General features: G+C 71.7%; 50 protein-coding genes (2 of these 50 running past the window's edge). 15 read left to right on the forward strand and 35 right to left on the reverse strand.

Annotation, left to right across the window (positions count from 1 at the left end):
- Together ACIOD2_RS02970 and ACIOD2_RS02975 are read right to left on the reverse strand one after the other, a co-directional pair.
- A protein-coding gene (locus ACIOD2_RS02970; RefSeq protein ID WP_400535387.1) for a beta-glucosidase crosses the window boundary here: on the reverse strand, nt 1-1,794 show its 5' portion. The gene continues 426 nt to the left of window position 1, outside the view; the window shows 1,794 of its 2,220 coding nt (coding positions 1-1,794); it begins with the start codon at nt 1,792-1,794; its stop codon lies off the left edge, out of view.
- A gap of 161 nt (nt 1,795-1,955) precedes the next feature.
- On the reverse strand, nt 1,956-2,966 hold the full coding sequence (locus ACIOD2_RS02975) for a LacI family DNA-binding transcriptional regulator (RefSeq protein ID WP_400533542.1): 1,011 nt from the start codon (nt 2,964-2,966) through the stop codon (nt 1,956-1,958).
- 133 nt (nt 2,967-3,099) lie between these two features.
- On the opposite strand from ACIOD2_RS02975, the gene ACIOD2_RS02980 reads away from it, so the two are divergent.
- From ACIOD2_RS02980 to ACIOD2_RS02995, 4 genes are read left to right on the forward strand one after another with little or no spacing between them, the layout of a single operon-like run.
- Nucleotides 3,100-4,398, forward strand: coding sequence for an extracellular solute-binding protein (locus ACIOD2_RS02980; protein ID WP_400533545.1), 1,299 nt, complete (start codon nt 3,100-3,102; stop codon nt 4,396-4,398).
- Nucleotides 4,395-5,363, forward strand: a complete 969-nt coding sequence (locus ACIOD2_RS02985; RefSeq protein WP_400533548.1) for a carbohydrate ABC transporter permease — start codon at nt 4,395-4,397, stop codon at nt 5,361-5,363. The genes ACIOD2_RS02980 and ACIOD2_RS02985 overlap by 4 nt, the downstream gene beginning before the upstream one ends.
- Nucleotides 5,363-6,187, forward strand: coding sequence for a carbohydrate ABC transporter permease (locus ACIOD2_RS02990; protein ID WP_400533551.1), 825 nt, complete (start codon nt 5,363-5,365; stop codon nt 6,185-6,187). The genes ACIOD2_RS02985 and ACIOD2_RS02990 overlap by 1 nt, the downstream gene beginning before the upstream one ends.
- Before the next feature lie 15 nt (nt 6,188-6,202).
- Entirely contained in the window at nt 6,203-9,217 is a 3,015-nt protein-coding gene (locus ACIOD2_RS02995) for a glycosyl hydrolase 115 family protein (protein WP_400533554.1), read from the forward strand.
- 59 nt (nt 9,218-9,276) lie between these two features.
- Here ACIOD2_RS02995 and ACIOD2_RS03000 read toward each other — a convergent pair whose 3' ends face one another.
- Nucleotides 9,277-10,335, reverse strand: coding sequence for a LacI family DNA-binding transcriptional regulator (locus ACIOD2_RS03000; protein ID WP_392775762.1), 1,059 nt, complete (start codon nt 10,333-10,335; stop codon nt 9,277-9,279).
- A 137-nt stretch (nt 10,336-10,472) separates the two neighbouring features.
- Between ACIOD2_RS03000 and ACIOD2_RS03005 the strand changes: the two genes are divergently transcribed.
- Nucleotides 10,473-11,489 carry an endo-1,4-beta-xylanase gene (locus tag ACIOD2_RS03005; protein ID WP_400533557.1) on the forward strand — a complete coding sequence of 339 codons (1,017 nt, stop codon included), beginning with the start codon at nt 10,473-10,475 and terminating at the stop codon, nt 11,487-11,489.
- On the opposite strand, the gene ACIOD2_RS03010 is transcribed toward ACIOD2_RS03005, so the two are convergent.
- Together ACIOD2_RS03010 and ACIOD2_RS03015 are read right to left on the reverse strand one after the other, a co-directional pair.
- Nucleotides 11,479-12,024: a polysaccharide deacetylase family protein gene (locus ACIOD2_RS03010; RefSeq protein ID WP_400533560.1), complete on the reverse strand. Its 546-nt coding sequence runs from the start codon at nt 12,022-12,024 to the stop codon at nt 11,479-11,481. The two genes, ACIOD2_RS03005 and ACIOD2_RS03010, sit on opposite strands and share 11 nt — an antisense overlap.
- Nucleotides 12,025-12,076: 52 nt before the next feature.
- Nucleotides 12,077-13,012 (reverse strand): acyl-CoA desaturase, encoded by a 936-nt coding sequence (locus ACIOD2_RS03015; RefSeq protein ID WP_400533563.1) that lies wholly within the window; start codon nt 13,010-13,012, stop codon nt 12,077-12,079.
- 285 nt (nt 13,013-13,297) lie between these two features.
- Here ACIOD2_RS03015 and ACIOD2_RS03020 point away from each other — a divergent pair, with 285 nt between their 5' ends.
- Nucleotides 13,298-13,525: a hypothetical protein gene (locus ACIOD2_RS03020; protein WP_400533566.1), complete on the forward strand. Its 228-nt coding sequence runs from the start codon at nt 13,298-13,300 to the stop codon at nt 13,523-13,525.
- A gap of 79 nt (nt 13,526-13,604) precedes the next feature.
- On the opposite strand, the gene ACIOD2_RS03025 is transcribed toward ACIOD2_RS03020, so the two are convergent.
- From ACIOD2_RS03025 to ACIOD2_RS03035, 3 genes are all read right to left on the reverse strand, one after another.
- Entirely contained in the window at nt 13,605-13,808 is a 204-nt protein-coding gene (locus ACIOD2_RS03025) for a cold-shock protein (protein WP_086680104.1), read from the reverse strand.
- Between the two features lie 98 nt (nt 13,809-13,906).
- The gene (locus ACIOD2_RS03030) at nt 13,907-15,172 is read right to left on the reverse strand and encodes a class I SAM-dependent methyltransferase (RefSeq protein WP_400533569.1); all 1,266 of its coding nucleotides are present in this window, start codon (nt 15,170-15,172) and stop codon (nt 13,907-13,909) included.
- 20 nt (nt 15,173-15,192) lie between these two features.
- Nucleotides 15,193-16,599, reverse strand: coding sequence for an FAD-binding oxidoreductase (locus tag ACIOD2_RS03035; protein WP_400533572.1), 1,407 nt, complete (start codon nt 16,597-16,599; stop codon nt 15,193-15,195).
- A 164-nt stretch (nt 16,600-16,763) separates the two neighbouring features.
- On the opposite strand from ACIOD2_RS03035, the gene ACIOD2_RS03040 reads away from it, so the two are divergent.
- On the forward strand, nt 16,764-17,183 hold the full coding sequence (locus tag ACIOD2_RS03040; RefSeq protein ID WP_400533575.1) for a DUF6292 family protein: 420 nt from the start codon (nt 16,764-16,766) through the stop codon (nt 17,181-17,183).
- Between the two features lie 321 nt (nt 17,184-17,504).
- Here the strand turns inward: ACIOD2_RS03040 and ACIOD2_RS03045 are convergent, their stop codons facing one another.
- Nucleotides 17,505-17,945, reverse strand: a complete 441-nt coding sequence (locus ACIOD2_RS03045) for an ATP-binding protein (protein ID WP_400533578.1) — start codon at nt 17,943-17,945, stop codon at nt 17,505-17,507.
- 78 nt (nt 17,946-18,023) lie between these two features.
- On the opposite strand from ACIOD2_RS03045, the gene ACIOD2_RS03050 reads away from it, so the two are divergent.
- Nucleotides 18,024-19,823, forward strand: a complete 1,800-nt coding sequence (locus ACIOD2_RS03050; RefSeq protein ID WP_400533580.1) for a S9 family peptidase — start codon at nt 18,024-18,026, stop codon at nt 19,821-19,823.
- On the opposite strand, the gene hpaD is transcribed toward ACIOD2_RS03050, so the two are convergent.
- The 6 genes from hpaD to ACIOD2_RS03080 all read right to left on the reverse strand — a co-directional run bounded on the left by hpaD (nt 19,801) and on the right by ACIOD2_RS03080 (nt 26,886).
- Nucleotides 19,801-20,844: a 3,4-dihydroxyphenylacetate 2,3-dioxygenase gene (gene hpaD / locus ACIOD2_RS03055; protein WP_400533583.1), complete on the reverse strand. Its 1,044-nt coding sequence runs from the start codon at nt 20,842-20,844 to the stop codon at nt 19,801-19,803. The genes ACIOD2_RS03050 and hpaD overlap by 23 nt on opposite strands.
- Nucleotides 20,841-22,349 carry a 5-carboxymethyl-2-hydroxymuconate semialdehyde dehydrogenase gene (gene hpaE, locus ACIOD2_RS03060; protein ID WP_400533586.1) on the reverse strand — a complete coding sequence of 503 codons (1,509 nt, stop codon included), beginning with the start codon at nt 22,347-22,349 and terminating at the stop codon, nt 20,841-20,843. Before hpaE ends, hpaD begins: the two co-directional genes overlap by 4 nt.
- On the reverse strand, nt 22,346-23,293 hold the full coding sequence (dapA, locus tag ACIOD2_RS03065; RefSeq protein WP_400533589.1) for a 4-hydroxy-tetrahydrodipicolinate synthase: 948 nt from the start codon (nt 23,291-23,293) through the stop codon (nt 22,346-22,348). The genes hpaE and dapA overlap by 4 nt, the downstream gene beginning before the upstream one ends.
- A 16-nt stretch (nt 23,294-23,309) precedes the next feature.
- Nucleotides 23,310-23,987, reverse strand: a complete 678-nt coding sequence (locus tag ACIOD2_RS03070; protein WP_400533592.1) for a GntR family transcriptional regulator — start codon at nt 23,985-23,987, stop codon at nt 23,310-23,312.
- Entirely contained in the window at nt 23,969-25,387 is a 1,419-nt protein-coding gene (locus ACIOD2_RS03075; RefSeq protein ID WP_400533594.1) for a fumarylacetoacetate hydrolase family protein, read from the reverse strand. Before ACIOD2_RS03075 ends, ACIOD2_RS03070 begins: the two co-directional genes overlap by 19 nt.
- Before the next feature lie 62 nt (nt 25,388-25,449).
- Nucleotides 25,450-26,886 (reverse strand): aldehyde dehydrogenase family protein, encoded by a 1,437-nt coding sequence (locus tag ACIOD2_RS03080; RefSeq protein WP_400533597.1) that lies wholly within the window; start codon nt 26,884-26,886, stop codon nt 25,450-25,452.
- Nucleotides 26,887-27,021: 135 nt separating this feature from the next.
- Between ACIOD2_RS03080 and ACIOD2_RS03085 the strand changes: the two genes are divergently transcribed.
- Nucleotides 27,022-28,446 (forward strand): GMC family oxidoreductase, encoded by a 1,425-nt coding sequence (locus tag ACIOD2_RS03085; protein ID WP_400533599.1) that lies wholly within the window; start codon nt 27,022-27,024, stop codon nt 28,444-28,446.
- A gap of 515 nt (nt 28,447-28,961) precedes the next feature.
- On the opposite strand, the gene ACIOD2_RS03090 is transcribed toward ACIOD2_RS03085, so the two are convergent.
- Genes ACIOD2_RS03090 through ACIOD2_RS03100 form a run of 3 tightly spaced genes read right to left on the reverse strand, consistent with a single transcriptional unit; the run spans nt 28,962 to nt 31,879 of the window.
- Nucleotides 28,962-29,822 carry an alpha/beta hydrolase gene (locus ACIOD2_RS03090; RefSeq protein WP_400533602.1) on the reverse strand — a complete coding sequence of 287 codons (861 nt, stop codon included), beginning with the start codon at nt 29,820-29,822 and terminating at the stop codon, nt 28,962-28,964.
- Nucleotides 29,819-30,769, reverse strand: a complete 951-nt coding sequence (locus tag ACIOD2_RS03095; protein ID WP_400533605.1) for an aldo/keto reductase — start codon at nt 30,767-30,769, stop codon at nt 29,819-29,821. Before ACIOD2_RS03095 ends, ACIOD2_RS03090 begins: the two co-directional genes overlap by 4 nt.
- Nucleotides 30,770-30,778: 9 nt before the next feature.
- Nucleotides 30,779-31,879, reverse strand: a complete 1,101-nt coding sequence (locus ACIOD2_RS03100) for a zinc-binding dehydrogenase (protein WP_400535389.1) — start codon at nt 31,877-31,879, stop codon at nt 30,779-30,781.
- A gap of 23 nt (nt 31,880-31,902) precedes the next feature.
- Here ACIOD2_RS03100 and ACIOD2_RS03105 point away from each other — a divergent pair, with 23 nt between their 5' ends.
- Entirely contained in the window at nt 31,903-33,228 is a 1,326-nt protein-coding gene (locus ACIOD2_RS03105) for an amidohydrolase (RefSeq protein WP_400533607.1), read from the forward strand.
- Here the strand turns inward: ACIOD2_RS03105 and ACIOD2_RS03110 are convergent, their stop codons facing one another.
- Nucleotides 33,229-33,951 (reverse strand): SDR family NAD(P)-dependent oxidoreductase, encoded by a 723-nt coding sequence (locus ACIOD2_RS03110; RefSeq protein ID WP_400533609.1) that lies wholly within the window; start codon nt 33,949-33,951, stop codon nt 33,229-33,231.
- 46 nt (nt 33,952-33,997) lie between these two features.
- On the opposite strand from ACIOD2_RS03110, the gene ACIOD2_RS03115 reads away from it, so the two are divergent.
- On the forward strand, nt 33,998-34,918 hold the full coding sequence (locus tag ACIOD2_RS03115) for an aldo/keto reductase (RefSeq protein ID WP_400533612.1): 921 nt from the start codon (nt 33,998-34,000) through the stop codon (nt 34,916-34,918).
- A gap of 44 nt (nt 34,919-34,962) precedes the next feature.
- Here ACIOD2_RS03115 and ACIOD2_RS03120 read toward each other — a convergent pair whose 3' ends face one another.
- The 5 genes from ACIOD2_RS03120 to ACIOD2_RS03140 are packed head-to-tail and all read right to left on the reverse strand — an operon-like array spanning nt 34,963 to nt 40,884.
- Nucleotides 34,963-35,676: an alpha/beta fold hydrolase gene (locus tag ACIOD2_RS03120; RefSeq protein ID WP_400533614.1), complete on the reverse strand. Its 714-nt coding sequence runs from the start codon at nt 35,674-35,676 to the stop codon at nt 34,963-34,965.
- A gap of 12 nt (nt 35,677-35,688) precedes the next feature.
- On the reverse strand, nt 35,689-36,618 hold the full coding sequence (locus ACIOD2_RS03125; RefSeq protein WP_400533616.1) for an ABC transporter permease: 930 nt from the start codon (nt 36,616-36,618) through the stop codon (nt 35,689-35,691).
- Complete coding sequence (locus ACIOD2_RS03130; protein ID WP_400533619.1) at nt 36,615-37,559, reverse strand: ABC transporter permease; 945 nt, start codon at nt 37,557-37,559, stop codon at nt 36,615-36,617. The genes ACIOD2_RS03125 and ACIOD2_RS03130 overlap by 4 nt, the downstream gene beginning before the upstream one ends.
- Nucleotides 37,556-39,136, reverse strand: a complete 1,581-nt coding sequence (locus tag ACIOD2_RS03135; RefSeq protein WP_400533622.1) for an ABC transporter substrate-binding protein — start codon at nt 39,134-39,136, stop codon at nt 37,556-37,558. The genes ACIOD2_RS03130 and ACIOD2_RS03135 overlap by 4 nt, the downstream gene beginning before the upstream one ends.
- Nucleotides 39,133-40,884: a dipeptide ABC transporter ATP-binding protein gene (locus ACIOD2_RS03140; RefSeq protein WP_400533625.1), complete on the reverse strand. Its 1,752-nt coding sequence runs from the start codon at nt 40,882-40,884 to the stop codon at nt 39,133-39,135. The genes ACIOD2_RS03135 and ACIOD2_RS03140 overlap by 4 nt, the downstream gene beginning before the upstream one ends.
- Before the next feature lie 227 nt (nt 40,885-41,111).
- Here ACIOD2_RS03140 and ACIOD2_RS03145 point away from each other — a divergent pair, with 227 nt between their 5' ends.
- Both ACIOD2_RS03145 and ACIOD2_RS03150 read left to right on the forward strand, forming a co-directional pair.
- On the forward strand, nt 41,112-42,104 hold the full coding sequence (locus ACIOD2_RS03145; RefSeq protein WP_400533628.1) for a methyltransferase domain-containing protein: 993 nt from the start codon (nt 41,112-41,114) through the stop codon (nt 42,102-42,104).
- Nucleotides 42,101-43,018, forward strand: a complete 918-nt coding sequence (locus tag ACIOD2_RS03150) for an alpha/beta hydrolase (RefSeq protein WP_400533631.1) — start codon at nt 42,101-42,103, stop codon at nt 43,016-43,018. The genes ACIOD2_RS03145 and ACIOD2_RS03150 overlap by 4 nt, the downstream gene beginning before the upstream one ends.
- Nucleotides 43,019-43,066: 48 nt before the next feature.
- Here the strand turns inward: ACIOD2_RS03150 and ACIOD2_RS03155 are convergent, their stop codons facing one another.
- The 4 genes from ACIOD2_RS03155 to ACIOD2_RS03170 all read right to left on the reverse strand — a co-directional run bounded on the left by ACIOD2_RS03155 (nt 43,067) and on the right by ACIOD2_RS03170 (nt 47,951).
- The gene (locus ACIOD2_RS03155) at nt 43,067-43,654 is read right to left on the reverse strand and encodes a TetR family transcriptional regulator (protein WP_400533634.1); all 588 of its coding nucleotides are present in this window, start codon (nt 43,652-43,654) and stop codon (nt 43,067-43,069) included.
- A 66-nt stretch (nt 43,655-43,720) separates the two neighbouring features.
- Nucleotides 43,721-45,331 (reverse strand): amidohydrolase, encoded by a 1,611-nt coding sequence (locus ACIOD2_RS03160; RefSeq protein WP_400533637.1) that lies wholly within the window; start codon nt 45,329-45,331, stop codon nt 43,721-43,723.
- A 3-nt stretch (nt 45,332-45,334) separates the two neighbouring features.
- A complete protein-coding gene (locus ACIOD2_RS03165; RefSeq protein ID WP_400533640.1) occupies nt 45,335-46,078 on the reverse strand; it encodes a MoaF C-terminal domain-containing protein in 744 nt (247 codons plus the stop codon).
- A 7-nt stretch (nt 46,079-46,085) separates the two neighbouring features.
- Entirely contained in the window at nt 46,086-47,951 is a 1,866-nt protein-coding gene (locus ACIOD2_RS03170) for a primary-amine oxidase (RefSeq protein WP_400533642.1), read from the reverse strand.
- A 113-nt stretch (nt 47,952-48,064) separates the two neighbouring features.
- Between ACIOD2_RS03170 and ACIOD2_RS03175 the strand changes: the two genes are divergently transcribed.
- Nucleotides 48,065-48,760, forward strand: a complete 696-nt coding sequence (locus ACIOD2_RS03175; RefSeq protein WP_400533645.1) for an SDR family NAD(P)-dependent oxidoreductase — start codon at nt 48,065-48,067, stop codon at nt 48,758-48,760.
- A gap of 13 nt (nt 48,761-48,773) precedes the next feature.
- Entirely contained in the window at nt 48,774-49,565 is a 792-nt protein-coding gene (locus ACIOD2_RS03180) for an SDR family NAD(P)-dependent oxidoreductase (RefSeq protein WP_400533648.1), read from the forward strand.
- 56 nt (nt 49,566-49,621) lie between these two features.
- Here ACIOD2_RS03180 and ACIOD2_RS03185 read toward each other — a convergent pair whose 3' ends face one another.
- The 7 genes from ACIOD2_RS03185 to ACIOD2_RS03215 form a co-directional block, all read right to left on the reverse strand.
- Nucleotides 49,622-50,314, reverse strand: a complete 693-nt coding sequence (locus ACIOD2_RS03185; RefSeq protein ID WP_400533651.1) for an ABC transporter ATP-binding protein — start codon at nt 50,312-50,314, stop codon at nt 49,622-49,624.
- On the reverse strand, nt 50,311-52,011 hold the full coding sequence (locus ACIOD2_RS03190; protein ID WP_400533654.1) for an ATP-binding cassette domain-containing protein: 1,701 nt from the start codon (nt 52,009-52,011) through the stop codon (nt 50,311-50,313). Before ACIOD2_RS03190 ends, ACIOD2_RS03185 begins: the two co-directional genes overlap by 4 nt.
- A gap of 562 nt (nt 52,012-52,573) precedes the next feature.
- The gene (locus ACIOD2_RS03195) at nt 52,574-53,434 is read right to left on the reverse strand and encodes a branched-chain amino acid ABC transporter permease (protein ID WP_400533656.1); all 861 of its coding nucleotides are present in this window, start codon (nt 53,432-53,434) and stop codon (nt 52,574-52,576) included.
- A 10-nt stretch (nt 53,435-53,444) separates the two neighbouring features.
- Complete coding sequence (locus ACIOD2_RS03200) at nt 53,445-54,614, reverse strand: ABC transporter substrate-binding protein (RefSeq protein WP_400533659.1); 1,170 nt, start codon at nt 54,612-54,614, stop codon at nt 53,445-53,447.
- A complete protein-coding gene (locus ACIOD2_RS03205; protein WP_400533661.1) occupies nt 54,611-55,006 on the reverse strand; it encodes a nuclear transport factor 2 family protein in 396 nt (131 codons plus the stop codon). Before ACIOD2_RS03205 ends, ACIOD2_RS03200 begins: the two co-directional genes overlap by 4 nt.
- Nucleotides 55,007-55,017: 11 nt before the next feature.
- Complete coding sequence (locus ACIOD2_RS03210) at nt 55,018-55,779, reverse strand: MoaF C-terminal domain-containing protein (RefSeq protein WP_400533664.1); 762 nt, start codon at nt 55,777-55,779, stop codon at nt 55,018-55,020.
- 57 nt (nt 55,780-55,836) lie between these two features.
- Nucleotides 55,837-56,434, reverse strand: the 3' portion of a protein-coding gene (locus tag ACIOD2_RS03215; protein ID WP_400533667.1) for a helix-turn-helix domain-containing protein. 350 nt of this gene lie beyond the right edge of the window; only the last 598 of its 948 coding nucleotides appear in the window; the start codon falls outside the window, past its right edge — the gene reads right to left on this strand; it ends in the stop codon at nt 55,837-55,839.

Genomic DNA, 56,434 nt, shown 5'->3' on the forward strand with positions numbered 1-56,434 from the left:
GCCGAAGGGGAACAGCGCGGTCGGGTCGACCGTGCTCACCTCGCTGCGGCGGGCCAGCGGCGCCGCCAGGTACGTCGAGGGCTGGCTCGCCCCGGCCGCCGGGAAACCGACCGGGAGCCGTCCCGAGGGGTTGATCCGTCCACTGAGGACACCGGCGAGCGCGGGCCCGCCCTCTTCGCCCGGGTAGAAGCCGCAGACGATCGCCGCCAGCCGCTCGGCCTGCCGCGACAGCTCGTACGGCCGGCCGGAGAGCAGGATCAGGATCACCGGCTTGCCCGTCGCCAGCAGGGCTTCGAGGAGCTCTTCCTGACGGCCGGGCAGCCGCAGGTCGGGTGCGTCGCAGCCTTCGCCGGACGTCCCGCCGCCGAACAACCCGGCCCGGTCGCCCAGCACCGCGACGCAGACGTCCGCGGCGGCCACCGCCGAGACCGCCTCCGCGATCCCCTCGTCGTCCCCGCCGGTCACCGGGCAGCCCAGGGCGTAGGTGACGTCGTGGTCGTCGCGCAAGGCCTCGGCGACCGTCGGCACCTCGATGCCGAACGGGACGTCGGGGTGGTGGACGCCGACGTGCAGCGGGAACGAGTAGCAGCCCATCATCGCGCCGGCCGCGTCCGCGCGCGGGCCGACGACGGCGACCTTGCGCCCGGGAGCCAGGGGGAGCGTGCCGTCGTTGTGCAGCAACACGATCGAGCGCTCGGCGACCTCCCGGGCCAGCGCGCGGGACTCGTCGTCGTCGAGGTCGACCTCCTCGGGCACGTCCGGCGCCCAGCCCGCGTCGAGCAGCCCCAGCTCGCACTTCTGCCGCAGCACGCGTTCGAGGGCCCGGTCGACGACGGCGGCGTCGACCGAGCCCTCTTCCACCGCGGCGAGCAGCGGCTCGCCGTAGCAGTCCATGGTCGGCAGTTCGACGTCGATGCCCGCGGCCAGCGCCTGGCCGGCGGCGTCACCGCGACCGCCCGCGACGCCGTGCAGCCGGTGCAGGAACGCCACGGCGAAGTAGTCGGAGACGACGGTGCCGGTGAACCCGTAGGTCTCGCGCAGCAGGTCCGTCAGCAGGGTCGGGTCGGCGGCGGCCGGGACACCGTCGATGTCGTTGTAGGCGTTCATCACCGACCGCGCGCCCGCGTGCAGCGCCAGCTCGAACGGCGGGAGCAGGACGTCCGCGATCTCGCGCGGGCCGGCCGAAACCGGCGCCAGGTTCCGCCCCGCGCGCGAAGCGGAGTAGCCGACGAAGTGCTTCAGCGTGGCGATGACGCCGGCCGACTCCAGCCCGGCGACGTAGGCGGCGCCGATGGTGCCGACCAGGTACGGGTCCTCGCCGATGGTCTCCTCGACGCGGCCCCAGCGCAGGTCGCGGGCGACGTCGAGGACCGGGGCGAGCCCCTGGTGCACGCCGAGGCGGCGCATGGTCAGCCCGATCCGCTCGCCCATGCGGCGCACCAGGTCCGGGTCGAAGCTCGCGCCCCAGGACAGCGGCGCCGGGTAGACGGTGGCCTGCCACGCGGCGAGCCCGGTCAGGCATTCCTCGTGCACCACGGCGGGGATCCCGAACCGGCTGCTCGTGGTGATCTGCCGCTGGGTGCGCGCGAGGGTGCGGGCGCCGATCGCCGGGTCGACGGGGCGGGTACCGAACGCCCTGGTCAGCTGGCCGATGCCGTGCCGGGCGAGGTCGTCGAGGTCGATCCCGGCGTCGACGAAGTCGTGCTGGTGCGGGGCCATCTCGCCGCCCGCGTCGATGCCGACCCAGACGCCGTAGAGCTGGGCGAGCTTCTCACGCAGGGTCATCCGCGCCATCAGGGCACGGACGCGCTCGGCGGGGTCGCCGGCGGGGTCGCGCCACGGCTCCGCGGACGCGGTGTCCGGCAAGGAACCCAAGGCCTCCAAGGCATCCAAGTCGTCGGAGGACTCGGTGGGCTGCGTGGTCAAGGCGGTCCGCCCTTCGTCGGGGAGAAAGATCAGGAGAGGGCGCAGGTCGAGCTGCGCACCACGAGGCCCGTGTCCAGGGTCAGGTGGGTGCGCTCGACCTCGTCGCCGTTGATCAGCGCGATGAGCATGCTGATCGCGCGGTGGCCCATCTCGCGGATCGGCTGGTCCACTGTGGTCAGTGGTGGGCTGCAGAGCGCCGACTCGGGCACGTTGTCGAAGCCCACCACGGAAAGGTCTTCGGGCACCGAAAGGCCCAGCTCGCGGGCGGCGCCGACGGTCGCGATGGCCGAGATGTCGTTCGCGGCGAACACCGCGGTCGGCCGGTCGAGCCCGGTCAGCAGCTCGTGCGCCGAGGCCGCGGAGATCTCCGGGTCGTAGGCGCCGTCCCGGATCAGGCTCTCGTCGAACGGCACGCCGGCCGCGGTCAGCGCCCGCAGGTAGCCGGTCTTGCGCAGCTCGGCGGACTGCAGGTCGGGCCGTCCGGCGAGGAAGGCGATCCGCCGGTGGCCCAGCTCCAGGAGGTGCTCGGTGGCCAGCTGCGCGCCGCGCAGGTTGTCGGAGTCGATGGTGGGCAGGTGCGACGGCCCGGTGTGCGGGTCGACGGCCACCACCGGCGTTCCGGGCACGGCCTCCAGGGACACCGCAGGCGTGACCAGCACGGCGCCGTCGACGAGGGTGCCGCTCAGCCGGGAGAGGTAGCGCTTCTCCCAGCCCTTCGGGTCGCCGGTGCGCCCGCCGGCGGAGTAGACGACGAGCTCGAAGCCGCTGCCGCGGATGGCGTCGGCGGCCCCCTTGAGCAGCTCGGTGGAGAACGGTTCGAGGTCGGCGACCAGGATCCCGATCACGTTGGTCCGGTGGTTGCGCAGGCTCTGCGCGACGAGGCTCGCTTCGTAGCCGAGTTCTTCGATCACCGCCCGGACCTTGGCGAGGGTGGCGGCGGAGACGCCGTAGCGATCGTTGATCACCTTGGAAACCGTGGCCACCGAGACGCCGGCGTGGGCCGCGACGTCACGGATGGTCACCCTGGAACTGGGCTGCATCGCCTCAGACTAGCCATGTAAAACGTTATCGACAACGATTGACATCCGTTTTTCGCTGGCGCAGACTCTTCGCCAACCCGGGCGTTGTCACGCCCCGTCCAACTCGGCCGAAGTCGTCAGGAGTGGACCAGAGATGTTTGTGAAACGCAGAATCCCCGTAGTCGCCGCGCTCGCGGCCGTCGTGCCGCTCGCCCTCGCGGCGTGCAGCGGCGGCGGGGGGAGCGACACGGCCGCGCAGCCGAGCGGACCGGTCACCCTCACGTGGTGGCACAACGGCACCAGCGACCCCCTGAAGGGGATCTGGGAGCAGGTGGTCGCGGACTACCACCAGGCGCACCCGGACGTCACCATCAAGGCGCAGCCGCTGCAGAACGAGGAGTTCCCCACCAAGATCCCCCTCGCCCTCCAGTCGAACGACCCGCCGGACGTCTACCAGGCGTGGGGCGGCGGCGAGATGGCCTCGCAGGTCACCTCGGGCAAGGTCGCCGACATCTCCGACGCCACGAAGCCGTGGATCTCCCAGGCGGGCAAGCTCGCCACGGACTGGCAGGCCGACGGGAAGCAGTACGGCGTGCCGTTCGAGCAGCACGTCGTCGGCTTCTGGTACCGCAAGGACCTGTTCACCACGGCCGGGATCACGTCGCCGCCGTCCACGCTGGACGAGCTGAACGCCGCGGTCGGCAAGCTCAAGGCCGCCGGCCTCGCGCCGATCGCGGTCGGGGGCAAGGACCGCTGGCCGGACGCCTTCTACTACAACTACTTCGCCATCCGCGAGTGCTCCAACGACGTGCTCAAGAAGTCGGTGAAGGCCGTCAAGCTCGAGGACCCGTGCTGGACGAAGGCCGGTCAGGACCTCAAGAGCTTCCTGGCCACCCAGCCGTTCCAGACCGGGTTCGCCGGCACCCCCGCCCAGCAGGGCGCGGGCAGCTCCGCGGGGCTCGTCGCCAACGGCAAGGCCGCGATGGAACTGCAGGGTGACTGGGAGCCGGGCACGATGTCGTCGCTGACCGACGACAAGCAGCTCGACTCGAAGGTCGGCTGGTTCCCGTTCCCGGCCGTGGCCGGCGGCGCGGGCGACCCGGCCGCCGCCCTCGCCGGTGGTGACGGCTTCTCCTGCACGAACCGTGCGGCCAAGGCGTGCGCCGACTTCCTGCAGTACCTGGACAGCGAGCCGGTGCAGACGAAGATCGCCGCGGCCGGCGCCGGCCTGCCGGTCAACATCGCGGCCGCGAAGTCGCTCAAGACGGACACCCTGAAGACCGTCTTCGACTACGGCCAGAAGGCGCCGTACCTGCAGCTGTACTTCGACAAGGCTTTCCCGACCGCGGTCGGCGCGGCGCTGAACGACGCGGTGGCCAACATGTTCGCCGGCCAGGGCACCCCCGAAGGCATCGTGGCGGCCGTCAACCAGGCCGCGGCGGGCAACAAGTGACCACGACCACCAGTCCGGTGCGGGCGGCGCGACCGCCCGCACCGGCGGTGCCGGTCCGGAAGCGGCGCTCGAGCCTGCGCAAGCGGCTCGAGCTGGCGGTGCTGCTCGGCCCGGCGCTGCTGCTGTTCGCCGGGTTCGTCCTGGTGCCGATCGGGATCGCCGGGTTCTACAGCCTGTTCAACTGGAACGGGTTCGGCGCGCTCGACGACTTCGTCGGCTTCGACAACTACGTCGACGCCTTCACCGGGTCGGTGTTCCAGGGCGCGATCGGGCACAACCTGATCATCGCCGGGCTGTCGATCGTGGTGCAGCTGCCGCTGTCGATCGGCCTGGCGCTGCTGCTCAACCGGAAGCTGCGGGGCCGGGCGGTGCTGCGAGCACTGGTGTTCGCGCCGTACGTGCTGTCCGAGGCGATCACCGCGGTGATCTGGCTGCTCATGCTGCAGCCCGGCGGCTTCATGGACCAGGTCCTCAAGGCCGTCGGTCTCGGCGGCCTGGTCCACCAGTGGGTGGCCGACCCGAGCCTGGTGCTCTACACGCTCTTCGCGGTGATCACCTGGAAGTACGTCGGCTTCGGCATCATCCTGCTGCTCGCCGGTTTGCAGGGCGTGCCGGCCGAACTGCGGGAGGCCGCGGCCCTCGACGGCGCGTCGGCCTGGCAGACCACCTGGCACATCGTGCTGCCGCTGCTCGGGCCGACCATCCGGATCTGGGTCTTCCTGTCGGTGATCGGCTCGCTGCAGCTGTTCGACCTGGTGTGGATCATGACACTGGGCGGGCCCGCCAACGCGTCGACGACCATGGCGACCTACCTGATCGACCACGGGTTCAAGCGTTACGAGTTCGGGTTCGGCTCGGCCGTCGCGGTGATCCTCTTCGTCATCTGTTTCGTGTTCGCCCTGCTGTACCAGCGGTTCGCGCTCCGCCGTGACACCGCGGGTGCCCTGACGAGGATGGTGGGCTGATGCGCAGCGGCCGGTTCGGCCTGTCGATGGGCTACCTGGCGGCGATCGTGGTGCTCGGCGTGACCGTCGTGCCGCTGCTGTTCGTCCTGCTCGGCGGGTTCCGCACCAACGCCCAGATCAACACCGACCCGGCCGGGCTGCCCGGCCCGTGGGTGTGGGACAACTACGCCACGGTGCTCACCTCCGGCGCGTTCTGGATGTTCCTGGGCAACAGCGCGCTGATCGCCGTGATCGCGACGCTGCTCGCGGTCGGCCTCGGCTCGATGGCCGGGTTCGCGCTTTCGCGCTACCACTTCAAGGGCCGTGAGGCGTTCTACACGCTGTTCACCCTCGGCCTGCTGTTCCCGCTCGGCGTCGCGACGCTGCCGCTGTACCTGTGGCTGCGCCAGCTCGGGATGCTGGAGAGCTTCTGGGGTGTCGCGATCCCCGAGGCGGCGTTCTCGCTGCCCGTCACGATCGTGATCCTCCGGCCGTTCATGCACGCCATCCCCGGTGAGCTCGAGGACGCCGCGGTGCTCGACGGCGCGAGCAGGCTCGGGTTCTTCTGGCGGATCCTGCTGCCGCTGTCGGCGCCCGCGCTGACCACGGTCGCCGTGCTCGCCTTCGTCACCAGCTGGAACGCCTACCTGCTGCCCCTGCTGGTGTTCAACGACTCCGCGCACTTCACGCTGCCGCTCGGGGTCGCCACGTTCCAGTCCCAGTACTCACAGGACACCGCCCGGGTGCTCGCGTTCACCGCGTTGTCGATGATCCCCGCGCTCGCGTTCTTCGTGCTCGCCGAACGGCGCATCGTCGGCGGGCTGACCGGATCCGTGAAGGGCTGACCCAGGAGGCCTGCCGTGACGTCCGAGGTACACCGCCGTACCTTCCTGCAACTGATGGCCCTCGCCGGGGCGGGGACCGCCGCGCTGCCGGGGACCGCCGAAGCCGGCACGGGATTCCCGCTGGTGTCGCGCGGGAAAGCCGCGACGATCGTGGTGGGCTCGGGGGACTTCCCCGGGGTCCGCCGGGTCGTCGGCGACCTGGCCGCCGACGTCGAGCGCGTCACCGGCGTGCGGCCGGCGGTGTCGGTCGACGTCGTCCCGAAGGACGGGCCGGTGGTGCTCGTCGGGACCCTCGGCCACAGCCCGCTGGTCGACGGCCTGGTCCGCGCGGGCAAGCTCGGCGTCACCGGGGTCGCCGGGAAGTGGGAGACGTCGCTGAGCCAGGTCGTCGACGGGAAGCTCGTGCTCACCGGCAGCGACCAGCGCGGCGTGATCTACGGCGTCTACGAGATCTCGCGGCGCATCGGCGTCTCGCCGTGGTACTGGTGGGCCGACGTCCCGCCGCGGCGCAGCGCGGAGCTGCACCTGCCGGGCGAGCGGTTCAGCCTGGGCACGCCCCGCGTCAAGTACCGCGGGTTCTTCATCAACGACGAGAACCCGGCGCTCGGCACGTGGGCTCCCGCGTACTTCGGGCCCGGCAAGGCGCCGGGGTATCCGGGCGGGTTCAACCACGAGTTCTTCGCCAAGGTCTTCGAGACCCTGCTGCGGCTGCGCGCGAACTACCTGTGGCCCGCGGTCTGGGGACGCGCGTTCGCCGAGGACGACCCGCTCAACCACGCGACGGCCAAGGAGTACGGCGTCGTCATGGGCACCTCGCACGAGGCGCCGATGATGCGCGGGATCGAGGAGTGGAACCGGCACGCGGTCGCCGCGGTCCGCGACGCGGCGGGCACCATCGTCACGCCCGGCCACGACCCGTACGGCGGCACGGGGGAGTGGAGCTTCCGCCGCAACGGCGAGGCGATCAAGGCCTACTGGGCCGACGGGATCCGCCGGATGGCCCGCGAGGACTTCGAAGGCGTCGTCACGCTCGGCATGCGCGGCAACGGCGACGTCAGCCTGCCCGACGGCGACGGCATCGAGCTGATGCGCGAGATCCTCGCCACCGAACGGGAGATCCTCGCGCGGGAGCTGAGCACGGACGTCCCGCAGGTGTGGACGCTCTACAAGGAGGTCCAGCGCTACTGGGCCCAGGGCCTGCGCCCGCCGGACGACGTCATCGTGGTGTTCACCGACGACAACTGGGGAAACATCCGCAAGCACCCGGATCTGTCCCTGCCGCCGCATCCGGGCGGGTACGGGCTCTACTACCACTTCGACTACGTCGGCGGCGGCCGCAACTACAAGTGGGTCGACACCGCCCTGATCGCGAACACGTGGGAGCAGCTGAACCAGGCCGTCTCCTACGGCAACGACCGGCTGTGGGTCGCGAACGTCGGGGACATGAAGGGCAACGAGCTGCCGCTGCAGTTCTTCCTCGACTACGCCTGGAACCCCGCGGCGCTGCCCGCTTCGCGACTGTCCACCTGGGAACGCGACTTCGCCGCGACGAACTTCGGTGCCGCAGTGGCGTCGGACATCGCGTCGGTGCTGCACGACTACGGGCGGCTGCAGTCGCGCCGGAAGCCGGAGCTGCTGAACCGGAAGATCACGCTCCAGCCGGACGGCACGATCGTGTACGACGACCAGGCGACACCGTTCAGCCTGGTGAACTACCGCGAGCTGGACACGGTCACCGACGAGTGGCAGGCCCTGACGGCACGTGCCGAGAAGATCTCTGCGCGGCTGCCCGCGGCCTATCGTGATGCCTACTACGAGCTGGTGCAGTACGAGGTCAAGGCCACGGCGAACCTGTACGCGTTGCGGCGCGCCGAGTTCACCAACCTGCTCTACGCAGCCCAGGGTCGTGCTTCGGCGAACGTGCTGGCCGCCGTCACCGAGGCCCGGTTCGCCGACGACCTCGCGCTGGCCGAGAAGTACAACACGGGCATCGCCGGTGGCAAGTGGAAGGGTTTCCAGACCCAGCCGCACATCGACTACGGCGACGTCGCGCGGTACGGGCCGAACGCGCCGTGGCAGCAGCCGGAGAAGGACAACGTCGCGCTGCCGGACGTGATCTTCCCGGCGGTGCAACGGGTTTCCGTTCCTTCGCCCGCCGAGATGGGTGTCGCCGTCGACGGCTCGGACCAGTGGTGGCCCGCGGCGCCGGGACGTCCGGTGCTGCCGGAGTTCAGCCCGTTCCAGAGCGCGCCGGCGCAGTACGTCGACGTGTTCAACCGGGGGCGGACGCCGTTCCGCTGCACCGTCACGGCCGGGGCGCCGTGGGTACGGGTCGAGCCGCGCGGCGGCCGGGTGGACGAGGAGCTGCGGATGACGGTGCGGATCGACTGGGCCCGGGCGCCGAAGGGCACCACGACCGTCCCGATCACCGTCGCCGGCGCGGGCCGCTCGGTGGTGGTGGACGCCGTCGTGCGTTCCGCCGACCTGCCGGTGTCCTGGCGGCGCGGGTTCGTCGAAGCCGGGGGTTACGTCTCCATGGCGGCCGCACACGGTGACGCCGTACCCGCGGCGGGTGTGTCGTGGCGGCAGATCCCGGACCTCGGCATGACCCCGTTCCCGGTGACGGCCGCGAGCCGGGTGGTGGGAACGGGCCCGCGGCTGGAGTACCGGATGACCCTGTTCACGACCGGCCCGGTGACGGTCTGGGCCTACCTTTCCCCGCGCAGCAACGTCCTGCAGGGTGACGGCCTGCGCTACGCGATCTCACTGGACGACGCGGCACCGCAGGTCGTGAACATCACGAAGGTGTCCGGCGCGGACGACATGACCATGAACCGCCAGTGGGAGCGGACGACGTCGGACAACGTGAACCTGACCTCGACGCGGCACGTGGTCGCCGCGGCGGGGCCGCACGTGCTGAAGGTCTGGATGATCGACCCGGCGGTGGTGGTCCAGAAGCTGGTGGTCGACACCGGTGGGCTGCGGCCGAGTTACCTGGGGCCGCCGGAGAGCACGAGGCTGGGGAAGTGAGCGGCGCCCGGGCCAGTGGCCGTCGTGACCGGCGGCCACGGGCCGCGGGTCCGGCTCGGTCACCTCGGTGCGGGGATCACGTTCTCCGCCGGAGCTGCCGTGCTGTGCCGCACCACCAGGCTCGTCGCCAGCTCCAGCCGCCGCGCGTCCGGCGCCAATCCCCGGGCCAGCGCGATCGCCAGCCGGGCCCCGGCCGCCGCCATCTCCTGCAGCGGCTGCCGGATCGTCGTCAGCTCGGGGGTCAGCCAGCGAGCGACCGGCAGGTCGTCGAAGCCGACCACGCTCAGGTCGCCCGGGATCTTCAGGCCGGCGTCGCGGGCTGCCTCGTACACGCCCAGGGCCTGCAGGTCGCTGCCGGCGAAGACCGCTGTCGGGCGGTCGGGGAGGGTGAGCAGTGATGCCAGCTCGCGGTAGCCCGAGCGGACGTGGAAGTCGCCGCGGCGGACCAGCGCCGGGTCGAACGCCAGGCCCGCCGTCTCCAGCGCCGTGCGGTAGCCGTCGATGCGGGCCCGGCTGCACAGCACGCCGTCCGGGCCGCCGATCATCGCGATCCGCCGGTGGCCCAGCTCCACCAGGTGCCGGGTGGCCGTCAGCCCGCCCTGCCAGTTCGTGGCCCCGATCGAGGGCGTCTCCGGGCCGGGCGCGCCGGCCGGGTCGACGATCACCAGCGGGATGTCCCTGGCTCGCAGCTTCGCCAGCTGCCCGCCGGTGAAGTCGGAGCACACCGAGACGATGCCGACCGGCCGCCGGGCGAGCACGCTTTCCAGCCAGCTCTGCCCCGGTGTGTGCCGCCCCGACGATTCCGCCAGCACGACCGCCATTCCGTTTTCGCGGGCGACGTACTCGACCCCGCGGATGATTTCCAGTGCCCACGTGCTTTCGAGTTCGTGGAACATCAGTTCCAAGAGCCGGGAACGACGGGAGCGTTCGTCCGCGCGGCGCCGGTAACCGTATTTCCCGATGACCGCTTCGACGCGGGCGCGCGTGCTTTCGGCGACGTCCGGACGTCCGTTCAGCACCTTCGAAACGGTCGGCACGGAAACGCCGGTCTCGGCGGCGATCCGGGCGATGGTGACCCGCGACGCTGCGGGTTCGAGATCGTCGGATTTCACTGGCATGAAGGAGATTCTAGGTCATCCGGCGCGGAATGGACACGCTCGAAACTTTCGAGCATTGCTCCGACAGGTACCTTGACCGCCGCCGACAGCGGCTTCTATCGTCGAAAACCCTCCCATTTCCCCCGAGGAGTCACGTGATGGTGCACGCAATTCCGGTCAAACGCGCCCTGGTCGCGATGGTGGCGCTCGCGGGTGTCGCCGTCTGGCAGGCTCCCGCGGCTTCCGCGTCGGTTCCGTTGAAGGACATCACGCACCGCTACGTCGGCAGCGCGGTGGCCGCTTCGTATCTCGCCTCGGAGCCCGATTATCGCGCGGTGCTCACCCGGGAATTCGACAACGTGACGCCGGAGAACGAGATGAAATGGGGCACGGTCGAAGCGGTGCGCGGGCAGTACGACTGGTCCGGCGCGGACGCGATCGTGCGGTACGCACAAGCGCACCACAAGACCGTCCGCGGGCACACGCTCGTGTGGCACTCGCAGCTCCCGGACTGGGTCGCCGCCCTGCCCGCCGCCGAACTGCGGCGCGTGCTGCGCGACCACATCACCACGGAGGTCAAGCGGTACAAGGGAAAGATCCGCGCCTGGGACGTCGTCAACGAGCTCTTCAACGAGGACGGCACGCGCCGGGACACGGTGTTCAGCCAGAAGCTCGGGGACGGCTTCGTCGCCGACGTCTTCCGCTGGGCGCACGCGGCCGACCCGTCCGCGACGCTCTACATCAACGACTACAACATCGAAGGCAAGAACCCGAAGAGCGATGCCGTCTACGACCTCGTGAAGACGCTCCGGCGGCAGGGGGTGCCGATCGGCGGTGTCGGCGTCCAGGCGCACCTGTCGACCCAGTACGGCTTCCCGGAGGGCTACCAGGCCAACCTCAAGCGGCTCACGTCGCTCGGTGTCGACGTCGCGGTCACCGAGGCCGACGTCCGCATCCCGACCCCGCCCGACGCGGCGAAGCTCGACGTCCAGGCGAGCTACTTCGACCAGCTGTGGGACGGCTGCCAGGCGGTCCGCAAGTGCGTCGAGTTCACGACGTGGGGCTTCACCGACCGGCACTCGTGGGTCCCGGACGTCTTCCCCGGCGAGGGCGCGGCCTGCCTGTTCGACGCCGATCTGAAGCCCAAGCCGGCCTACAAGCGCATCAACCCGTGACGGCGGCCGCGCGCAGGCCGCGAGCGGCGAGCGCGGCCAGGATGCGGGGGACGGCGGCGACGGTCGACGCGTAACCGCCGTCGTGCATCAGGATCACCCCGCCCGGCTCGACGGTGGCCGAGGCTTCGACGATCTCATCCGCCGAAGCCTCGGCCCAGTCACGGGTGTCGACCGTCCAGAGGACCTCGGTGAGCCCGTGCCCGGCGATCGTGGCCGCCACCGTGGCGTCCGTGTCGCCGTACGGCGGGCGGAACAGCCGCGGCCGGGTGCCGGTGATCCCGGTCAGCAGGTCCTGCGTGCGCGCCACCTCGAGCTCCCGCTCCGCGGGGGAGAGGGAGGGCAGCCGCGGGTGCGTCCAGCTGTGGTTGCCGATGGGGTGCCCGGCCGCGGCGATGGCGCGGACCAGGTCCGGGTGGTCGGCGGCGTGCGACCCCTGGAGGAAGAACGTCGCGGGCGCGTCGCCGAGGGCGGCGAGCAGCGCCGGCGTCGTCTCCGGGTGGGGGCCGTCGTCGAAGGTCAGGGCAACCGTGTCCATCCGTCCACGGTCACCCCGCCCGCGACGAGCGGCAAGGAGTTTCGACGGGCTTTCAGCGCGCCATGGCGGCGAGGCGCTTGGCCGTCGGCCAGCGGACCTGCCAGGCCCAGCCGAGCTTCTCGAACGCCCAGATCACCCGGGCGGAGATGTCGATCTGGCCGCGCTGCACGCCGTGGCGGGCCGACGTCGGGTCCGCGTGGTGGGAGTTGTGCCAGGACTCGCCCATCGAGAGGATCGCCAGCGGCCAGAAGTTGGCCGAGCGGTCGCGGCTCACGAAGGGCCGTTCGCCGATCATGTGGCAGATCGAGTTCACCGACCACGTCACGTGGTGCTGGAAGGAGATCCGGGCCAGCCCGGCCCACAGGAACGCGGTCAGCGCGCCCCACCACGACAGCGTGATCAGGCCGCCGAGCAGCGCCGGGAGCAGCAGGCTCGTCACGACCCAGACCGGGAACAGCCGGTCGACGAGCGTGATGTCGCGGTCGGCGGCCAGGTCGGGGGCGAAGCGGGCGACGTTGGTCTTGTCGCGGCCGAAGAGCCAGCCCATGTGCGCGTGCCAGAAACCGCGGGCCAGCGCCACCGGGGACGTGCCGAACAGCCACGGGGAGTGCGGGTCGCCCTCGCGGTCGGAGAACGCGTGGTGGCGGCGGTGGTCGGCGACCCAGGTGAGCACCGGGCCCTGGGCGGCGAGGCCGCCGGCGATGGCGAGCGCGATGCGCAGCGCCCGCTTCGCGCGGAACGCGCCGTGGGTGAAGTACCGGTGGTAGCCGACCGTGATCCCGAGGGTCGAGACGACGAAGAAGGCGCCGCCGATGGTCAGGTCCAGCCAGCTGACGCCCCAGCCCCAGAACACCGGGATCGCCGCGGCGAGTGCGAGGAAGGGGACCAGCAGGAACGTGCGGATCGTGATCAGTTCGGGGATGGTCTGCTTGCCGGAGAGGACGGGCTTCGGCGCAGGCCGGGATTTCACCGAGGTGGGTGAGGTCATGCACTACTCGTTTCGAGGTGTTCGCCACGCGCGGAGGGGTGCCTGCGCGGGAGGCCGGGGACGCGGAACACCCGGCCGATCAGCTGTGTGTGCGAGGCCCGCCGCGCGGTCGCCGCTCCTGCCGGCGCCCGGCCGTCGAGGGCCGCGGGGGACGGGAGTGCGCCCGGCACTGTGCCGGCGTACGAGGTGCTCCCGTGTTTCCGAGGCTACCCGAGGGCCGTGTGAACCCGCAGTGTGGCGAACGAGCGGACCCCGGCGCACCCCGCCGGGCGCTACGGTGGGCGGATGGCAGACCGTGCAGGTGGACCCGCGCTGGACCCGACCCTCTCCGAATGGCTGAAGGCCCGCGACGAGACCCATCGGCACCTCGGCACCATCGAGGAGACCGTGGACGCCGGGTGGACCCAGCGGCTGGCCGACCTGCTCGCGACCGAGCAGTCCTGGCAGGCCCAGTACACCGAGCTGGTCGCCCTCGGCACCCCCGGCCGCCGGTTCCCGACGTCCAACCGCTGACGGCGCCTGACCTCGAAGGACCCTGGAAAAGGGGAATGCCCCCGCCCCGAGGGGGCGAGGGCATTCCATGTCGCGTGGTTCAGATGACGCTGACCCGCTGGGCCTGGGGGCCCTTCTGGCCCTGGCCGATTTCGAACTCCACACGCTGGCCCTCGTCGAGCGACTTGAAGCCGGTGCCCTGGATCTCGGAGTAGTGGACGAACACGTCCGGACCCCCGCCGTCCTGAGCGATGAAGCCGAAGCCCTTTTCACCGTTGAACCACTTGACACTGCCCTGAGCCATACCCATACCTACTCTTCATAGTGAGCCTGGCCGCCCCGTTCGGACGCCCGGTCTCGTGACTATCCTCGCAGAACCTTCGCCGAGAGGCACGCCCGGTCTCAAACACCCCAGTCGGGCCGCAGCGGCATGCCCATTCCACCCTGGTTGTCGGTGCGGACCCCGAGGATCTGGTGCAGTTCGATCTCCCGCCGTTCGAAGGCCAGCCGGCAGGCCGCCAGGTAGAGCGCCCAGACCCGGCTGCGCCCCGCGCCGGCCTCGCCGACGGCCTCGTCCCAGTGCTCGTCGAGGTTGGCGCACCAGCCGGCCAGGGTGGTCGCGTAGTGCTCGCGGAGGTTCTCCGAGTGCCGGACCTCGAGGCCGGCGTCGTGCATGGCCGTGACCAGCTCACCGGGGGCTTCCAGCTCGCCGTCCGGGAAGACGTACCGGTCGATGAACCCGCGGGAGCGGTGCGCGACGCTCGTGTCCGGGTTGGTGATGCAGTGGTTGAGCAGGCGGCCGTGCGGCTTGAGCTTGGCGGCCAGGAAGCGGAAGTACCCCGGCACGTTGCGGGCGCCGATGTGCTCGGTCAGCCCGATCGACGAGATCGCGTCGAAACCGGTTTCGGTGACGTCCCGGTAGTCGAGGTGCCGGATCTCGGCGCGGTCGGCCAGGCCGAGGGCGACGATGTTCTTCTGCGCCCACTGCGCCTGTTCACGCGAAAGTGTGACGCCGAGGGCCTCGACGCCGTAGTGGCGGACCGCGTGCGCGACCATCCCGCCCCAGCCGCAGCCGACGTCGAGCAGCCGCATCCCCGGCTTGAGGCCGAGCTTGCGGCAGACCAGGTCGAACTTGTGCTCCTGGGCCTGCTCCAGCGTGGCGCCGTCCTCGGGGAACACGGCGCAGGTGTAGGCCATCGACGGGCCGAGGACCAGCTCGTAGAACCGGTTGGACACGTCGTAGTGGTTCGAGATGGCGCTGCTGTCGCGCTCCTTGGAGTGCCGCAGCCCGGACAGGCTCCGCTTGAACCGGTTCGGCAGCTCTTCGGCGGGCGGCTGGACGCGGCGCAGGTGGGCGGGCCCGAGCTTGCGCAGCATCCAGACGCGGTCGGCCGGGGTCAGCTGGTCGACTTGGGCGGCGAGCGCGTGCAACGCCGTGTAGAGGTCGCCGGTGACCTCGATCGCCCCGGCGACGTACGCGCGGGCCAGGCCGAGGTCGCCCGGGGACGACATCAGGTAGTCCAGCGCGAGCGGCGACCGGACCTCGATGGCGACCGGCGCGTCGGCCGGGCCGGTGCTGCTGCCGTCGTAGGCGGTGATGGACACGGTGGAGCTCGGGCCGAGCAGGCGCTCGAAGACTTCGCCGACCGGGATGCTTGCCTTGGTCACTTTTGTTCCTTTCAGGGCCTTCACCGGCGCCGGACGCACTTTTCGTAGAGGCCGAGCAGCCGGCTGGCCGGGTCGTAGGCCCGCTTGAGCTCCCCGTAGGCGTCACCGTTGTAGAGGCGCCAGAACTCGTCCTCGGAGTAGAAGCTGTCCGAGTAGAGCGATTTGTGCCCGCCGAGGCGGGTGACCTCGGCTTCGATCATCCGGTTGTGGACGCCGTCGCGCTCACCGGGGTCCAGTGGCACCGCCGACCAGAAGCCGAAGTTGACGTACAGCTCGTCGGGGTCCAGCTCGTACAGCGGCCAGCGCACCCCGCCGGGCCGCTGGCGCAGCGGGCAGATCCACACCGGGCTGATCGGGATCTCCCGCTCGAAGAACTCGAGGAACTCCGCGGCGCGGGCCAGCGGCACCTCGATGTCCTGCACGATCGTCTCCTCGGGCGGCATCCGCCGGAGCTTGAGGAGCTTGGCGGCGATCCCGAAGCGGCGGTCGAGCGCGACGAGCTTCCAGTACACCGAGGACCGCAGGAGCCGGCGGCCCATCAGCAGCCGGGGCAGCCGCGACTGGACGCCGAAGGCGCGCGAGCACCAGAACCAGTCGGTGTCCCAGCGCCACAGGTAGTCGCGGACGGTGAGGTGGTCGGTCTCGCGGCGCTGGATCGAGCGGTAGTAGATGTCCAGCCAGGTGTAGTCGCTCGGCTCCGGCGCGCTGTCGGTGAAGGTGCCCAGCGTGATGTAGAGCTCGTCCGGGCCGAACACCGTGCCGTCGACGAAGTCGACCGCTTCGCCCTCGTGCGTCCGAGTGGTACAGACCTCACCGAGGGCCGCGAAGTACGTCTCGCGGTCGTGGTGGCGGACGTGGCGCAGCTTCACGAACGGCTTCACCGGTTCGAGCTGGATCCGCAGGCGCAGCGCGTAGCCGAGGGTGCCGTAGGAGTTGGGGAAACCGTGGAAGAGGTCGCGGTGCTCGTTGTCCGGCGTGGCGACGACGATGCCGCCGTCGCCGGTCATGATCTCCAGCTCCAGCACCGACTCGTGCGGCATGCCGCTGCGGAAGGACGTCGACTCGATGCCGAGGCCGGTGACCGCGCCGCCGAGGGTGATGGTCTTGAGCTGCGGCACCACCAGGGGCATCAGCCCGTGCGGCAGCGTGGCGTCGACCAGCTGCTCGTAGGTGACCATCCCTTCGACGTCGGCGGTCAGCGTCTCCGGGTCGACGCGCAGCACGTGGGTGAAACCCGAGACGTCCAGACCGGGGTGGGAGGCCGAGGCGCGGGAGCGGAAGAGGTTCGACGTCCGCTTCGCCAGCCGGACCGTGGCTTCACCGGCCACCGCGGCCAGCTGGCGCCTGAGGTCGTCGACGCGGGTTTCGTGTTCGGGGAAGGCCGGGCCCGGGCGGGCCTGGGGCGCACCGGCCTGATCGATCGTCACCCCCCGATCCTGCCTCACGGGGGAAGGGGGCGCACCGTGCCTGTCCTCTCCCTGTCCCGTTGGCCGGAACCGGTGCCTCATCGCGCGGTTGATCCACCGGGGGGCGGGGTATCCGCGATCGGGTCGCGGAAGATCCCGCGGCCGATGGGGAAAGCGAGGCGGCGTTGAGCATTCAGATCGATTTCGGGCGCGACACGGAGTTCTCGTTCGAGCGGCGGTTGCGCGGATACCTGGGGGCGGTGGCCCGGGCCGTGGGGGTGGGGCCGGAGTCCTGCACGATCGACCTCGACACCCCGGTGTCGGCGTACGTCGCCCTCGACTGGCGGCTGGGCCGGTTCCCCGGCCACGACCTCGCCCTCGTCTGGGACGAGGCGCACGGCTGGGCGGCGGCCCTGGAGGACACCGGCCGGGAAGCCGTCGTCCTCGCCTACCTCGGGGGCGAAGTGCTCCCGGAACCGCGCGCGGTGGTGCGCTTCCTCGCCGCGGTCCGCGCCGGCGACCCGGACGTGGGGACGCTCGAAGCGCCGGTGCTGCGCGAGGCGGGTCATCACGAGGAACTGCTGGGCGCGCTCTCGGCGGCGTGATCGCGGCGGGCTTCGCCGCGTTCGCCGACGTCCTCGACTACCCGATGCACGTCGGGACCTGCACGGAGGGCACCCGTGTCGCGGGCTGCCTGGTCGGGTTCGCACCGCGACCTGGCCCGGCTGTTTGGCGGGACAACAGGCTTCGACGCCGACGAGTTCACCCGCTTCCGATGGCATCACGGGCCTGGTCTTCGTTGCCAAGTCCCGGCTGGTTCGCCGGCGAGATCCTCAGCCGCGAACGCACCGGCGATCAGGTCCGCGCACCTGCTGCGGCCTCGACGGCCGCCGGTGACCCGGCGGCACGGACCACGCCGCGGGCCGTCAGTGTTCGCGGAACAGCTGAGCCGGGACGAGGGCCCAGACGGTCTTCCCCGGCTCGGTCGCGCGCACGCCCCAGCCCAGGGACAGCTGATCCACCAGCTTCAAGCCGTGACCGCCGCCTGCCGCGACGCGCTCGACCGACGGCTCCTCGTCGGAGACCTCCACCAGCAGGCCGCGCAGCTCGCGCGTCACCTTGAGCCGTGACGGGTGCGCGGTGTGGTCGTAGGCGTTGCCCACCAGTTCGTCCACGACGAGCAGCAGCGCGCCGAGCGGCTCCTCCTTGGTGCGGCCGAAGCCGAGGCAGCCGGCGACGGTCGAGCGGATGCGGCGCAACGCCGGCCGCGTCGTGAGGTCGACGGTCAGCTCGGCGGCCGTGGCGACCCGCAGGCTGAGCCGCTCCACGGCCACGTCCCAGCCCGGGGGCAGTGTCTCGCCGTTCATCGCTCGCTCCCTCGCACCGGACGCACCCACCAGGAGTTCGGCGCCACTCGCCGCGCGGATGGCTGGAAGACTGTGCTCATGGGGAACTTGAGCGCCGAGGCCGTCGTCGACCGGATCATGCCCAGGGAGCCGCGGGTTTCCCCCGACGGCCGCTGGGTCGCCTACCTCACGACGACCCGGGGCCACACGGCCGGTGAGCTGTGGCTCGTCCCCGCCGGCGGCGGCGCGCCACCGCGCAGGCTGGCCGGCACCGCCGAGGCACCCCGGTGGGCCCCGGACTCCGGCTCGGTCTTCTACCTGGCCGCCCGGCGGCTCCACCGGGTCGGCCGCGCCGGGGACGCCGTACGCGTGACCGACCGGGACGTCACCGCCTGCGTCCCGCTGCCCGGCGACCTCGTCGCCCTGGTCGGGCCCGGCGAAGAGCCGCCGCGAGACCCGTACCTGCGCACGCCGAAAACGCCCGACCGGCTGTGGCTGCTCGACCTGGCCACCGGCGAGGTCCGGCCGCACGGCGACCTCGGTGACCGGCACGTCGTCGAGGTCGCCGCCCACCCCGGCGGCGGCCCGCTCGCCGTGCTGACCTGGTCGGTCGCCGACCAGACTCCCGGCATGCTCGAAGCGCGGCTCCACCTGGTCGGCGGCCGCGACCTCCCCGCCCCGGCCGCCGAGGCGTCCGCGCTCACCTGGTGGGGCGACCGCCTCCTTTACCTCGGCCTCACCCCGCCCGGACTCGTCGCCGGCTACGCGATCCTCGACGCCGAGGACGGCACCGACCTCACCAAGGGGATGGGCGTCTGCCCGGTGGACCTCGTCCAGGTCGACGACGGCCCGCCGCTCGCCCTGTTCGCCGAAGGCCTCGACACCACGATCCGGCGGCTCGACCCGGCTACGCGCCGGTTCGCCGAGATCGGCCACGCGCCGGGCTCCCTGGAGTTCCTGAGCCACGGCGGCGGTGTCGTCGCCGTGGTCGCGAGCACCGCGACCGAGCCCGACGACGTCTGCACCGGACCTCCGGGCGGCCCGCTGACCCGGCTCACCGACAGCAGCCCGGAACTGCGCGCCCGGACCTGGGGCTCGCAGGAGCGCCTGGCCTACCGGGCCGCCGACGGCCTGGAGCTGGACGGCCTGCTCGTCCTCCCGCCCGGCGCCACGCGCCAGGACGGCCCGTTTCCGCTGGTCACGCTCGTGCACGGCGGCCCGTACGACCGCTGGGCCGACCGCTTCGTCCTCGGCTGGCACCGGCACGCGCGGTGGCTGGCCGACGCCGGATTCGCCGTGTTCCTGCCCAACCCGCGCGGCAGCCAGGGCCACGGCCACGCGTTCGCCGTTGCCGTCGCCGGTGAGGTCGGCGGTGCGGAGTGGACGGACATCCTCTCCGGCATCGACCTGCTGATCGACGCCGGTGTAGCCGATCCGGACCGGCTCGGCATCGGCGGCGGGAGCCACGGCGGGTTCCTCGCCGCCTGGGCGGCCGCGCGCAGTGACCGCTTCGCCGCGGCCGTCGTCAACGCGGGCATCAGTGACTGGGGCATGATGGCCGCCACCGGCGAGCTGGGCGCCCCCTTCGAGGCGGCGCTCGGCGGGAGCATCGGCTGGGAGGGCCCGGGCCCGCACCGGCACGACCGGAACAGCCCGATCTCCTACGCCGCCGACATCCGGACGCCGATCCTGCTGGTGCACGGCGACGACGACACGAACGTCCCGCTCTCGCAGGCCGAGTTCCTCCACCGCGCACTGTGCCACTTCGGCGTCGAGCACGAGTTCGCCGTCTACCCCGGGGAGGGCCACTCGCTGCGCGGCCGTGACCACCAGCTCGATTTCCTGCACCGCACCCGCGAGTGGTACACCCGGTGGCTCAAACCTGTTCACCCAGCTTGAATTCGGCGTCCTCCGACGTGTACGAGAAGCCGTCGGCGCCGATGGTGACGTCGGCTTCGCGCGCCTCGGCCCGGGCGATCAGCGGCTGCGGTTTCCCGTCCAGGTCCAGCACCGCGGACGCGTCGGAGTACCAGCTCGGCACTACCGGGTTGCCCCACCAGTCGCGGCGCTGGTTGTCGTGCACGTCCCAGGTGAGCACCGGGTTGTCCGGGTCGCCGGTGTAGTAGTCGTGGGTGTAGATCTCGATCCGGTGCCCGTCGGGGTCGCGGACGTAGAGGTAGAACGCGTTCGAGACGCCGTGGCGGCCCGGCCCGCGCTCGATCATGCCGGACTTGCGCAGCGCGCCCAGGTGGTCGCAGAGGTGCAGGATCTGCGTCCGCTCGTGGCTCGCGAACGCGATGTGGTGCAGCCGCGGCCCGTCGCCGCCGGTGAGGGCGACGTCGTGCACCGTCGGCTTGCGGAACATCCAGGCCGCGTACACCGTGCCCTCGTCGTCCTGGATGTCCTCCGACACCCGGAAACCCAGGCCCTCGTAGTACTTCCGGGCCGCCGGGACGTCCGGGGTGTCGAGGTTGAAGTGGTCCAGCCGCGACAGGGCGCCGGCGCCGTGGACGTCGTAGCGCTGGGTGAACCGCTCGACGTGCTCGGCCTCGCAGAAGAACTCCACCGGGAAGCCGAGCGGGTCCTCGACGCGGACCGCCTCGCCGATGCCGCGGGTCGCGCCCGCCGCCCGGCGCTCGACCCGGCACCCCAGCTCGCGGTAGTACGCCTCGGCGAGGTCGAGGTCGGCCGCGCTCCGGACGCGGTAGCCGAGCACGGCCAGCGCGGGTGTCGCACCCTTCCGCAGCACCAGCGAGTGGTGCAGGTACTCCTCGAACGCCCGCAGGTACAGCGCTTCTTCGTCCTCATAGGACACGACGAGGCCGAGCACGCCGACGTAGAAGTCGCGGGACGCGGCCAGGTCCGTGACGACCAGTTCGGCGTACGCGCAGCGGAGGACGTCCGGCGGGGTGACGGTCATGACTGTCCCTTCTGGACGCTGCCGAACCGGGCCGTGTGCACCGGCCCGAGCGAGACGTGGATCGCCTGCTGATGAGTGTAGAAGTCGAGCGAGCGGTACCCGCCCTCCTGGCCGAGGCCGGACGCCTTGACCCCGCCGAACGGCGTGCGCAGGTCGCGGACGTTGTGCGAGTTCAGCCAGACCATCCCGGCCTCGACCGACTGCGCGAAGGTGTGCGCGCGCTCCAGGTTCGACGTCCACAGGTAGGCGGCGAGCCCGTACTTGACGTTGTTGGCCAGCGCCAGGGCTTCGGCTTCGGTGTCGAACGGCGTCAGCGCGACGACCGGGCCGAAGATCTCCTCCTGGAAGATCCGGGCGCCGGGAGCGACGTCGGCGAACACCGTCGGCGCGACGTAGTTGCCACTGTCCACACCGGACGGCCGCCCGCCGCCCGCGAGCAGGCGGCCTTCGGACTTGCCCAGCTCGACGTAGCTCATGACCTTGGCGTAGTGCTCGGGGTGCACGAGCGCGCCGACCTCGGTGGCCGGGTCGTGCGGGTCGCCGACGACGATGTTCCTCGCTCGCTCGGCGTACCGCGCGCAGAACTCGTCGTAGATCGGGCGCTCGACGAGAATCCGGCTGCCCGCGGTGCAGCGTTCGCCGTTGAGGGAGAACACCCCGAACAACGTCGAGTCGAGCGCGGCGTCGAGGTCCGCGTCGGCGAAGACGATCGCCGGGGACTTGCCGCCCAGCTCCATCGACATGCCCTTGAGGCCGGTCGCGCAGTTGCGGAAGATCGTCTGGCCCGTCGTGGACTCACCGGTGAATGAGATCAGCGGGACGTCCGGGTGCTTGACGAGCGCGTCGCCCGCTTCCTCGCCGAAGCCGTTGACCAGGTTGAACACACCTTCGGGCAGACCGGCGTCGGCGAAGATCTCCGCCCAGAGGCTCGCCGACAGCGGCGTGAACTCGGCCGGCTTCAGCACCACCGTGCAGCCGGCCGCCAGCGCGGGCGCCAGCTTCCAGCTCTCCAGCATGAACGGCGTGTTCCACGGCGTGATGAGCCCGGCGACCCCGACCGGCTTGCGGTGCACGTAGTTCACCTGCCGCCCCGGCACCTGGTAGGTGTCGTCGGCTTGGGCGACGACGAGGTCGGCGAAGAACCGGAAGTTCTCGGCCGCGCGTTGCGCCTGGCCGAGCGCCTGGGTGATCGGCAGGCCGGTGTCGAACGTCTCCAGCTCGGCCAGCCGGGTGTCCTGGGCCTCGACGGCGTCGGCGATCTTGTTGAGCACCCGGGCCCGCGCCCGCGGCACCAGCCGGGGCCAGGGCCCGTCGACGAACGCCGTGCGCGCCGCGGCGACCGCCCGGTCGACGTCCTCGGCCTGGCCCGCCGCCGCGGTGACGTACGGGGTGTTCGACACGGGATCGAGCACGTCGAAGGTCTTGCCCGAGACGCTGTCGACGAGTTGCCCGCCGATGTAGTGCTTCAGCGCGCCCGGCAGCCCTTCCGGGACGTGGTGCGTCATGCTTTCCCCTCCACGGTGAAGCCTTCGGTCGGCGAGAGGTACTTCGCGCCTTCGGCCATGAAGTCCTTGATGCGGGCCAGCCCGGCCTCGGACGGCGGGAGCAGCGGCGGCCGGACGTGGCCGGACCCGATCAGCCCGCGGTGTTCGAGGACCCACTTGCCGGGCGCCGGGTTGGTCTCGACGAACAGCAGGTCGACCAGCGGGTGCAGGCCGTAGTGGATCTCCCGCGCGCGTTCGTGGTCGCCGGCCTGCCAAGCGGTGTACATCTCGGCGCACGCGGTGGGCGCGATGTTGGCCGTCGCGCTGACGAACCCGGCGCCGCCGAGCGCCAGCAGCGGCAGGCAGAGCAGCTCGATCCCGGACCACACGACCAGCTCCCGCCCGCACAGGTGCAGCACGCGGGAGAAGTGCTCGAAGTCCTTGGTCGTCTCCTTGATGCCGACGAAGTTGTCGCACGAGCGGAACAGCCGCGCGACGGTCTCCGGCGCGAGGTCCACGGCGGTGCGGCTCGGCACGTTGTAGGCGACGATCGGCAGGTCCGGGAACTCGTTGGCGACCGTGCGGTACCAGACGAACAGCGCGTCCTGGGTCGGGCGCGCGTAGTACGGCGTGATGACCAGCGCCGCGTCGACCCCGGCGTCGCGCGCGGCGGCCGTCAGCTCGAGGGTCTCGTCCAACTTCGCGGAACCGGTACCCGGGACGAACGGGACACGGTCGTCGACGACGGCGGCGACCGTGCGGATCGCCTCGGCGCGTTCGGCGACCGTCTGGGAGCCCGGCTCGCCGGTGGAGCCGCCGATCGAGATGCCGTGGGTGCCGGCGGCGAGCTGCCAGCGCACCAGGTTGGCGAGGCCGTCGTGGTCCACCGCGCCGTCGGCGGTGAACGGCGTCATCAGCGGTGCGATCGACCCGCGGATCGCCTGGGGGTCGGAGCGGAAGCGCATGGGTTTCCCTTCTGCGTCAGGGGTGGCGGTGGGCTTGAAAGGCGAGGAACGCGGCCAAGGTGGCCAGCCGGTGGTCGCGCACGGCCCGTTCGACCTCGGCGGCGGGGGCGCCGGCGTCGAGCAGGCCGAGGATCGCTTCGTGCTCGGCCACCGACTGGCGGGCGCGGCCGGGCACGAAGCTGAACGTCGAGGTCCGCAGCCCGCTCAGCCGGTTCCAGCCGCGGTGGACCAGGTCGAGGACCTGCGGGTTGGGGCACGCGGCGAACAGCACCGCGTGGAAGTCCCGGTTGAGCGCGGTGAACCGCGCGGGTTCGAAGTGCCCGAGGCAGTCGGCGAGCCGGGCGTTCAGCTCACGGGCCTCGTCGAGGGCACCGGGCGGCAGCAGCGGCGCGGCCAAGGCGGCCGCGTAGCCCTCCACCAGCGCGAGGGTCTGCATCGTGTGCTGGTAGTCGCTCTCGTCGACCATCGCGACCTGCGCGCCGACGTTGCGTTCGAACGTGACCAGCCCTTCGGCCTCCAGCAGCCGGATCGCCTCGCGGATCGGGACCACGCTGACGCCCTGTTCCTGGGCGAGCTGGCCGAGGACCAGGCGGTAGCCGGGGGAGAAGGTGCCGTCGCCGATGCGGGCCTTGATCCATTCGTAGGCGATGCGCGACTTGCTGAGCGCGGCGCCGTTCACCGTTTCGCGAGCCATGCGGCGTACCTCCCACGCCAGTGCTCGTCCATCGGGTACAGCCCTTCGACGCGCTCGCCGGCGGCGACCTGCTCGGCGATGAACGTCTCCTGCCGCTCCTGCTCGATCGCGGCGTCGACGACCTCCTCGACCAGGTGCGGCGGGATGACGAGCACGCCGTCGCCGTCACCCGCGATGACGTCGCCGGGGCAGACCGCCGCGCCCCCGCAGGCGATCGCGACGTCGACCTCCCACGGCACGTGCCGGCGCCCGAGCACCGCCGGGTGCGGCCCGGCGTGATAGGTGGGAATGTCCAAAGCGGACACCGCGGCCAGGTCGCGGACCCCGCCGTCGGTGACGATCCCGGCCGCGCCGTTGACCTGGGCGCGCAGCGCGAGGATGTCTCCGACGGTGCCGGTGCCACGTTCGCCGCGGGCCTCCATGACCAGGACGTCGCCGGGGCCGAGGGCGTCGATCGCGCGTTTCTGCGCGTTGTAACCCCCGCCGTGCGCGCGGAACAGATCCTCGCGGTAGGGCAGGTACCGCAGGGTCCGCGCGCGGCCGGTCAGCCGGGCGCCGGGCCGGGTCGACGTGAGGCCTTCGATGAAGACGTCGTGGTACCCCCGCTTGCGGAGCTGGACGGAAAGCGTTGCGGTGCCGACGGATTCGATCCGCTCGCGCAGTTCCCGAGTCAGGGTGAACTCCGGTTCGGACGTCCCGTAGGCGTCGGCGCGCTGCTTCTCGTCGGCCCGGGGGAGCGCGCCGAACGGTCCGAAGGGGACAGTCCCTTCGCCGATCGGCGTGACCAGGCGGCCGGTGCTGTGTTCTCCGGCGCTGACTTCGACCTCGACGACGTCCCCGGGCCCGGCGACCGACGCGCCCGCGGGCGTCCCGGTGAGCACGACGTCCCCGGGTTCGAGGGTGATCAGCTGCGAGAGGTCGGCGACGAGCCGGCCGAAGCCGAACAGCAGGTCGGCGGTGGTGTCGTCCTGGACGAGGGCGCCGTTGAGCCAGGTCCGCAGCCGCAGTGCGGCCGGGTCGACGTCCGCGGCGGGCAGGACCGCCGGGCCGAGCGGGGTGAAACCGTCACCGCCCTTCGAACGGAGGTTGCTGCCCTTGTCGGCGTAGCGCAGGTCGTAGACGCCGAAGTCGTTGGCGGCGGTGATGCCGGAGACGTACGCCCAGCCGTCCTCGGGGGAGACGCGGCGGGCGAGCCGGCCGATGACCAGCGCGATCTCGCCTTCGAAGCCGAGCAGTTCGGTGCCGGCCGGGCGTTCGAGGACCTCGCCGCTCGCCGCGACGGACGTCGGCGGCTTGAGGAAGTAGGACGGCTGCTCGGGGACGCGGCCGCGTTGCGCGGCGCGGGAGCGGTAGTTGAGGTGCAGCGCGATGATCTTGCCGGGCCGCGCGATGCTGGTCATCGGTGCTTCCTGCCTGCCGGTCGGGCTAAGGTATCTCAAATCATATACGATCTGCGACCTGGTCAATAGCCGTAGTGCAGCCAGACGGACTTGGTCTCGGTGTAGGCGTCCAAGGCCCACGGGCCCATCTCGCGGCCCCAGCCGGACGCCTTGTACCCACCCCACGGCGCGGCCATGTCGGGGATCGGCGGCATGTTGACGAACACCGCGCCGGCCCGGATCCCGTCGGCGAAGCGCTGGGCGGTGCGGAGGTCGCGGGTCCAGACCGTCGCGGCCAGGCCGTACTCCGTGTCGTTGGCGCGGCCGAGCAGCTCGTCGCCGTCGTCGTAGGGCGTGACGGCCAGGACCGGGCCGAAGATCTCCTCACGCATGATCGTCATGGCGTCGGTGACACCGGCGAACAGCGTCGGGCGGTAGAAGTAGCCGTCACCGCCGACGCGGCTGCCGCCGGTCACCAGGTCGGCGCCCTGTTCGCGGCCGGTGGTGACCAGGAAGTCGACGTGCTCGCGGTGCTTCGCCGAGACGAGCGGGCCGAGCTGGGTGCTTTCGTCGGCGCCGGGGCCGACCCGCAGGCCTTCCAGGCCGCGGGCGAGCTTGTCGACGAACTCCTGCTCGCGTTTCCGGTCGACGTAGAAGCGGGTGTAGGCCGCGCAGACCTGGCCGGTGTTGAGCGTCGCCCCGGCGAGGTTGCCCGCGACCGCGGCGTCGATGTCGGCGTCGGCCGCGATGATGCTCGGGGCCTTGCCGCCGAGTTCGAGCGTGAGCCGCTTGAGGTTGGACGCCGCGCTCGCCGCCGTGATCAGCTTCCCGACCGCCGTCGAGCCGGTGTAGGAGAGGTGGTCGACGTCCGCGTGCTCGCTGAGCATCGCGCCGACCGCGCCGTCCCCGGTCACCAGGTTGACGACGCCCGCCGGGATCCCGGCTTCGTGGGCCAGCTCGACCAGCCGGATGCTGGTCAACGGCGTGACCTCGCTCGGCTTGATCACCACGGTGTTGCCGGTGGCCAGCGCGGGCGCGAGCTTCCAGGCGAGGATCATCAGCGGGAAGTTCCACGGCGTGATCAGCGCGTTCACCCCGACCGGCTCGCGGCGGGTGTAGTGCAGCGTGTCGGGGAACGACACCGGGTTCGTGGTGCCCTGCAGCTTGGTCACCCAGCCCGCGAAGTACCGGAAGTGCTCGGCCGCGCCGGTGGCGCTGACCTGCCGGGACACGCCGATCGGCTGCCCCTGGTCACGGGTCTCCAGCTGGGCCAGCTCCTCGTGGTGCGTGTCGAGGAGGTCCGCGAGCCGGAACAGCAGCGCGGCCCGCTGGACCGGGAGCAGCCCGGCCCACGCCGGCGCGGTCAGCGCGCGCCGGGCGGCCGCGACGGCGGCGTCGACGTCGGCCTTCGACGCGGTGCCGACCTCCTCGAGCACCCGGCCGGTGGCCGGGTCGAGGGTCGGGATGGCGCCGCCGCCGGCCTCGGTCCACTGTCCGTCGATGCACAGGCGTGTCGCCATCCCGGGTTCCTCCTCCGTCAGGTGAACCGAGTATTGGACGCCGGAGGGCCGTGGGTCTTGTCCGCTCCCGCACGCCGGTTGACGGACGGCGAAGGGATCCGCGTCCCCGGCCGGAAGGCGCGTCAGGCTGGGCCCATGGACGTGATCGTGGTGGGCGCGGGTTCGGCGGGCTGCGTGGTGGCCCGGCGGCTGGTCGACGCGGGTGCGGAAGTGACGCTGCTGGAGGCGGGCGGCCCGGACGTCAACCCCGCCATCCACGACCCGGCGCGGGCCGGGGAGCTGTGGCACGGACCCGAGGACTGGGACCACCACACGGTCCCGCAGCCGCACGCGGCGAACCGGCGGCTGCACCTGCCGCGCGGCAAGGTCCTCGGCGGTTCGCACGCCCTGAACGCGATGATCTGGGTCCGCGGCGCGCCCGCCGACTACGACGGCTGGGGCGTGCCCGGCTGGACCTGGGACGACGTCCGGCCGGTGTTCGAGCGCGTCGAGAAGGACCTCCTGCCGGTGGTCCCGAACGAGCCGCTGCACCCGATCCAGCAGTCCATAGTGGACGCGGCGGTGTCGGTCGGCCTGCCCTTCAACCCGGACTACAACGGTGCCACCCAGGACGGCGTCTCGATCGAGCAGATCACCGCGCGCGACGGCCGTCGTGTCACCACGTGGAGTGCCTACGCTGCGCCGGTGGCGTCCCGGATGACCGTCCACACAGGAGCCTTGGTGCACCGGGTCTTGTTCGAAAGCTCGCGCGCCACCGGGGTGGTCGCGTCGATCGCGGGTGAGCCGCGGGAGCTGTCCGCCGACCTGGTGGTGCTGGCGGCGGGTGCCCTGACGTCGCCCGCGATCCTGCTGCGCAGCGGCGTCGGTCCGGCGGACGACCTGACCGCGCTGGGCATCAACGTCGTCGCCGACCTGCCCGTCGGCCGTAACCTCCACGATCACCTGCTCGCACCGGTGATCTTCGGGACGGATCGTGTTGTCGAGCCGCCGGTGGCGGGCAGGTCGGTCACGCAGGTCCACTGGTTCTGGCGCAGCCGCCCCGGGCTCGCGGTGCCCGACACGCAGCCGATCTGCTTCAGCGTGCCGATGTACGAGCCGTGGATGACCGGCCCGCCGACGGGGTTCTCGCTGATGGCGGGCATGGTGAGTCCGGAGAGCCGGGGAAGCGTCCGGCTGTCACCGGACGGCGAGCCGCTGATCGACCTGGGCGCGCTGTCCGCACCGGCGGACTTCGAGAGCCTGATGGCGTCGGTGGAGCAGTGCATCGCGGTCGGCCGTGCCCTGGCCGCCGACTGGGGCGCCCGGCAGCTGTACCCGGCACCGGACGACGACGTACGCGAGTACGTCCGCCGCACGGCGATCACGTACCACCACCAGGTCGGCACCTGCCGGATGGGCACGGACCCGGACTCGGTGGTGGGCCCGGACCTGAAGGTGCACGGCTTGGAGGGGCTACGGGTGGCGGACGCGTCGGTGCTGCCCCGGGTGACAACGGGCAACACCAACGCACCGGCGGTGCTGGTGGGGGAGCAGGCCGCGCGGTTCATCCTCGGCTCATAGTGTCGAGCAGCCACCGCAGCCGGGATGACCGGGCCGTCGGGGCTTGGGCTTCACCGAGGTCCCGGCCGGTGCTGCTTTTCGCCAGGCGGTGAGCCTCATTCCCGGGTGCCGAACACTCGCCGCAGCCGCGCTGCCGGGTCTTTGGGCCTTCTCAAGGCGCTGGCGTGCCGGTCTTCGCTGAGGTGGTGAGTCTCATGACCGGGTGCCGCGCAGCCGCTGTAGCCGTGACGACTGCGTCGCCGGGTCTTGGGGGTTTCACCGAGGCGCCGGCTGGTGCGCTCTTTGCCGAGGCAGCGAGCCTCATTCCGGGTGCCCAGTAGTTGCCGCAGCCAGGATGACCGAGCCGCCGGGTCTTTGGGCCTCTCTGAGGCCCAGGCCGGTGCCGGTCTTCGCCGGGGCGGCGAGCCTCATGTCCGGGTGCCGAGTAGTCGCTGTAGCCGTGAGGGCCGCGTCGCCGGGTCTTGGGGTTTCACCGATGCGTCGGCCGGTGCCACTCTTCGCCGGGGCGGTGAGTCTCATTCCCGGATACCCAGCAACCGCCGCAGCCAGGATGAGCGGGCCGCCAGGGCCGCGCGCGTCACTTCCGCCTCCGGGGCGAAGCGGTCGAACCCGTGGTAGGCACCCGCCCAGATGTGCAGCTCCGTCGGGACTCCCGCCTGGGCCAGCCGCTGCGCGTACGCCACATCCTCGTCGCGGAAGATCTCTGCGCCGCCCACCTCCACGAACGCCGGTGGCAGGCCGCGCAGGTCCGGCATCCGGGCCGGGGACGCGTACGGTGAGGTCTGTCCGGCCAGCAGACTCCGCCAGCCGAAGTCGTTGGCCGCGCGGCTCCACACCGCGCCCGGGAGGTCGGCCGTCGTGCGGTCGTCGAGCATCGGGCACAGCAGCAGCTGCCCCGCGAGCGCCGGGCCGCCGCGGTCGCGGGCCAGCAGCGCGCATCCGGCGCTCAGCCCGCCGCCCGCGCTGCCGCCCGCCACCACCAGGGGACCGTCGAACTCCGCGGCGAACCAGGCGAGACCCGCGTAGCAATCCTCCAGCGGCGCGGGATGCGGGTGCTCCGGCGCCAGCCGGTACTCGACGGTCGCCGCCACGAAACCGAACTCCTCGACCAGCGCGACCAGCCGGGGCAGGTCGGCGAACCGGTCGTCCATCACCATGCCGCCGCCGTGGATGCTGAACAGCCCGGCCCGCGGCACGCGCGGCCGCAGCACCGTGACGACCACGTCCGTCCCCGGCACGACGTGGTCCGACCACGTGATGTCCCGGTCGCCGACCGCCTCCGCGCACGTCGGGTTGCGCAGTGCCGCCCGGATCGCGGGCAATGTCGAAGCGGTCAGCGACGGGCCGGAGACCGGCGGCAGCTCCGGGTCGATCACGGCCCCTCCGGCGAGACGGCGTCCCGGTCGGCCCAGAACGGCTCCACCAGCGCCCGCAGCTCAGCCGCCCCCACTCGCGACACCAGGTCGACCGCGGCCAGGTTGTCCTCCAGCTGCCGGACGCTCGTCGCGCCGAACAACGTCGTCGTGAGCGCCGGGTGGGTGAGCGTGAAGGCCAGGCACAGCTGCGCGGCCGTCGCGCCGAGGCTTTCGGCGACCTTCCGGATTCCCTCGGCGGAGTCGGCGATGCGCTGCCGGACGTCACCCGGGTCCCGCCCCACCTGGCGCTCGCCCTTGCCCAGCAGCACGCCGCCCTCGAAGACGTCCGACGCCTGGAGCGTGACGCCCAGTGAGCCGAAGATCTCGCCGAACGGTGCACCGTCCGGAATGGACCGTCGCGCCACGCTGTACTTCAGCTGCGCGAGGGCGGGCCCGGGCACCCCGTCGGCGACGGCGAAGCCGTGCACCGCCCGGATCGTCGACGCCGACCAGTTGTTGACACCCCACTGCCCGATCAGCCCGGCCTCACGCAGTTCGGCCAGGTCCCGGACGAGCGCGTGCAGGTCCGTGTCGTCGCTGCGCAGGTCACCGAGGATCACCAGGTCCGCGTGCGAGACGCCGGCGCGGAAGAAAGCGTTCTCCAGCTGCTCGCGCAGGCCGTGCCCGGGATAGCCCTCGAGCCAGAGTTTCGCGGACAGCAGGTAGTCGTCCCGGCGCAGGCCCGCGGCGCGGACCATGGCGGAGAACAGCACGTCGGTGAACACCGGCGGGCTGCCGGGGAAGCCGTAGACGCCGACGTCGAACAGCGTGATCCCGGCGTCGACGGCGGTGCGCAGCAGCGTCACGGCCTCGCGGAAGTCCATCCGGTCGTAGGTGTGCCACGAGCCGAGCGACAGGACGCCGGTCTGCGGGCCGTCGCGGCCGATGCGGCGCTGGGGGATGCTCACGAAACGCTCCTAGGGCAGTCGGGGGTCGATGACGGCTTTGAGCTCGCCGAGCCGGGACATCGACTCGACGGCGTTGGACGCGCCGGACAGCCCGACGGGCGGGCTGAACAGCTCGCCCCAGGGCATCCGCCCGGCGAAGGCGCGGAAGAACTCGACCGAGTGGTGGTAGTCGGCGATGTCGCCGTTGAGCGAGCCCACGACGGTCAGTTCCTTGCCCATCACCGTGCCCAGCGGCACGGGCGACGGCGCCGGGCCGGTCGACCCGACGATCGCGACGGTGCCACGCTGCGCGGCGAACGCGACGGCCTCCTCGCCGATCGTCGGGCCGCCCGCGAAGTCGAAGACGTGGTCGGCGCCGCGTCCGCCGGTCAGCTCCTGCACACGCTCGATCCGTTCCTCCGGCGTGGTGTCCACCGAGACAGTCGCGGTGGCGCCGAATCGCAAGGCCGTCTCCAGCCGGCTCCCCGGACCGCCGACGGTGATCACGGTGCCCGCGCCGCACAGCCGCGCGACGGCCGTGGCGAACACGCCGAGCGCGCCGGCGCCCTGGACCACGACCGTCGCGTTCGGACGGATACCGCCGGACCGGGCGACCGCCCGCAGCACGGTCTTGCCCGCACAGCCCGACATCGACGCCCAGCTGTCCTCGACGTCGTCGGGCAGCAGCAGCTTCGCTGCGCCGGGCGTCACGTAACAGTGCCGCGCGAGCCCGCCGGTCGTGTAGGGGAACCGGTCGGCGCGCTGGAGGAAGCCGTAACCGCGGGACTCGCAGGCGACGGGCTCGCGCAGGATCGTGCAGCCGAAGCACTTCCCGCAGACCGACTCCGACCAGCCGATCCGATCGCCCGGCTTGATCTCCCGGCCCAGCGTGTCGGTGGTGCCGGGACCGATGGCGACGACCTCACCCACCATCTCGTGCCCGAGCACCATCGGGAGCATGCCGGGGAAGCTCATCTGCCCGGCCCAGAGGTGGACGTCGGTGCCGCACAACGTGGTGCACGTGAGCCGGACCAGCGCGGCGCCGGGTTCGGGCGCCGGCAGGGGTAGTTCGCGCAGTTCGAGCGGCGCGTGGTGGCCGGTGAGGACCGCGGCCTCGGTGTGGGTGGGCAGTGCCATCGTTTTAGTCTACAGTCGTGGAAGATAAAGTCCAGGTCCGGGAGGAAACCATGACGGCACAACGGATCCGCCCGGCCGACCTGGTCGTACGCGGCGGCACCGTCCACACCTTCGACCGGCTGGGCACGGTCACGGACGGCCTCGCGGTCCGTGATGGCCGGATAGTCGCGATCGGCGACGACCTGACCGGCCACATCGGACCGGACACGGAGGTGGTCGACCTCGCCGGGCGCACGGTCCTGCCCGGCATCAACGACGCCCACCTGCACGCGACCTGGCTCGGCGCCCGCTGGCCGCACCCGCTGCTCGGCCCGCCGCACGAAGAGGCACCGGTCACGACCGCGGCCGAGCGCCGCGCCGCCATTCTGCGCGCGGGCGACCTCTGCGCGTCGCTGGGCATCACCAGCTACACCGAACCCGGGCTCGGCCCCGGCGAAACCGGCTGCTTCTCGGCGGAGGTCCTCGACGAATACGCCGCGCTGCACCGGGAAGGCCTGCTGCGGTCCCGGGTCACCGTCCTGCGCCTGTTCGGACTCCTCGACGGCGCCAGCTCGCTGACCGACGTCGTGCGCGGCCTCGAAACGCCCGTGCCGCAAGCAGATCCGGAGTGTCTGGCGGTTACCGGCGTCAAGATCTTCGCCGACGGCATCCCGCCGATGGGCACCGCCTGGACGCACCACTGTTACGCCGACGGTGGCCACGGCGCCCTGCTCGTCGACGGCCCCGACGACCGGACCCGCGCCGCGAACCTGGGCGAGATGATCGTCGCGGCGCACGCGGCGGGCCTGGTCGTCGGCGTGCACGCGACGGGGGAGCGCAGCATCGAGACCGCGCTCGCGCACCTGCGCCGGGGTGACCACCTCGTGCACGGCGACCTCGTCACCCCGGCCCAGCTGCGGCGGATGGCGGCCCGCGGTGTCGGCCTGACCACGCAACCGGCCATCGCGACGGCCATGCGCCCGATGGTCGCCTCCGCGCTGGGGGACACGGTCGCCGCGAAAGCGTGGCCGTTGCGGGAAATCCTGGACTCCGGTGTCGTGCTGACCTTGAGCAGTGACGCACCCGTCGTCACCCCGGACTGGCGGGTACACCTGGCCGCGGCCGGGGATCTCCTTGGTGCGCACGGCGTGACGCCGGAGCTGACCGCGCGGCTGTTGCGCTGCTACACCACCGAAGCCGCCGTCCAGGACGGCTCCGCGAGCTGGAAGGGCACCCTCGCGGAAGGCATGGCCGCCGACTTCTGCGTCCTGGATGCGAACCCTCTCGACGTCGCTCTGGCGGCCCTGCCGTCGGTGGCAGTCGAACTGACCGTGACCGGCGGCCGGATCGTCCACAAGGGATAGTCAGGTGAGCAGCTGGCCGCCGTCCACGGCCAGGCTCACCCCCGTGATGTGCCCGGCGGCGGGTGAGGCCAGGAACACCACCGCCGGCGCGACGTCCTCGACGGAGGCGATGCGGCCCAAGGGGATCCGCGACTCCCAGGCCGCGCGGGCCGCGGTGTCGGCGGCGAACCCGGCGGTCATCGGGGTGAGCACCGGGCCGGGCGCGACGGCGTTCACCCGGATCCCGTGCGGCGCCAGTTCGAGGGCCGCGGACCTGGTCAGCGCGTCGACCGCCGCCTTGGTGGCCTCGTAGTGGCCCAGGCCGGGTGTCGGCTGGCGGGCGCCGATCGACGAGACGTTCACGATCGCGCCCCGCGTGCCCGCGTCGACCATGTGCGCGCCGATCGCCCGCGTCATCAGGAAGGTGCCGCGGAAGTTGACCCGCACGCAACGGTCGAACACCTCGACGCCCAGGGACGTCAACGGCCCGCCGCCGCCCGCCAGGCCGGCATTGTTGACCAGCACGTCGACCGGCCCGAACTGCCGCGTCACCAGGGAGATGGCCGCGTCGACCGACGCCGGATCCGAGATGTCGAGCTCGACGTGCTCCCGGCCGGATTCGTGCGCCGCGCGGGCGTCGACGTCGGCGACGATCACGCGGTCGCCCGCGGTGAGGAAGGCTTCGGTGACGCCTCGGCCGATCCCGCTGGCCCCGCCGGTCACCACCACGATGCGTTGTTTCATTCTACAATCGTAGACTAAAGAGGTGTTGTCGGAGAAGGGAAACAACATGATCGGCAGATCGGCTTTCGGGCTGGGCTCGTGGAACACGTGGGACCGGATGGACTTCGGGGACGCCGTCCGGCTGCTGCGGACGGCCGTCGACGCCGGCGTGACGTTGTTCGACGTCGCGCACTACGACATGGGCCCGCACGCCGAGGGCTCGCACACCGACGTGCTCTTCGGGAAAGCCGTGCGGGAAGCGGGAATCGCCCGCGAGGACTACGTGCTGTGCGGGAAACTCTGGCTGTGGGACTACCCACGGACCGGGTTCGCGCGGCAGCTGGAGACGTCGCTCGGCCGGGTCGGCACGGACCACGCGGACCTGGTCGTGGTGGGGGACTACCTCGAGCGCCCCGACATCCCGCGGGTCGTCACGGACGTCGCCGAGCAGATCGCGACCGGGCGGATCGGCGGCTGGGGTGTCAACAACTGGCGGGCCGACGACCTCGACGCGGCGCTGGCCTTCGCGGAACGGGAAAGCCTGCCGGCGCCGGAGTTCGCGCAGCTGAAGTACTCGATCGCCCGCCGGTCGATGGCCGAGGGCGAGCCGTACGGGCGGCACTTCGCGAGCGGACGTCTGGTGCTGCAGGCCTCAGACGTCTTCGAAGGCGGAGTCCTGCTGGGCAACCGCGAACCGCGGCGAAAGATCGGCGCGGACGTCGGCGGCATCCGAGAGTCCATTGCGGACACCGCGGACGAGCTGGCGGTGATCGCGGCGGAGTTCGGCGCGACGCGGGCCCAGCTGGCCCTCGCGTTCTGCCTGGCGTACGAGCCGGTGGCGAACGTCCTTTTCGGAGCAAGCCGCGCAGAGCAGCTGACGGACAACCTGCGTGCACTGGACCTGGCCGGGAAGCACGGCAAGGAGATCCGGGCGGCTGTCGACCACCTCCGGCGGGACCTCGACGTCAACCCCGACGGCACCTGGTGACCCCTAGGGCGGCACTTTCACGTGAAAGTGCCGCCCTAGGGTGCTTACAGGAAGGTCAGGACCGCCGTTTTGAAGGCCGCGCCGCGCAGGGCGCCGCCGTGGTCGCCGGGCACCAGGAGCAGGTCGCTGCCCGGCACCAGCGGGACCAGCGTCTCGATGCCCTGGCTGACCGGGTCGTCCCGGCCCGCGACGAACCGCGTCGGCACGCCGATCGTCCCCACCCGCGGGGCGAACGGCTCCCGGCGCAGACCCTCGACGCACCGGAGGAGGGCCAGCGGGTCACGCCCCGGCGCGGTGATCATCCGGGTGATCACCGCGGTCAGCGGGTCGGCCGGGACCCGCCCGCCCCGGACGAACGCCCGCGCCGCCTCGACGTCGACCGCGCCGAACGGCTCGTGCGGGCTGAGCCCGGCCAGCACCAGCCGCCGGACAGGCAGCACCGAAGGCAGCTCCCAAGCCAGCCGCGCCCCCAGCGAGTAGCCGACGACGTCCACTTCGGACACGTCACCGACCGCGAGCACGAGCTCCTCGGTAATGGCCTTCGGCGTGGCGTCGGCCGAAGCCGGGCTCGAGCCGTGGCCGGGCAGGTCCGGCACGATGACCGCGCGGCCGGCGGCCGTCAGCGCCGCGGGCCAGCCGGTGCCGATCCAGTCGGTCGGGCCGTCGGAGGCGAACCCGTGCAGGAGCAGCACCGGCGGGCCGGCGGGCGTGCCACCGGGGGCGAACCGGCGCACGGCCAGGGAAGTCTGGACGGTCAAGGAGATCCTCTCTCACGAACGGGAACGGGAACGGGCGGGACGTCGGACGCGCAAGCGCTGCAGCTCGCCGAGGGTGCGGGCCCGGGCGTCGACGGCGATCCGCAGCGCGGAGCCGATGAGGTTGAGCAGGAGCACGCAGAGCACGATCGTCACCCCCGGCACGAGCATCAGCCACGGCGCGACGACCAGGTACGACCGGCCCTCGGCGATCATGTTCCCCCAGGTCGGCGTGGGCGGGGCGATGCCGAGGCCGAGGAAGCTCATCGCGCCGTCGACCAGCATCGCCGCCGCGGCCAGGATGACGACCTGGACCAGCGCCAGCGGCAGCACGTTGGGGAACACGTGCACCAGCAGGATCTTGCCGCGGCTCATCCCGGACACCCGGGCGGCGCCGATGTACTGCCGCCCGGCGATGCCGAGCACGCGGCTCCTGATGACCCGGGCGGTGAACGGCGTGAAGATCACCGTCAGCGCGATCAGCTCGGTCCAGATGCTCGCGCCGAGCGAGATGGCCAGCGCCATCGCCAGGATGATCGCCGGGAACGACATCCACGCGTCCATCAGCCGCATCAGCACCGCGTCCGCCGCCCGGTAGAAGCCGCTGACCAGGCCGATCACCATGCCGGAGAACGCCGCGCACAGCGTGATCAGCGCGGACAGCCCGAGTGACGCCCGGCCGCCGGACACCAGCCGCGCGAGCACGTCCCGGCCGTAGGAGTCGGTGCCGAGCGGGTGCGCGCCCGACGGCGGCAGCAGCCGGTGCACCGGGTCGGTGGCGCTGACACTCGGCAGGAAGAACGGCAGCACCACGACCGCCAGCACGATGAGCCCGAGCAGCACCGAGCAGACGACCAGCGTCCGGTTGCGGCGGAACACGCGGGCCGCGCGCCGCGGCGGGGGAGCGTTCACCGCGCGCGCCTCTTCGGCGAGGGCGAGGCTCATGCGACACGCACCTTCGGGTCGAGCAGCGCGTACGACAGGTCGACCAGCAGGTTGACCACGACGAACAGCACCGCGACGAACAACGTCACACCCTGGATCAGCGGGAAGTCCCGGGTGGACACCGCGCCCATGAGCAGGTGGCCGAGCCCGGGCACGACGAAGATCGACTCGATGATCACGATCCCGCCGACCAGCATGGCGAAGTTGCTGCCCAGCTGCGTGACCAGCGGCATCAGCGCGTTCGGCAGCACGTGCTTCAGCATCACGCGGCGTTCCGGCAGGCCCTTGACGCGTGCGGTGCGCAGGTAGGCCAGTGGCAGCTCACCCAGCACGCTCTCGCGCAGGGTGAGCACGAACAACGCCGTCTGTCCGATGACGAGCACCGCCAGCGGCAGCACCAGCGCGGGCACCGCGCCGGCCGGGTCGGTCAGCAGGTCGTGGTAGCCGCTGGAGGGGAACCAGCGCAGCGTCACCGAAAACACCAGCACGAGGACCAGGGAGATCCAGAAGTCGGGCAGGGCCATACCGAGCGACGACAGCCGGTCGAGCGTGCGGGCCACCGGGTTGCGCGGCGACACCGCCTGCCACGACGTGATCGCCACCGACAGGAAGAAGCTGACGACCGTGGACAGCACGGCCAGCGTCAGCGTCGGCACGATGTGCCCGGCCACCACGCCCAGTACCGGCTGGTGGTAGGTGATCGACGTCCCGAAGTCGCCGCGCAGCACGTGCCCGGCCCAGGTCAGGTACTGCTGCCAGAGCGAACCGTCCAGGCCCATGCTCGCGCGCAGGGCGTCCACATCGGACGGCCGCGCGGTCGGGCCGAGGATGACCTGGGCCGGGTCGCCGGGGATGAGCCGGATGACGAAGAACATCATCGTGCCGACGATGACCAGGATGATCACCAGGTCGCGCAGCCGGCGCAGCAGGACTCCGGTCATGCCGCCGCCAGCCAGGAGTTCCAGAAGATCCGGTAGAAGTCGCCGTATCCCTTCAAGCGCGGGGTGTAGGCCGCGTACAGCTTGGACTGGCTCAGCGTGATCACCGACAGCTGCTTCCACGTGTACGCCTGCAGCTTGTCGATCACGGCCTTGGCCTGCTCCGGCGTCGTCGACGCGTTGAACTCGGCCAGCAGTCCGTCCATCTCGGGCGAGGACGAGCCGTTGAGCGTGCCCAGGGTCAGCGCGGGCATCTGGGCGGGCGAGGTCAGCGACGAGTCGAAGAACAGCGTCGTGATGTCCCAGCCGCCCGGGTCCTTGGTCAGCGTGCCGAGCATCGTGGCGAAGTCGTAGGTGTCGATCTTGGCCTTGAGCCCGATCTTCGACAGCTCGTCCTGGATGAGCACGGCCCACTTGCCGAACTCGGGGTAGGAGTTCGTGGTGACGATGTGGACGGTCGACCCGGCGGTGACCCCGGCCTCGGTGAGCAGCTGCCGGGCCTTCTCGGGATCGTGCTGCCGGTAGACGTCGTCGCCCGCGGTCGAGTAGGACGCCTTGTTGTCCGGCGAGGCGAACGCGCCGGTGTCGATCGTCAGGTCCTTGCTGCCGCCGGTCGCCGCGTTGATCGCGGGCTTGTCGAGCAGCAGGTTCAGCGCCTGCCGCGCCCGCGGGTCGGCGAACTTCGAACCCGGGTTGAAGTTCGGGATGATGACGTTCTCGTTGCCGCCGGGCAGGTTGTGCACCACGAGGTTCGGGTTGGCCTTGAGCTGCTCGTACTGGTCGTTGGCCGGCATCGCGTGGTCCCACTGGCCGGTCTGCAGGCCGTTGATCAGCGCGTCCTGGTCGCCGACGATCTTGTAGGTGATCGTGTCGAGGTAGGCGTGCTTCGCACCGGCCTGCCCGCCCCAGTTCTCCTCGGTCCGCGACTTGTAGCCGTCGTAGCGCTCCAGCACGAGCTGCTGGCCGATGTCCCAGCTCTTCAGCTTGTACGGGCCGGTGCCGATCGCCTTGTCCTGGCCGAACCCGGTCGCGGGCAGGCCGGCCAGGTTCTTCGCTTCGTAGATCTCGGTGCCCGCGCCGGCCAGTTCGTCGATCAGCGGGTAGCGCGGCCGCTTGAGGTGGATGCCCACGGTCGCCGGATCCGGCGCGGTGATCGTGTCGATGTCCGGGGTGACGAGCTGGCCGGTGCGGTGGCTCTTCTGCCAGCGCTGCAGGCTGGCGACGACGTCGTTGGCCGTCAGCGGGTTGCCGTCTTGGAACGTGACACCCTGGCGCAGCTTGAACGTGTAGGTCAGCCGGTCCGGGCTGGTCGTGAACGTGTCGACCAGCATCGGCCGCGCGACGAAGCCCTGGTCCACCTCGAACAGCTTCTCGTACATCATGTTGCCGATCTGGGCGGTCACCTGGCCGGGGTTGGCCACCATGTCCAGCGACTGCGGATCGGTCGGGACGGCGACGGTCAGGTTGCCGCCGCGGACCGGCGGGCCGTCCGCGGCCGCTGTGGTTCCGGCGCTGCCCATGCAGCCGGCCAGGAGCGTGGCCGCGGCGGCGAGGGCGGCGAGCAAAGGAGTTCTCTTCATGGGTGCGTCGATCCTGTGTGGGGGAGGGCGGGCAGGTCGGGGTTGGCGGCGAGGAGCCGCCGCGTGTAGTCGTGGCGCGGGGTGAGGCGGACGGCGTCGGGGTCGCCGACCTCGATCAGCTCGCCGCGGTACATCACGCCGACGCGGTCGGCGACCGACAGCACGAGGCTGAGGTTGTGGGTGATGAACAGCAGGCTGAGCGTGCGGGTGCGGCGCAGGTCGAGCAGCAGGTTCAGCACCTGGCCCTGCACCGAGACGTCGAGCGCCGACGTCGGTTCGTCGGCGACGATCAGCTCCGGCTCGGCGGCGATCGCGCGGGCGATCGACACCCGCTGCCGCTGCCCGCCGGACAGCTGCGACGGGAGCTTGCCCGCGGTGTCGCGGGGGAGACCGACCTCGTCGATCAGGTCGGCGACGCGCCGGTCCAGTGCGGCGCCCCGCAGCGGCGTCAGCTCCTTGAGCGGCTCGGCGATGATGCGCGCGGCGGTGTGGCGCGGGTCCAAGGAGCTTTGCGGGTCCTGGAAGATCAGCTGGACGCGGCGGCGGAACGCGCGTTCGCCGCCGGTGAGCCCGGACGCCGTGACGCTGTGCGGGCCGAAGGTGATCGCCCCCGACTCCGGCGGCTCCAGGGCCGTCACGAGGCGGCCGAGGGTGGACTTGCCGGAGCCGGACTCGCCGACCAGGCCGAAGAACTCGCCGGGCGGGATCACCAGGGAGACGTCCCGGACCGCGCGGACCTCACTGCCTGGCCGGCCGAACCGTCCTTTCCGTCCGTACACTTTGGACACGCTCGTGATGTCCAGTGTGGTGCCCGCCTCGGTGCGCGGTCTCGGCTTCAGCGTCCGGGTTTCCACGGCTTCGGTAGGTTCACCCGCCATGGCGGATTCGAGCAACGCCGGCGAGATGGTCGGAAAGCCCTCGCGTCGGCTCACGCCCAGCTGGGGGACGCAGCTCAGCAGGGCCCGGGTGTAGGGGTGGCGCGGGCGGGTGAGGACGTCGTCGCGGGAACCGGTTTCGACCAGGCGGCCGCGGTACATCACCGCGATCCGGTCGGCGACCTGCGCGGCGACCCCCATGTCGTGGGTGATGAACACGCACGCCGTCCCGTGGTCGCGGCGCACCCGGTCGAACAGCGTGAGGATCTCCGCCTGGGTCGTGACGTCCAGGGCGGTGGTCGGCTCGTCGGCGATGAGCAGGTCGGGGTCGGCCATCAGGGCCAGCGCGATCATCACCCGCTGCTGCATGCCGCCGGACATCTGGTGCGGGTAGAGCCGCAGGATCCGGCCGGTGTCGGTGAGCCCGACCTCGGTGAGCAGCTGCCGGGCCTTGGCTTCGGCCTTGCGGTGCAGCGGGCTGCCGCGCCGGGCGGCCTGTCCCGGCAGGGAACCGGGCTCGCGGTAGGCCTCGACCAGCTGCCCGCCGACCCGGCGGCCGGGGTTCAGGGAGTCGAGCGCCTCCTGGAAGATCATGCCGATCCGGGTGCCGCGGTAGGCGCGCATCGCGTCGGCGGGCAGCTGCGTGACGTCCACGCCGTCGACCGCGATCGCACCGCGGGTGCGGACCGGGGCGACGAACTCGAGCAGGCGGATGATCGACAGGGCGGTCACGGTCTTGCCGCTGCCGGACTCGCCGACCACGCACAGTGTCCGTCCTCGCCCGAGTTCGAGGGACAGCTCCCGCACGAGTTCGCGCTCGGTGTCGTCGGTGACGACGCCGACCGTGAGGTCCCGGATTTCGAGCAGCGTCATGGGTTCCCCTTCCTCGCGCCCGCCGCGACGGGCGGGCCGGACTGCCGGTGCCGGCAGGGGTAGTTCTACGCATGTTGACACTCCCGTCATACGCTGTCAATGGTTTTATTCTACGAATGTAGGAAGTTGAAATACGACGGGTTTTTGTTGCTGCGCGTGGGAAATCGGCGCTGGACTCTTTTGTCTACGAATGTAGAGTGTCCGGGTCGAACAGAAGGAGGGTCACCGTGACCGGGTCGGAAACACCAGCCACGCCCCAGCGCATCGTGGACGTTGCCGTGGGCTACATGGCGGCCGGGCAGTTGTTCGCCGCCAACCGCATCGGCCTGTTCCGCGCCCTGGCGGCCGGGCCGCTCGGGCCCGCGGAACTGGCGGAGCGAATGGGCGGGCCGGAGAAGATCGCGCGGATCCTCGGTGACGCACTGTCGTCACTGGGCCTGCTGTCCCGGGTGGACGGACGCTACGCGCTCACGCCGGACACCACCGCCTACCTCGGCGGCGCGGGGGAGGGGCCGGACCTCGCGCCGTTCCTCACCTTCCTCGAGACCATCAGCTACCCGCACTGGCTCCAATTCCCGCACACCGCCGACACCGGCGAGCCCGGCGAACTCGACCTCACCGGCGACCGCTGGGACACCTTCCTCGGCGGTGTCATGGTGTATAACGCCCTACACGCTCAGGCTTTGGGACGCGCTTTCGACTTCGGGTCGGCCAAGCGGCTGCTCGACCTGGGCGGCCTGTCGGCCGCCTTCGCCCTGGAAGCCCTGCGGGCCAACGAGAACCTGCACACGACGTTCGTCTACGACCCGCGTTCGGTGCCGTCGGTGACGGAGGCGGTGGCCGAGTTCGCGGACCGCACGAGCGTCGTCGGCGCGCCGACCCCGGACGCCGAGCCCGAGGGCGAGTTCGACCTGGTGATGGTGAACCACGTGGTGCACCGCTTCGGCGTCGACGAGAACCGCGCGATCCTCCGCCACGCCCGAGCCGCGGCGGCGCCGGGTGCGCGGCTGCTGCTCCTGGACTTCTTCCTGGACGACGACGCCGAGCCGCGAACCCTCGACGCGCTGCACGCGGGGGAGTACCTGGTCATCGACGGCACGGTCGTGTACCCCGAATCCGAGGTGCGCGGCTGGCTGGCCGGCGCGGGGTGGCGGCCGGTGGACCGCTTGACACTGCCCGGTTCGCCGCGGGTCATCGTGGCCGAGGCGGGGCAGGCATGACACTTGATCCGGCAGTCCGTGAACTGCTCGCCCTCGCCGCCACCGAACCCGCACCGGAACGCCCGCCGACAGCGGTCGAGCTGCGGGCCGCCTTCGCCGCGTCCCGGCCCAAGCCGGGAGCAGCCGCGGAGGTCTCGTCCGTCACCGAACACCGCGCGGGCGACCTCCGCGTTCGGCTCTACCTGCCGGAAGCACCTGGGCCGGTGCCGGTCTTCCTGTGGATCCACGGTGGCGGCTGGACGATCGGCTCGATCGACGAGAACGAGGTCGCGTCACGCGCGGTGTGCGCGCAGGCGTCGGTCGCGGTGGCCGCGGTCGAGTACCGGCTCGCTCCGGAAGACCCGTACCCGGCCGCGCCCGAGGACTGCTACGCCGTCCTGGAATGGATGTCCGGAGGTGGTGCCGGGGCGGCGGTGGACCCGGGAAGGATCGCCGTCGGCGGGGAGAGCGCCGGGGGCAATCTGTCCACTGTGGTCTCGCTGATGGCGCGGGACCGCGGTGGCCCGCCGATCGCGGCGCAGGTGCTGATCTGCCCGGTGTTCGGCCATCCCGACGACGGCTTCGCGTCCTACACGGACTTCGCAACGGGCTACGGCATGACGGCCGACGCGATGCGTTTTTTCTTCGCCCAATACGTCCCGGATCCGGCGCGGCTCACCGACCCGTACCTGCTGCCGTCACGCTCAAATGACCTGTCCGGCTTACCCCCAGCCCTGGTCCTGACGGCGGAGTACGACGTCCTGCGCGACGAGGGTGAAGCCTTCGCTCAGCAGCTGAAAGACGCCGGGGTGGCGGTCACCCGCACCCGGTACGCAGGCCAGATCCACGGCTTCTACGGCCTCTACACGGACCTGCCCGCGTCCCCCAAGTCCCACACGGAGGTGGCCGCCTACCTCCGCAGGATCTTCACTTGAAGTCCGTGAATGGCGCATTGAGGGACTCTAAGTCCCTCAATGGGCCATTCACGGCTTTGTGAGCCGGGCGAGGAAGGACTCCAGGTGGCGGTGCTGGAGGGCCACAGTCGAGAACTCGCCCGCGACCAGGCTCATCACGTTCGCACCCGCGTTGACGAGGATGACCTCGTCGACGAGCTGCTCGTCCGGTGTTTCGGTGACGATGTCGCCGTCCTCGCGGCCCTCGGCCAGGAAACGGTGCAGGAGCCCACGCCACTCGCGGACGTGCTCGAGGTACTTGTCGTGCATCCGCCGGTCCGACAGCGACATCTGCCAGAAGATCAGCAGCACCCGCCCGGCCGTGATGCGGGCTTCGTCGATCGGCATCGACGACACGCAGAGCTCGCGCAGCGCGGCCAGCCCGCGCAGGCCGTCGAGGGCGACGTACTCGCGCATCATGTCCAGGGCGCGTTCGTAGGTCGCCGCGATGATCTCTTCCTTACCGGCGAAGTACAGCTTGAGCGCGCCGTTGGCGAACCCGGCCGCGGCGGCGATCTCGCGCATCGTCGCGGCCTCGATCCCGCCGCGCACGATCAGGTCCCAGGTGACGTCGACGATGTCACTGCGCCGCTGGTCGTGGTCGATGATCTTGGGCACCCGGCACCTCCCGCACTGGTTTTCTCTACCAGTGTAGGAGAAAGTACCCGAAAGCACCGGATCGGGTCAGCGACCGAACACGCGCCGCCCCGCGAACCACGTCTCGACGACCTCCGTGGCCGCCACTTCCGCCGTCCGGAACGGGTCCCGGTCGAGCACGGCGAAGTCCGCCGAACGCCCCGGGGTCAGCGCGCCGGTGACGTCGTCGAGGCCGGACGCGCGGGCCCCGCCCAGGGTGAACACCTCGATCGCCTCGGCGAGGGTGATCGCCTGCTCCGGCCAGAGCGCGCCCGGCCGCCTGCCGTGCGGGTCCCGGCGCGTGACCAGGCCCGCGATGCCCTCCCACGCGTTGGGTGATTCGCTCACCGGCCAGTCCGACCCGCCGGCCACCAGGGCACCGCTGTCCAGCAGCGCGCGGTTCGGCTGCATCCGGCCCGCGCGGGACGCGGGCAGCACCCCGGCGATGGCGTCGGGGATCACGCCGGGCACCCAGAGGAACGGCGAGATGTCCGCCGCGACCCCCAGTTCGGCGAACCGCGGCAGGTCGCCGGGGTGGACGAACTGGCCGTGCGCCACCTGGAACCGGGCTTCGGTGTATCCCTCGGCGCGGAGCTTCGAGACGGCGTCGAGCAGCAGCCGCACCGACGCGTCGCCGGTGCAGTGCACCTTGGCCGACAGGCCCGCGGAAGCCGCCGTGCGCAGCCAGCCGGTCAGCTCCTCGCCGGACATCGTGGTGGCGCCGTGGAAGCAGCCGCCGTGGACGTCGTCGGGCAGGTACGGCTCGAGGAACGCCGCCGTGCGGGTCGGCGGGACGCCGTCGAGGAAGATCTTCACGAAGTCCGGCCGGTGGTGTTCGGTGCGGTAGCGCCCGGCGACCTCCAGCAGCGGCGCGCCGACCGGGTCGAACCCGAAGATCGGGTCGTTGACCAGCAGTGACGACACCACCCAGGCATCCAGCTCGCCCGCGTCGTCCAGGGACTTCAGCGCGCCGAGGATGTCGGTCGAGACACCCGCGTCCTGGAACGCCGTGACGCCGAACCCGTGCAGGATCTCGATCGCCCGCTGCGACGCCCGGCGGTGCTGTTCCGGCGTCAGGCTCCCGGCCACCCGCTCGACCAGCACGCCCGCCGCTTCGAGCAGCAGCCCGCAGGGCTCGTCACCGTCGCGGACGATCACGCCGCCCGGCGGGTCCGGTGTCGCGGCGGTGATCCCGGCCAGCTCCAAGGCCCTGGTGCTCACAAAGCGGTTGTGGCGGCTGTCGTCGGCCAGCACGACCGGGCGCCCGCCCGCGGCGACGTCGAGCGCGTGCCGCGCCGAGGTGTGCGACAGGGTTTCGACCAAGGTGGACGCCCACGCGCCGCCCGTCAGCCACTCGTCCGGGCCGAGTTTCCGGGCTCGCGCACGGACGGCGTCGAGGATGTCGCCGAGGCCGGCGTCCGCGCCGAAGGTGAGTTCGAACAGCTCCGCGCGCCCGGCCATCGCGTGGTGGTTGTGCACGTCCACCAGCCCGGGCAGCACGAACGCGCCGCCGAGGTCGAGCACCTCCGTCTTCGGGCCGCGCTCGACGTCCTCGAGGGCGAGGATCTTCCCGTCGGCGACGGCGAGCGAAGACGCCCACGGCCGCGCGCGGTCCACTGTGTACACGACGGCGTTGGTGAGGACCAGGTCGGCGGCCACGGCTCAGGACTCCGCCGGATCGAGACCTTCGGGGTGCACGGTGGTGCTCAGCAGCCGTCCGTGCGCGCCGAAGGTGAAGCAGCTCGTGGTCTCACCGGTGTGGTCGAGTCCGAAGAGGACACCGTGGGACCGCAACGCCCGGGCGTTGCGGTGGTCGGCGATCGTCACCGACGCGCACGAGATCACCTTCTCGCGCCAGGCGAACACGTGGATCCCGGGCCGGACCTGGTACACGGAGTTCTCGTCGGTGTCGGCCAGCCCGCGCTCGGGCCCGGCCAGGCACTGCCAGGTGTACCAGTGCGGGCTGAGGTAGACGTGCTCGTAGGCGTGGTCCTCGCTGTACACCCACACCACGCGGCGCCCGATCAGGGCGGTGCTCGGCGCCATCGCCTCGCCGCGCACCTCGATGCCGCCGATCGTGGCGGGCCGGAACTCCTGGGTGACGCGCGGCGTGCCGCCGTCGCCGATCCGGGTGGTGACGACCAGGGCCCGGCCGTCACGGACGTCGAGGATCAGCGACACGGCTTCGCGGGCGGCGCCGGGGTCGAGCTGGACGTAGTACAGGCCGTCGTCGACCAGGAACGTCTCGCCTTCGGCGCCGTCCCAGGTGAAGTCCGGGCGGCCGGCGTCGTCGTGCAGGACGAACTCGCGGCCGCGCAGGTCGCCGACGGCCGGTGCCTTGTTCGCGTCGAAGCCCGGCTCGAGGCCGTCCAGCGGCAGCCAGGTGGAGGTGTCGGAGAGTGTCATCGTGTCCTCAGTGTTCGCAGTGGTGGGCGCCCGAAGGCAGATCGAGGGCGGGGTTGCGGTCGCAGAAGCCGTACGGCCGGAACAGGAACCCGGACTTGTCGACCGGCATCACCGGCCAGTCCTCGGGCCGCGGCACGTGGGTCGGGCCGAACACGTGCCACAGCACGAGATCGGTGCCGGTCAGGTCGCGGTTCGCGGCCGTCCAGGCGGGCAGGCCGGCGCCGCCGGGGTGCGCGTTGGGCCGCTCGCCCGCGGGGAAGCGCTCGTCGTCGTGGTACGGCGTCGCCCAGAGGTGCTTCGTCGCGAAGGTCGCCCGGGCGTGCACGGACGCCTCGGGCTGGGCCATCAGCGTCGCCGACGGCCGCGGCACCAGCTGGTACGCGGTCGGCTTTCCGAGCCGGTTGACGTGGTCTTCGCTGCGGACCTCCCAGACGCGGGCGTGGGCCGGATCGGCCAGGCGCATCGCGTCGTGCTCGGTCCGCAGCGGCGTGCTGCGCCAGGTGAACGCGTTGCCGTACGGGTTCTCCGGGCCGGTCGGCACCCCCACGACGTCGACCTCGTGCAGGCTGTTGCGCTCGCCGTCGACCTCGACGTCCAGCCGGGCGCAGAACAGGTGCTGGTGCACCGGTGCGAACAGGCCGGGCGCGATCTCGGTGGCGTGCGGCTGCTCCTGGCCCGGGGTGCCGGCGCCGCAGAAGACGACGCCGGTGGCCTTCGCCTCGAACTCGATCGTGCCGTCGAGGTAGAGGTACCAGTAGTGGCCGTAGTCGTAGTTGCCGATCGTCGAGATCGACGAGACGACCAGCCGCCGCGAGCGGCGCACCTCGGGGTGCCCGCCGAGGTCGGTGTGCTTCCAGAGGATCCCGTCGTCCTCCTCGTGCAGGCAGATCGCGCGCGGGATCTCGACGGGCTCGCCGTGGTCGTCGGCGACCCACGCCGGGAAGTAGTGGATGACGCCCAGGCAGTCGCAGCCCAGGCGCAGGTTGTTGCCGTTCTTGCCGAACTGGTACTCACCGGCGTCGAAGTAGCTGATCCAGAACCGGCCGGGTGCGACGTCGCCGTACGGCACCACCATTTCGGGGACCGAGCCCCGGTACAGGACCGGCCGGTCCTGGAAGCTCACCTGGTGCAGGGTCAGGCCTTCGCGGGTGTTGAAGCCGGCGCGCAGCCGCCAGCCCTCCCAGGCGATCTCGGTGCCGTCGACGGTGAAGCTCGGGCCGTCGGGCTGGGTGATCTCGATCGGTTTCAGCGACGTCCGAGCCGGGACGTCGCCGTAACGGCCGTGCTCGGGCGGGACGGGCACGTCGCCTTCGTCCTCGACGCGCAGGACCTGCCGGGTCGTGAGGTCGAGGTGGACGATCAGGCCCTCGACCGGGCGGGCCCACGGGCTGTCGCCGGCGTCGTCGCGCAGGAAGGTCAGCGAGCGGATCACGCGGCCGGTCTCGTCGGCGCGGCCGAAGTGGCCGGGCGCGAGCGGCGCGCAGAAGGCGTGCTCGACCCGGTCGGCGAGACCGCGCCGCGTCATCGCGGCCTGCCAGTCGCCGGACGCCTTCGTGAGCTGCTCGGCGAGTGCGTACTCCTCGAACAGGTACGACGGCTGCCCGTCGGCCTCGGCCCAGTCGTCCCAGGCTTCGAGTTCATGTTTGGTCACCGAGACGACGGCCTCCCCGGCCCGGCCGGTGGCGGTGTCGAGCAGCGTGTAGCGGATGCGGCGGTCGCCGGTGCCGGCGCGGACGTCGTCCTTGGCGGGCTCGACCGGCAGCACCTGCGGGAACCGGATCGTCTCCCCGGTGAGACCGGCGTCGGCGAGGATCGCGCGGCCGGCGGACAGTTCGGCGGCGGTCAGCGGGTCGAGGGGGTGCGGGGTGCTCACCCCGGTCAGTCTCGGCTTGCCCGGCCCGGTCCGCGACCGCGCGTGCGGTCGCGGACAACAACGCTGCGCTCGTGGCCAACCACCCGGCGGGCACGCGCGGTGAGGATGGGCGCATGCGAACCGAGCTGGCCGGGAAAGCGGTCCTGGTGACCGGCGGGGCGTCCGGCATCGGGCTGGCCTGCGTCCAGGCGTTCCGCGCCGAAGGGGCCCGGGTGGCGGTCGTCGACCGGGCGCCCGGCGCCGACGTCCGTGCCGACGTCACCGACGAAGACACCCTGGCCGCGGCCGTGGAGACGGTCGCGCGCGAGCTTGGTGGCCTCGACGTCGTCGTCGGCTGCGCCGGGATCTCCGGGCCGGTCGGCAAGCCGCTCGCCGAGACGAGCGGCGCCGAGGTCGCCGCCGTGCTCGCGGTGAACGTCACCGGGCAGTTCCTGCTGGTCAAGCACGCACTGCCGTGGCTGGACGAGGGCGCCGCGGTGGTGCTGCTGGGCAGCGACTCGGCGTTCACGGCCGCGCCGGGCATGGTGCCCTACTGCGCGTCCAAGGGCGCGGTCGTGGCGCTGACCCGGGCCCTGGCGGTCGAGCTGCCGGGCATCCGGGTCAACTGCGTGTGCCCGTCGGTCGTGGACACGCCGATGGCGCGCGCCGACCTCGGTGACGTGCTCGACGACCCGGCGTTCCCGGTGCAGGCCGCCGCCGACGTCGCCCGGCAGGTGCTGTTCCTCGCGTCCCCGGCTTCGCGGCCGGTCAACGGCCAAGCCCTCCTCGCCGACTTCGGGCTGTCGGCCCGCTCGGCGTTCCCCGCCTAGGAAAGGATCCACTGTGGACTCAGTTGTCGCCATCACCGGCGGAGGCACCGGAATCGGCGCGGCGGTCGCCCGCCGCTACGCGAGCGAAGGCGCCCAGGTCGTCGTGCTGGGACGGCGTCGCGAACCCCTGGACGAGATCGCCGTCGAGATCGGTGCGCACGTCATCACCTGCGACGCGAGTGTGCGGGCGGACGCCGAGCACGCCGTCGCCGAGATCGTGGAGCGGTTCGGGCGGCTGGACGTCGTGGTCGCCAACGCCGGCGGGCACGGGTTCCGGTCGGTCGTCGACACCGGGGACGAGGAGTGGGAGCTCGCGCTGCGGGTGAACCTGTCGAGCGCGTTCGTGCTCTGCCGGGCGGCGCTGCCGTCGCTGGTCGAGACGGGCGGGCAGGTCGTCGTGGTGTCGTCGCTGGCCGGGTTGTTCGCCGGGCCGAACGTCGCCGGGTACACCGTCGCCAAGCACGCGCTGATCGGCCTGACCCGCTCGATCGCCCGCGATTTCGGGCCGCGCGGCGTGCGCGCGAACGCGGTCTGCCCCGGCTGGGTCCGCACCCCGATGGCCGACGGCGAGATGGCCGAGTTCGCGACGGCGGCCGGTTTCGACGGCGGCCACGACGAGGGCTACCGCCGCGTGACGGCCGAGGTCCCGCTGCGCCGCCCGGCCGAGCCGTCGGAGATCGCGTCGGTCGTGCGGTTCCTGGGCTCGGCCGAGTCGTCGTACATCACGGGAGCGGTCCTGGTCGCCGACGGTGGCGCCCACTGCGTGGACCTCCCCACGCTGGCCTTCGAACGCGCCGGCATGTGACCGCGGCAAAGCCGTGAAGGGCACCTTCAGGGACTCTATGTCCCTGAAGGTGCCCTTCACGACCCGAGGTAGGCGGCGTGCAGGGTGGTGGGGGAGTCCAGCAGGGGTTGGGCGTCGCCTGAGTAGGTGACGCGGCCTGACGAGACGACCAGGGCTTCCTGGGCGACGCCGAGGGCGAGGTGCGTGAACTGCTCCACCAGCAGGATCGCCGCGCCCTCGGCTGCGAAGCGCGTCACCACCGGCAGCAGGCGCGTGAACACCACTGGCGCGAGGCCCAGGGACATCTCGTCGATGAGCAGGAACGCCGGGCGGGCCGCGAACGCGCGGGCCAGCACCACCATCTGCTGCTCACCACCCGACAGCAGGGCCGCGGGGGAGTCGCGGCGCTTGTCCAGCTCCGGGAACAGCGCCAGGACCTCGTCTACGCGGGTCGCGGTGCGGGCCGTGAGCCGGAGGTTCTCGAGCACCGTGAGGCCGGGGAACACCGCGCGGCCCTGCTCGATGTGCGCCAGCCCGAGCCGGGCGCGGGCCACGCGCGAGTGCCGCGTCACGTTCACCCCGCCGAGGTGGACGCTGCCCGCGGACGGCGCCACCACACCCGAGAGCGCTTCGAGGAGGCTGGTCTTCCCGGCGCCGTTCGGCCCGACCAGCGCCGTGATGCGGCCCGGCTCGAGGACGAGGTCGACGTCCCGGATCACCGGGCCCGCCCCGCGCCGGACCGTCAGTCCGTGCACCCGCAACGCGTTCACAGCAGCTCCGTTTCGCCCATGTACGCCTTCAGCACGGCCGGGTCGGCCAGGACGTCCGCCTGCGGCCCGCTCGCCAGGACCTGCCCGAAGTCGAGCACCGTCAGGCTGTCGCACACCGACCGCACGAGGTCCAGGTCGTGCTCGATGAGCAGCACCGACACCCCAAAGCGGGCGGGTACCTGGCGCAGCCGCCGTCCGAACGCGACGTGCTCCTCGTGCGGCAGGCCGGCTGCCGGTTCGTCGAGCAGCAGCACCCGCGGCCGGGCCAGCAGGTGCCCGACGACCTCGACCAGCCGCCGCGCCCCGGCGTCCACCCGCGACAACGGCGTCCGCGCGGGCGGGCAGCCGAAGAACTCCAGCGCGCCGGCGACGTCTTCGCCGGTCAGGCGTCGTCTCGCGACGAACCGCACGTACGCCCCGACCGTCAGGCCGGGCGGGACGCGGTCCTGCTGGAACGTCCGCCGCAGCCCGGCGCGGGCCCGCCGGGCCGGGGAGCCGGTCAGCGGCCGGCCGTCCAGCGTCACGGTCCCGTTCGCCTGCGGCAGGAACCCGCTGATGACGTCGACCAAAGTGGACTTCCCGGCGCCGTTGGGCCCGATCACGCCCAGCACGCCGTGTTCCGGGACCGAGATGTCCACATCGGACAGTGCGTGCACGTGTCCGAAGGAGACGCTCAGGCCGCGCACCTCCAGCACCGGGTCGCCGGGCGGCAGCGGTTCGACGTCGGCGACGTCCGTGAGGCCGACCCCGGCCGGACCGCGGGAGCGGCGGCGGTACCAGAGGTTCCGCCAGGCCGTGCCGAGGTTGCCGCGCCCGGCCAGCGCCTGGACGCCGAGGACGCCGAAGATCACGAACCCCCAGTCCTGCGGCACGCCCCAGCGCTTCAGCAGCTCCGGCACGGCGACCCAGAGCAGGGCGCCGAACACGGCCATGTCGATGAGGTGCGCGCCGGACATGATGGCCAGGACGTACAGCGCGAGCGACTGGATCGCGGTGAAGCTGGCCGGGAACGCCAGCCCGACCTGCCCGGTGAGCAGCCCGCCGCTGATCCCGCCGAGGGCGGCGCTGACCGCGAACGCCGTCAGCTTCGACGTCCGCACGCCCGCGCCGACCGCCGCGGTGCCGCGCTCGGAGAAGGCGACGAGGTGCCAGCTGCTGCCCCAGCGCCCGCGGCGCAGGAAGTGCACGACCAGCCCGCAGGCGATGAGCACCAGCACGGCGAAGAGGAAGTACGAGCGGTCGTCGGAGAAAGCGTCGGGCCGCTCGACGGGCAGGCCTTCGGTGGCGCCGGGGAACTGGATCTGCACCAGCGTCAGGTCGGCGGCCGCGGCGAGCCCGAGCGTGACGACGGCGAGGGTGATGCCGCGCAGCCGCAAGGCCGGAAGCCCGACGAGCACCCCGGCCACGGCGGCGGCCACCCCGCCGAGCAGCAGCCAGACGACGAACCCGCCGGGCACACCGGCGACGTTGCACGCCGACACGACGAACGCCCCGACCGCGCCGAAGGTCAGCTGGCACAGCGAGATCATCCCGGCGGTGCCGGTGACGACGCCCAGACCAAGCAGCGCGATGGCCGCGACGACGGCGCTGACGCCGAGGTAGACGAAGTACCCGGCGAGCCCCACGCTCAACGCGTAACCCACGCCGACAGCGGCAGCTGCGACGGCGAACGGCAGGAGTCGTTCAGCGAGCCGCATGGGGTACCTCCTTCTGGTGTGGCGTGACGCCGCGGTGGGCTGTGCCGCCTTGCTCGGCGGACTCGGCCATGGCGAGAGGTGGCGATCCGAATCGTTCAGCGGGCGGCATGCGGCACCTCCTTGTGCGGTGGCGTGTCGCCGCGGTGGGCTGTGCCGCTTGGTGCGGCGGATTCGGCGGCGGGAAGTGACGGCCTGACTCGTTCGGCGGGCGGCATGCGGCACCTTCTCGTGCGGTGGCATGTTGCTGCGGTGGGCCGTGTCGGCTGGCGCAGGGGACTCGGCGGCGGGAAGTGACGGCCTGACTCGTTCAGCGGGCGGCATGCGGCACCTCCTTGCGCGGTGGTGTGTCGCCGCGGTGGGCTGTGCCGCTTGGTGCGGCGGATTCGGCGGCAGTGGGAAGTGGCGGTCCGAAACAGCGAGCGGCATCTAGCACCTCCTCGTGCTGTGGTGCGCCATTTCGCCTGGCGGACTCGGCCATGGCGAGAGGTGGCGGTGCGAACCGAGCTGCATCGGGCACCTCCTCGTGCCGAGATGGGCCGCGACGGCGAACGGCAGGATCCGTTCAGCGCGCCGCATCCCACACCTCCTTGCGCTGCGTCCACAGCAGCAGCGCGACGATGACCAGGAACGGGAGGAAGTACCGCAGCACCGACAGCCGGTCGGACTGGGCGACCGCGCCCTGGGCCATGCCCAGTACCAAGCCACCCGCCACAGCCAGGTCGAGACGGCGGAAGCCGCCTAACAGCGCGGCCGCGGCGGCCGGGACCACCAGCATGGCCAGGGACGTCGGGTCGTTCGACTGGGACGGCGCCACTATCGACACCGCGAGCGTGGCGATCACCCCGGTCGCCGTCCAGACGCCGACCGACAGGGGCCGCGCCGGGATGCCCAGCAGCTCCGCCGTCGTCGGTCGTTCCGACAGTGCTCGCAGGCGGACGCCGAGCGTGGTGCGGGCCAGCACCGTGCGGCAGGCCAGCGCCACCAGCACGGCCAGCGCGACCGTCACCACGGTGACCTGGCTGACCACCACCCCGCCGGCGGTGAACGCCGGGCCGGCCAGCAGCGGGTGGAACGGCTGCGGTTTGTTGCCGAACAGGATGAACGCAAGCGAGATCAGCAGCAGGAGCACGGCCACGGTGACCGCGGAGCGCGTCCCGGTGTCCGCCTCGGCGAGCCACGTCGACACGATCCAGCCGAGCACCGCGCTCAGCGCGCCACCCAGCACGATCCCGGCGAGCGTCGCCAGCCACTCCGGCAGTCCTAAGTGGACCGCGAGGAAGACGGCGACGTAACAGCCGAACATCCCGGTGGCCGACTGCGCGAAGTTGACCACCTGCACCAGCCGCGACATCAGGGTCAGGCAGACCGCGAGCACGGCGTACAGCCCGCCCGCGGCCAGCCCGGCCAGCGCACCCTGCAGCATCGACGTCCTCCTACGGGCGAGGGATCCGGAGCCAGTCCTGCCCGGCCAGCTCCCACTTGTTCGTGCCGGTGGCGAGCTTGATCGGCCAGCCGGCGGTGTTGTCGTGGTGCGTGGCGGCCGGGCCGAAGACGTACGGCGTGCCGACCATCGGGTCGCTGACCGGCTTCATCTCGCGCAGCGCGTTCGTCACCGACTCGCGCGTGACGTCACCCTTGATCCCGCGGACGACGTCGAGGAAGTACTTCGCCGCCAGGTAACCGCCCTGGCTGAACGACGTCAGCGGGATCTTGTTCTTCGTCATCAGGTCACGCCAGTCCTTGGTCTGCGTGCTGCCGGCGTCGGTGAACGGGTAGAACTCGGCGGGCACGTACACCCCGGCGCCGGCGTTGGAGATCGCCTTCGCGTAGTTCTCGCTGTAAACGCTGGTCAGCAGCAGCCACGTGACGTCGTTCCAGCCCTGCGCCTGCGCGGCCTTGAGCTGGCCGATCGAGTCGGGCTCCACGGGGTTGACCGTGATGGCCCTGCAGCCCGCGGCCCGCGCCTTGACGATGTAGGACGTGTAGTCCGAGCCGCCGTAGGGCACGGTCGCGTCGAGGTACTTCAGCTTCTTGCCGGTGATCTTCGTCCACTCGTCGATCGCGGCCTGGTACGCCGGGAGGGTGTTGCCCGCGATCTCGAGCAGCGCGCAGATGTTGTCCAGCTTCAACGTCTCCGAGCCGTAGAGCAGGGTGAGCGTCATGTCGTGGAACGGCCCGACGTTGACCGGCGCGATGTTCGGGCTGGAGAAGCACGCCGGGTCGACGCCGATGCCCTGCACCGAAAGGATCTTCTGCTGCTCGTAGTACTTCGCGTTGATCTCGCATTCGATGAGGCTCGACGACCCGACGAGCGCGACGGCTTCGTCCCCGCCGACCACCTCGCGTGCGGCGGCCGCGGCGGCGGCCGGGTCACCCTTGTCGTCGATGGCCTTGTACTCGATCTGCCGCCCGTTGACCCCGCCGGCCGCGTTGGCCGCGTCGAACACGGCCTTGGCGGCCTGCGAGGCCTCCGGGAAGGTGGCCGCGCCGCTCAGCGCGTTGACCGAGCCGACGACGATCGGGCCGCCGGCGCCGCTTCCGGACCCGGCGCACCCCGCGGTGACCAGGAGGGCGGCGAGGGCCAGGGGAAGGATCTTTCTCATGGGTGCTCCTGGGTGGCGGCCACGACGGGCGCGGAGTCGACGATCTGCTCGAAGGAGGTGACCTCGCCGCCGTCGAACCGCCACACGTGGGCGACGCGGGCGGTGAAGGATCGGCCGGTGCCGCGGTGGGTGCCGGTGTAGCTGCCGATACCGACCACGGTGCCGCCCGCGTCGAGGAGGTCGGCGAGGGTGAAGCGGTAGCCGTCCCAGTCGCGGCCGATGGCCTCGAAGACGTGCGCCCGGACCTCGTCCGGACCGGTGTACGTGCCGGCGTAGGGGAAACCGGCGGCCTCCGTCCACTTCGTACCGGGGCCGAGCGGGGCGAGCATGCCGGGCAGGTCACCGCGGTCGCTGGCGTCGTAGTGCGCGCGGATCACGTCCACATTGGACAAGGGTGGCTCCTTCAGACGGGCTGGGCGTCGGGGTAGCTGACCGAGCCGAGCGGGTACACGTGCCCGCCGGCGCGGGAGTGCTCGGACCGGCCGTCGCCGGTCAGGCCGAGGAACACGCCGGTGGTGCGCAGCGCGTACCCGAGGTCGTGCAGCCACACGCTGGCCACCGCGATCCGGAACTCGCGGAAGCAGAACAGGTAGAGCCCGTCCTGGAACTTCCACACCGTCGACAGGTCCATGTCGCCGTGGCCGCGCTGCACGCCTTCGAGGCACTGCCAGGCGTAACGCTCGGACGAGACGTAGACGTGCTCGTAGAGGTGGTCGGGGCTGTAGCGGTACAGGTTGCGCTTCCCGATCAGGTCCCGCGACGGCCCGGGCGCGGTGCCCGACGGTGCGCCCCCGTCCGTGACCCCGGGCCGGAAGCTCTGGGAGACCCGGGGAACGACGTCCTCCGCGCCGATCACCGAGCGGACGGCGAGTGCGCGATGGGTGGTCGTCGAGTAGACGACCGTCAGCGCTTCGCCTTCGACGCTGGTGAGCGGGAGGTTGACGAAGAAGACGTCGTCGCGGACGGCCACCGCGTCGTAAGGATCCTTTACGCCGTTGCAGAGGACGTGGTGCGCGTCGCTGAAACTCAGCGCGAGCGAGGCACCGCCGTCGAGGGTGACGGTGACCGAGCGGCCGCTGAGGTCGGCGTTCGGCAGGCGGTAGGTGGCGATCCCGGCGGCGAACTCGTCGTAGGTGCGCCAGCCGTCGGTGGGGGCTTCGGGCATGGGCTCATCGTCGGGCGGGCCCGGACGGCGGGCGAGCGGTCACGCGCTGGGGGGCAACTACCGGTCGCTGACGGTCAACTCGCGGCGCAGCTCGCTCGGCGCGCGCCCGAACGCCGTCTTGAACACCCGGCTGAAGTGCGCGGCGTCGACGAACCCCCAGCGCGCCGCGATCGCCGCGACCGGGCGCCCGGCGTGCACCGGGTCGAGCAGGTCCCGGCGGCAGTGCTCGAGCCGCCGGGTGCGGATCCAGCCGGCGACCGTGGTGCCCTGCTCCTGGAACAGCCCGTGCAGGTGCCGGGTCGAGATGAAGTGCTCGGCGGCGATCCGCGCCGGGTTCAGCTCGGGGGAGTGCAGGTTCGCGTCGATGTGCGCGCGGATGCGGCGCATCAGCTCGTGGTGCGGGTCGGCGCCCGCGTGCGCGAGGTCGAGCTCGGTCGCGACCATCGTGCTGAGCAGGTCGACGGCACTGTGTGCCAGCCGCGCACCCGCCGGGCCGCCCAGCTGCTCGAGGTTGCCGCCGAGCTGGGCGAGGAACGGCACGACGACGTTGCCGACGCCTTCCTTGCCCGACATCCGCACCGCGGTCAGCCGCCCGACGAGCTCGGCGGGCAGGTCGATGAGCCGCTGCGGGAACATCACCACCAGGGTGCGGAAG

It is taken from the genome of Amycolatopsis sp. NPDC088138, from assembly GCF_044741685.1.
In the GTDB taxonomy this organism is placed as follows: domain Bacteria; phylum Actinomycetota; class Actinomycetes; order Mycobacteriales; family Pseudonocardiaceae; genus Amycolatopsis.

What these genes read in the sequence shown, in the direction of transcription:
- ACIOD2_RS03010 (WP_400533560.1), bottom strand. Translation starts at nt 12,024, where the DNA reads ATGGACACGGTTGCCCTGACCTTCGACGACGGCCCCCACCCGGAGACG.
- ACIOD2_RS03140 (WP_400533625.1), bottom strand. Translation starts at nt 40,884, where the DNA reads ATGACGCTGCTCGAAATCCGGGACCTCACGGTCGGCGTCGTCACCGAC.
- ACIOD2_RS03110 (WP_400533609.1), bottom strand. Translation starts at nt 33,951, where the DNA reads ATGAAACAACGCATCGTGGTGGTGACCGGCGGGGCCAGCGGGATCGGC.
- ACIOD2_RS03000 (WP_392775762.1), bottom strand. Translation starts at nt 10,335, where the DNA reads ATGCCAGTGAAATCCGACGATCTCGAACCCGCAGCGTCGCGGGTCACC.
- ACIOD2_RS03080 (WP_400533597.1), bottom strand. Translation starts at nt 26,886, where the DNA reads ATGGCGACACGCCTGTGCATCGACGGACAGTGGACCGAGGCCGGCGGC.
- ACIOD2_RS03165 (WP_400533640.1), bottom strand. Translation starts at nt 46,078, where the DNA reads ATGACACTCTCCGACACCTCCACCTGGCTGCCGCTGGACGGCCTCGAG.
- ACIOD2_RS03115 (WP_400533612.1), top strand. Translation starts at nt 33,998, where the DNA reads ATGATCGGCAGATCGGCTTTCGGGCTGGGCTCGTGGAACACGTGGGAC.
- ACIOD2_RS03070 (WP_400533592.1), bottom strand. Translation starts at nt 23,987, where the DNA reads ATGGCTCGCGAAACGGTGAACGGCGCCGCGCTCAGCAAGTCGCGCATC.
- hpaE (WP_400533586.1), bottom strand. Translation starts at nt 22,349, where the DNA reads ATGACGCACCACGTCCCGGAAGGGCTGCCGGGCGCGCTGAAGCACTAC.
- dapA (WP_400533589.1), bottom strand. Translation starts at nt 23,293, where the DNA reads ATGCGCTTCCGCTCCGACCCCCAGGCGATCCGCGGGTCGATCGCACCG.
- ACIOD2_RS03210 (WP_400533664.1), bottom strand. Translation starts at nt 55,779, where the DNA reads ATGCCCGAAGCCCCCACCGACGGCTGGCGCACCTACGACGAGTTCGCC.
- ACIOD2_RS03150 (WP_400533631.1), top strand. Translation starts at nt 42,101, where the DNA reads ATGACACTTGATCCGGCAGTCCGTGAACTGCTCGCCCTCGCCGCCACC.
- ACIOD2_RS02990 (WP_400533551.1), top strand. Translation starts at nt 5,363, where the DNA reads ATGCGCAGCGGCCGGTTCGGCCTGTCGATGGGCTACCTGGCGGCGATC.
- ACIOD2_RS03020 (WP_400533566.1), top strand. Translation starts at nt 13,298, where the DNA reads ATGGCAGACCGTGCAGGTGGACCCGCGCTGGACCCGACCCTCTCCGAA.
- ACIOD2_RS03135 (WP_400533622.1), bottom strand. Translation starts at nt 39,136, where the DNA reads ATGAAGAGAACTCCTTTGCTCGCCGCCCTCGCCGCCGCGGCCACGCTC.
- ACIOD2_RS03125 (WP_400533616.1), bottom strand. Translation starts at nt 36,618, where the DNA reads ATGAGCCTCGCCCTCGCCGAAGAGGCGCGCGCGGTGAACGCTCCCCCG.
- ACIOD2_RS03190 (WP_400533654.1), bottom strand. Translation starts at nt 52,011, where the DNA reads ATGCGGCTCGCTGAACGACTCCTGCCGTTCGCCGTCGCAGCTGCCGCT.
- ACIOD2_RS02975 (WP_400533542.1), bottom strand. Translation starts at nt 2,966, where the DNA reads ATGCAGCCCAGTTCCAGGGTGACCATCCGTGACGTCGCGGCCCACGCC.
- ACIOD2_RS03025 (WP_086680104.1), bottom strand. Translation starts at nt 13,808, where the DNA reads ATGGCTCAGGGCAGTGTCAAGTGGTTCAACGGTGAAAAGGGCTTCGGC.
- ACIOD2_RS03195 (WP_400533656.1), bottom strand. Translation starts at nt 53,434, where the DNA reads ATGCTGCAGGGTGCGCTGGCCGGGCTGGCCGCGGGCGGGCTGTACGCC.
- ACIOD2_RS02980 (WP_400533545.1), top strand. Translation starts at nt 3,100, where the DNA reads ATGTTTGTGAAACGCAGAATCCCCGTAGTCGCCGCGCTCGCGGCCGTC.
- ACIOD2_RS03045 (WP_400533578.1), bottom strand. Translation starts at nt 17,945, where the DNA reads ATGAACGGCGAGACACTGCCCCCGGGCTGGGACGTGGCCGTGGAGCGG.
- ACIOD2_RS03075 (WP_400533594.1), bottom strand. Translation starts at nt 25,387, where the DNA reads ATGACCAGCATCGCGCGGCCCGGCAAGATCATCGCGCTGCACCTCAAC.
- ACIOD2_RS03050 (WP_400533580.1), top strand. Translation starts at nt 18,024, where the DNA reads ATGGGGAACTTGAGCGCCGAGGCCGTCGTCGACCGGATCATGCCCAGG.
- ACIOD2_RS03005 (WP_400533557.1), top strand. Translation starts at nt 10,473, where the DNA reads ATGGTGCACGCAATTCCGGTCAAACGCGCCCTGGTCGCGATGGTGGCG.
- ACIOD2_RS03200 (WP_400533659.1), bottom strand. Translation starts at nt 54,614, where the DNA reads ATGAGAAAGATCCTTCCCCTGGCCCTCGCCGCCCTCCTGGTCACCGCG.
- ACIOD2_RS03130 (WP_400533619.1), bottom strand. Translation starts at nt 37,559, where the DNA reads ATGACCGGAGTCCTGCTGCGCCGGCTGCGCGACCTGGTGATCATCCTG.
- ACIOD2_RS03175 (WP_400533645.1), top strand. Translation starts at nt 48,065, where the DNA reads ATGCGAACCGAGCTGGCCGGGAAAGCGGTCCTGGTGACCGGCGGGGCG.
- hpaD (WP_400533583.1), bottom strand. Translation starts at nt 20,844, where the DNA reads ATGACCGTCACCCCGCCGGACGTCCTCCGCTGCGCGTACGCCGAACTG.
- ACIOD2_RS03015 (WP_400533563.1), bottom strand. Translation starts at nt 13,012, where the DNA reads ATGACCTCACCCACCTCGGTGAAATCCCGGCCTGCGCCGAAGCCCGTC.
- ACIOD2_RS03085 (WP_400533599.1), top strand. Translation starts at nt 27,022, where the DNA reads ATGGACGTGATCGTGGTGGGCGCGGGTTCGGCGGGCTGCGTGGTGGCC.